This window comes from Halorientalis regularis (genome assembly GCF_023698535.1).
Taxonomy (GTDB): Archaea; Halobacteriota; Halobacteria; order Halobacteriales; family Haloarculaceae; genus Halorientalis; species Halorientalis regularis.
Window position 1 is genome coordinate 220,065 of record NZ_JALJCL010000003.1, and the last position, 55,111, is coordinate 275,175.

The window sequence follows — 55,111 nt, forward strand, 5'->3', positions numbered from 1 at the left end:
GATTTGACCTTCGGGGTGTCGGGGTTGATCTGGTCAAAGATGGCGACGACCAGTATTGGGCTGTCGACGTCAACCTCGCAGCGGGATACCGAGACACTGGACTAGAGCCGGCTCTCACCGACTCGATTATTGAGCGTCTGCCAAGCGAGTAAGGAGAAGTAACCGCGACGTCTGGATAGCGTCCACTCTGTTGAGTTACTGGGCGAAATTGCAACCCATTGTGGCTTTCAGCGGAACAGTTTGACGACCTTCGGACCGCGTTTTTCCGGATTCTGTTTCGAGTTCTCCGATACGTACGAGTACGTGAGAAGTCACGATAACCGAAGGTAGAGATTCTCTGCCCGGAGGAATCACTCACCGTTGCTAGGTCAGAAATGCGCTGCATGAGACCGGTTGATGAGTCATTTCAGTTTTCTTCCGAGCAACAATTCCAACGCGTATGCATTGAGAGCCCCAGTCTCAACTTCACGGTGCGGCAGGCAAAGACGGTCCGTTGCGAGTGTACTTCAGCGAACCGGGCAACGTCGTCGGAGCACTCGACGCGACCGCAGGCGAGCAGGCGTGGTCGACCAGACTCGGTCCCGAAGAGAACACGATAACACCGGCACCGGTCGTCGGTGATCTCACGGGTGACGGTACCGCCGAGCTGGTGTCGGTCACGAACGGCGGTACCGTCACGGTTCTGAGTCCCGACTCGGGAAGCCAGCTGGCGGTCTATCGACGTGACGTGCCGGTCTGGACGTTCCCGACGGTCGCGGACGTGACCGAGGACCCTGGCGCGGAAGTGTTCGTGATCTACGGCGACGGCCGGATCACGTCGCTAGATTACACGGAGGAATCGTGACAGTACAAGCCGACGGGGACAGGTGGACAGCTCTGGATGGGGCGCGATGATTCAATGGCATCCACTCCACGTCGGTACCGCTACCGGTCCGTCGTTGCCATCCATAACGATACTTACTGTTGCGGCTGCCGCAACTGCCCTATTGCTCGGCGTAGCACTCGCTGCATTCTTGCAACGGCGTTCCCGGTCATATCTGTTGATCGGCGGCGCGTTCGCTGCGCTGTTCACCCGATCTGCTGTAGCAGCTTTGTCGACGATGGGATATTTATCGCCGGCGAGTCATCACTTGCTAGAACACGGGCTCGACGTGGTGTTGGTCGCGCTCGTCGTCGCAGCGGTCTATTTAGCGCGATCGGATGATCGCACGCCAGAGTACGAATCGTAATATACGAGATGACGAATGTGGTTGGGTTGAACTCAACAGAAGACAAACAACAGTTCTCTCCTCCGAGGTTGTGGAGTTCGACGATCTTCCGAGACCCGGATCGTGTCGCCACTCGGACGCACCGCTACCGGTCGCACGGCCATCGTGTCACTTTTTCGCGCAGAGCCCCTCGTGTGGATATGAATCAAACGGCGATTTTGCACGCGACAGCCGCAGTGATAGCCGGCGGCGGGTTTCTCGTTTCGGAACGACTTCTCAAATTCGGGCTGTTCGGCCTGGCGGGTCTCCTCTTCGTCGCCGGTATCGTGGTCGCCCGACGGGGCGACGGGGGCTCCGATCCCATCGACGGCGCCTGAGCGCGACCGTCGGCGACACCTCGTTCGGTACCGTCTGTGATCTAGGCGTCCCGGAGTTGCAGGAGCGTCCGCTCTTTACCGTGGCTCTCGAGCATCACGTCCGCCTGCGCACGCAGCCAGTCGGGGACGCCGGCGACGTGTTCGGCGTGGTCCTGTGGGCGTGCTTCCGGCTCACCGTGGAGCCGTGCGGGCTCGGAGTAGTGAGCGATCGGTCGGACGCCGTCCCAGGTGTCGCGGGCAAGCGCGAAGCCCTCGCGATAGGTGGTTCCGCGATCAGTGAACGAGTGGTGGTGATAGTCGAAGGTGACCGGGATGCCGACTCTGTCGGCCACCTGGTCGACGAGTTCCTCGACGCTCCACAGCGATTGCGTGTCGTCGTTTTCGACGACGAGCCGCTCGCGGGCACGCGGGGGGAGGTCGTCGACGACACGACAGAACCGCTCGCCGGTGGCAGCCTTGTCGCCGTAGTGGGCACCGATGTGGACGTTGATCGCGTGCCGGGGCGAACGTGGGAGTCCCAGCAGGTCCAGCCACCGACCGTGATGCGCGACCGACTCGACCGAACGCTCGACGGTCTCCTCGGACTCGCTTGCCAGCTTGCACCAGTGGCTCGGATGGAACGTGAGGCGCATGTCGTTGTTCCTGACGAGATTGCCACACCGTTGCGCGATGCTTCGAACCCGCTCGTAGTTGGGGAGGTCCGTGAGTTGGAACTGTGAGTTCCACGGGATCAGCTTCGAACTACAGCGATAGAACCGGATGTCGTGGTCGAGATTCCACTCGAGGATGCGTTCGAGGTCGGCGACGTTTCGCTCTGCGAGCGTGGCCGCGTATTCGATGCCCGCCGACTCCCAGGTGGACTTGTGCATGTCGCGGTTGCACCGACGCGGTGGGTCCCGGTCCCGAAGCGTGTGGTTCATCGCCGCGTACCCGAGCATGGCCGCCAGTACGAGCGCCGTCTGGATAGCTCCCCGGATCGCCACCGATCGTCACTGCCGGGCTCTCCGACGGTGCAGGCCAATCACCCACTGACGGCTCCGGGGATGGCCGACACCCCGTGTCACAGGGGACAGCCGGCGTCGAGGGTAGCGCCACAAGATGCATTTGCGAGCAGCGTCTTTCGAAACCAATGCGGGTTCTCGTTGTGGGTGCGACCGGATTCGTCGGCAGCCGACTCGTCGAGGCGCTGGTCGAGGCGGAGCACGAGGTCGTGGCTTTCTCCAGGAGTGCCACGCCGTCGGACTTCCCGGACGGGGTCGAGGTGTTCAACGGCGACTTGGCTGAGCCGGCGTCACTCGAGGGCCTGTGTGAGGATATCGACGTGGCGTACTACCTGATCCACTCGTTGACGGCCGAGAACTTTGCCGATCTGGATCGGACGTACGCTCGACGGTTCCGTGAGCGGGCCTCGGCGGCCGGCGTCGACAGGGTGGTGTATCTGAGCGGTATCAGCGGCGACGAGCGTGACCTGTCGCCACATCTGGCCTCTCGCCGGGAGGTGGAGTCGGTCCTGGAATCCGGGAAGTTCGACCTCACCGTCCTGCGGGCGGCGATCATCATCGGGGCGGGGAGCTCCAGTTTCCGTATCGTCGACGACCTCACCGACAGGCTCCCGCTGATGACGGTCCCGAAGTGGGTTCGGACGCCGTGTCAGCCCATCGGCGTCGACGACGCCGTCGAGTACCTCGTCGACGTGCTCGACGCCCCGGAGACCCGCGGCGGCATCTACGACATCGGCGCAGAGACCGAGTGTACCTACGAGTCCCTGCTCAAGATGACCGCCGAGCAGAAAGGCAAGCGAATCCGCATCATCCCCGTTCCAGTCGTGTCGCCGGAGCTCTCTTCGCACTGGCTCCGGCTGACGACGGACGTCAAGTACGCCATCGCGCGGCCGCTCGTCGAGAGTATGCGCAACCCGGTGACGGTCGACCCGGAGCGGGACTTGCAGAACGTCGTTCCCATCGAACGGACGCCGGTCGAAGAGGCGATCCGGCGGGCACTCGCCAGGTGATGAGCGGCGGTCGTCACCGTCGGCCCCGATGTCCGGTGCTGCCTCGGCGCTCGATACGCCCAGATCGGATGCGTGGCTGTTCGGTCACGCCTCGTGGACTGCCACGTCTGTGAGGGAGATGGTGACGGCTGTCCCGCCGAGGTCGCTCTCGTCGAACGAGAGCGTCCCGCCCATGCTCTGGACGGCCCAGTTGGTCCCCCAGAGGCCAAGGCTACTGGCGTGTTCGAAAGGTGTCTCACCGCCGGCCTCGATCACCGCCCGTTCCGACTCCGGAATCCCCGGGCCGTCGTCCGCGACGAGAAGACGGATATCCGCCCCCGTCTGCTCCGCACGAACCACGACGCGTGGGGACTCCCCGTCGTTGTGTTCGACCGCGTTCTCGACGAGGTGGTCGACCACGTACCGGCACCGTTCGGGGTCGATCTGTATGCGCACGTCGGGGGCAGTGACGGTCACGTCGGCGGTCACACCAGCCGTTGCGTCGGCGACGACATCTTCGAGAAGCGGGCGTACCCTGACCTCGGTTCGGTCGGCCGCGGACCGCTCCATGAGGTCCTGGACCCGCCGTGCCTCCTCGCTCAGTTCGCTCAGCCTGTCTACGCCGTCGACCGCCGGGGCGAGGTCGGCCTCCTCCGCGTGCGCCCGAATCACGTCCAGTTCGTTCCTGACGTTGTGACGGAGAATGCGATTGAGCACCGCCAGTCGCTGGCGCCGGATCTCGCGGTCCGTCACGTCGATCAACATGACGGTGTATCCGAACGTCTCCCCGTACTCGTCGACGAGCGGCGAGACGCTCGGTTCGAACTGTCTGCGGCCCGCCGTCGTCCGGCAGGTGATGGTGCTGTGCTCGGTCAGTGACGTCACCGAGTGGTCCGTGACATCGGCCAGCGTCTGTGCGCCGCCGAACATTCGCTCGGCCGGTTCGTTGACTCGGACCACCCGTGCCCCGTCGTCGAGGACGAAAATCGCCTCGTCGGTCTCTGTCAGTGCCGCCCGCTCACCCAGTCGCCGGGTCGCGGGGACGCGCGTCACCACATCGTAGCGAGTGACCCCCAGCGCGAGGCCAGCGGCGACAATCAAAAACGTGCTCCCGCTCAGCACGTCGTTCAGCAGCGGCGTCGCGGGGCGGGTCGTCTGCACGGTAAAAACGAACCCGGCCATCGGTACCACGACGAGGAGACTCTGCACGGTCGACAGTCGGTCGTGACGATACGTAGCGACGACGACGCCCCCGATCAGGGCGAACACGAGCGTCAGGAGCGCGAGTGTGACCACCGACTGTGCCGTGTTGAGCGTCTGGAGCGTCTCGGTACCGACCAGCGAGGTCGTGATCCACCCCTCCCGTATCAGCCGTCCGAAAACGTTTATCGCGACGAGGAGCGTCACGACAAGCGCTCCCGCGAACACCCGTCCGAGCGTGACGTACCGCCCGATCCCGATGTACCGTGCTGCGAACGTCATCCACGGAACGGTCAGAAGGAGGATCGCAGACCCCAGCCGTATGTTCCCGAGCGGCGTCGCCGCGTGCAGCCCAGCGTACCCGATCCCGAGGAGCGACACCACCGCGGCGAGGACGACGAACGGCCTGGCGAGTCCGGTGCGGGCATCACCGTGCCGGAGTCGTCGGTACACAGTCACCCCCACTACCCCGGCGACACCGCCACTCACCGCTGGAATACCGACCCTGAACAGCGCCCACGGACCGAGTTGAATCACGTTATCGTGTTGGGTGGCTTCAGTGTCAAATCGGTTGTGGACCGACCGTCTTCCGACGGCACCGGGCACGTGCACGAACCGCCACGGACCGCAGTCAGCGACTGTGCCGTCGTATCGGAACCGACGGGCGGTCGTCGCCTCGAGCGACACCACGGAGACGACCCGGTCTGTCGACGCGCCGTGATCGAGTCCGGACGGGTGTTTCCCGCGCTGAAACACCGCCAGCCCAGTTTTACTATTCGGGGACCGATCCCGTCGTACGGATGACCGACCACGCGATACCCCTCTATCCGATCGCCCTCGTCTGTGCTAACGTCGGGGTCGCGGCCGTTCTGGCAGCGGTCGCGGCACCTGTTCCAGTGCTACTACTGGGCGCCGTGACGGTGTTGCTTCTCTGGTGTCTCGCCGATTCCTGGTACCGCACCGAGCCGGCCCACGGGCGACGGCCGAGCGAAAGCCATCGGAGAGACCCGACCCGTGCCGACTGATCGACCGGGCGTCGTCAGTTACAGATAGACGGCCACACGGCTCGTCCGTAGCACCAGGGTACAGGACTACGACACAGCGGCGACTCGATCGAGGTGGTCGCCGCTCGCGGACGGAACCGCAGGTCGTATGTCCCAGCGTCTGTCCTGTGTACACAGGATGACCACTGTGAGTGTAGTCGGTTGTGGAAACATGGGCGGAGCCATGGTGACTGGGCTCGCTGCGACCGACGACTACGACGTGACGGCGATCGATCTCGACCCGGACGCGCTGGCGGCGGTAGCCGACGACGCGGACCGGACGACTGACGACATCGCCGCCGCTCGGGAGGCCGACATCGTCGTGCTGGCGGTGAAGCCGAAAGCGATCGATGCAGTCCTCGACGACCTCGACGCCCGTCCGGATCAGTCACTCGTAACCATCGCTGCGGGTGTTCCGCGAGCGTACGTCGCCGAGCGGACGGACGCAACCGTCGTTCGGATCATGCCGAACCTCGCGGCGAAAACCGGTAACATGGCGGCCGCCGCAACCGAGACAGGCATCACCGACGAGGTCCGCGAGATGCTCGCTGCTGTCGGCGAGTTCGTCGAGATCGACGAAGACAGCATGGACATCTCGACGGCAGTCAACGGGAGCGGACCGGCCTTCGTGTTCTACCTCATCGACGCGATGAAACAGGCTGGCATCGACGGGGGACTCGATCCGGAGCAGGCCGAGACGCTGGCAGCGCAGACGTTCAAGGGTGCCGCCGAAACGGTCCTCGACGACGATCGCGATGTCTCGGAACTCATCGACGCCGTCTGTTCGCCGAACGGGACGACTATCGAAGGTATGGAGGTTCTGTGGGACAGCGATGCCGACACAGCGGTGATCGAAGCCGTCGCAGCCGCCGAAGCACGGTCGCGCGAGCTAGGCACACAATTCCAAGATGAGTGAGCCCACCCTCACCGACGCCGTCGATAGCGACACCGTCGAGCAGGCGCGCGAACAGGCCGCGGCGGCGGACCGGGTGATCGTCAAGGCAGGCACGAACTCCCTGACTGACAGTAACTCACGGCTCGACCGGGTGAAACTCGACACGCTGGTCAGCGATATTATGGACCTCCGAAACCGGGGCAAAGAGGTGCTGCTGGTCTCCTCGGGTGCAGTGGGTGCCGGCAAAGGGATACTCAACAGTGAGGAGGTCGAGGCCGAGACCCTCGAGCAGAGTCAGGCGCTGTCGACGATCGGCCAGAGCCACCTGATGCGCCACTACACCCAGAGCTTCGACCGCTACGACCAGACGGTCGCACAGATCCTGCTGACCGAGCACGACCTGGCCAACCCCGATCGGTTCACGAACGTCCGCAATACCGTCGAGGCCCTGTTCGAGTGGGGGATCGTGCCGATCATCAACGAGAACGACGCGGTCGCGACCGAGGAGATTCAGATCGGCGACAACGACATGCTCTCGGCGTCGGTCGCTATCGGCCTCGACGTCGATCTGCTGGTGACCCTGACCGACGTCGACGGCGTCTACACCGGCAATCCGAAGGAAGACGACGGGGCAGAACTGATCAGAGCCGTCGGCACGAACTACGATGCGGTCCAGTCGCTCGTCGACGACAGCACGACCGCCGAGTTCGGCGGTATCCAGACGAAAGTGGAGGGCGCACGCGACGTGAGCGAGCACGGCATCCCCGCGATTATCGCGGGGTCGGCGGACCGAGACGTGCTGGAACGGATCGCTACTGCCAAATCGGTGGGCACGCTATTCGTCCCGATAGACGGAGCCACAGATGACTGAGTACGACACGGAATCCCAAGTGACCGAAGCACAGCACGCCGCGTTGCAGTTGGCAAACGTCGACGAGGCGACGCGCAACGCCGCGCTCGAATCGATCGCCGACGCCATTCGTGACCACGCGGCGGAGATCCGGGCGGCCAACGCGACCGACGTGGAGGAGGCAGAGGCCATGCTCGAACGGGGCGAGTACACACAGGCGCTCGTCGACCGGCTGAAACTCGACGACGCGAAACTGGAGAGCATCGCCGAAATGGTCGAGAGCGTCGCCGAACAACAGGATCCACTCGGTGAGACACTGGAGGCCCGGAAACTGGACGCGGATCTCGAACTGTACAAGGTCTCCGTGCCGATCGGCGTCGTCGGCACCATCTTCGAGTCACGGCCGGACGCGCTGGTCCAGATCGCCGCCCTCGCACTCAAATCCGGCAACGCCGTCATCCTCAAGGGCGGCAGCGAGGCGAGCGAGTCCAACCGCACCCTCTACGAAATCATCCGCGAGGCGACCGCCGAACTGCCCGACGGCTGGGTCCAGCTCATCGAAGCCCACGAGGAGGTCGACCGCCTGCTGGAGATGGACGAGCAGGTGGATCTGCTGATGCCTCGTGGCTCCTCGGAGTTCGTCTCCTACATCCAGGACAATACCCAAATTCCCGTCCTGGGCCATACGGAGGGAGTCTGCCACGTCTACGTCGACGAAGCCGCCGACCTCGAACAGGCCGAGGCGATCGCCTTCGACGCCAAGGTCCAGTATCCGGCGGTGTGTAACGCCGTCGAGACGCTGCTGGTCGACAGACGCGTCGCCGAGACGTTTCTCCCGCCCATGGTCGAGCGCTACGAGGCTGCCGATGTCGAACTCCGCGGAGATGAGGCGACTCGCGAGATCGTCGACGTGGGCGAAGCGACCGACGACGACTGGGACAGCGAGTACGGTGACCTCGAGCTGTCGATCAAGATCGTCTCGGACGTGTACGAGGCTGTCGAACACATCAACGCGCACGGCTCGAAGCATACCGAGTCGATCGTCACCGAAGACGCCGAGACCGCCGAGACGTTCATGACCGGGATCGACGCCGCGAGCGTCTTCCACAACGCCTCGACGCGCTTCGCCGACGGATATCGCTACGGTCTCGGCGCTGAGGTCGGCATCTCGACCGGGAAGATTCACGCCCGCGGCCCGGTGGGTCTGGCGGGACTGACGACCTACAAGTACTACCTCGAGGGCGACGGCCAGCTCGTGGCCACCTACGCAGGTGAAGACGCCACACCGTTCTCCCACGAATCCCTCGACGGGGAGTGGACGCCCGGCCGACTCGAGGACGAATAGCAGACGGCCGAGCGACCGTTTCCGGGGACGAGTAACGGCCGAAGAGTCCTCACAACACACAGCGCCGGGACGTCCCGGCTCTGCCCTGTGATCGTGGTGGAGAGCGGTCGACCCGGAGAACCGGATCCGTACCACGGAACGCCGCTCGCCTCGTGCTATCGGGTCCGACTGAACGACCCGGTTTCGCCGAGACGTTTCGGCAGTATCGGCGGGGCTTTTACAGTCGGCGGAGTCACTCGACGGTCCCTGAACGTGCGTCGCCACGATCGAGTACGCTGACCCGGCGGCGAGAGAGATTTCGTATCGCGATATACGATTTATGGGACCGTTACCCGGGCGGAGCGTCGCTGCGTGGACACGTCGAAGTCGTCCGGCTGTCGGCACGTTCTCCGGAGACTCTTGCCCCGCCCACCGGGGGGTGCCGTCGTGCGAGCCGTCGGCACGGCACGAAAACTGTTAAGAGCGGATTGGGCCAACCAGTTACCAATGGGATTCGACGAGATGGACGTCGACACGATCTGGCAGGACGGTGAGTTCGTCGACTGGGAGGACGCACAGGTGCACGTTCTCACGCACGGACTCCACTACGGCACCGGGGTCTTCGAGGGGGTCCGGTGTTACGACACGGAGAACGGCCCGGCGATCTTCCGCTGGGAGGACCACCTCGAACGGTTCTACCAGTCGGGGAAACCGTACGACATCGACATTCCGTTCAGCCGGGAGGAGTTGACCGAGGCGACGAAGGAACTGATCCGCCGGCAGGACCTGGAGTCCTGTTACATCCGGCCGGTCGCGTTCTACGGGTACGAGGAACTCGGGCTGAACCCCTCGAACTGTCCGGTCGAGGTCGCCATCGCGGTCTGGCCGTGGGGCGCGTATCTCGGCGAGGAGGCGCTGGAGGAGGGCGTCGACGTGTCGATCTCCTCCTGGCGCAAGTACGGGTCCGATCAGATCCCGACCAACGCCAAGACGACCGGGCCGTACGTCAACAGCGTCCTCGCGAACCTGGAGGCGACGGGCAACGGGTACACCGAGGCTATCGTCCTCAACGGCGAGGGCAACGTCGCCGAGGGACCGGGCGAGAACATCTTCCTCGTCCGGGACGGCGAGATCTACACGACGGGCCTCGCCGAGTCGATCCTCGACGGCATCACGCGACAGTCGATCATCACCATCGCCGAGGACCTGGGCTACACGGTCCACGACGACGCGACGATCTCACGGGGCGAGCTGTACACCGCCGACGAACTGTTCTTCACGGGGACGGCGGCGGAGGTGACGCCGATCCGGAGCGTCGACGACAACGAAATCGGTGCTGGCACGAAGGGGCCGGTCACCGACGAGTTGCAGACGAAGTTCTTCGAGGTCATCGAGCGTCGGACCGACGAGTACGAAGCGTGGTTCCACTACCTCTGAGGCCCTGGCGGTTCTGGATCGGCCGTCCGACGGCGTCGATGACGCCACTGTGACCCGCGACCCGGTCCAGCAGACTCCGCATCCGCTGGAAACGACTCCCCGAGCGCCGGGACGGGCGGCTCAGTCGTCGGCGTCCCCGTCGCTGGACAGTTCGTCGGTGACGCTGATCGCGACGCTGTCGTCGCGGGACTCGCCGAAGCCGGCGCTCAGGATACGCGTCAGGGCGTCCTCGACACGTTCGTCCATCTCGTCGTATTCCTCGGATTCGACTTCGATGACGAACCCGGTCGTGATGTTGGGCGCAGTCGGGAGAAAGAGCACGTCGCGGCCGTCGTCGGTCGTCTTGCCGGTCTTGAACGCGGTCATCCGCAGCCCGTTCCAGGTCTCGATCTTGACCGGTTTCTGGAGGTCTTCGGTGCCCGAGACGGCGGTTTCGACGGCCATCTTCGAGGCGTTGTAGACCACCCGGAGGCCGGGCAGGCGGTTCATCAGGTTGTCGAGAATGTCCTCGAAGATGTCGCCGAAGGCCGTCCGGCTGAGATAGCCCACCGACAGGACCAGCAGGAAAAAGACGATCAGCGTCGTCAGCACGCGGACCAGCCCCAGTGCCTGCCGTGGCACTCCCAGTTCCGTCAGCACGGCGAGATTGATGCCGAAGACGGCCGTCGAACTCGCGATGATCCCGTAGAGATACGCGATGACGTACAGGGTGACGATGACGGGCAGCAAGACGATGAGTCCGCTCGCGATGTCCCGCTTCCAGGAGGCCATAATGCGGTACGAAGTGGTTCTTGTGCCTCCCTTTACTAGTTGACGATTGCCCGTAAGGCGAAGGTCAGATTCTGCCGGCGTTCGGCGACGCGCCGGTAGAAATACGACAGCCACGTCCCCCCGTAGGGGACGTACTGCCAGACCTCGTGCTCGGCGGCCAGCCGTTCCTGGGCCGGTTCGCGCACACCCATCAGCATCCGGATCTCGAACGGCGCCCCGTGTTCTTCGTGGAGCCGGTCGGCGGCGGCGATCATCGCCGGGTCGTGACTGCCGACCGCGATGCCGCCCTCACGCTCGGCGAACGCCTGTGCCAGCAACTCTCTGTAGGCGTCGTCGACTTCCGCGCCCGGCAGTGCCACGTCCCGCGGCGGGTCGTCGGCTCCCTTGACGAGCCGGATTTTCCCGGGACAGTCGGCCAGCCGCGAGAGGTCCGCCGGAGGTTGGCCTGGAGACAGACCCCGACCCCGCCGTCGTGGGCGCGGGCCTCGGCCTCGAAGGCGTCCAGCGTCGCGTCGGTCGTCGTGTGATCCGCCATGTCGAGCCAGACGAACACGCCCGCTTCGTCGACGTGGTCGACGATGCGCGAGCGGTTTTCCCGGAAGACCGACTCGCTCACGTCGAGACCGATCTGTGAGGGCTTGACCGAGATGCAGGCCCGGAGGTCCGTGCCCGTGATGTCGTCGAGGAGCCGACAGTACGTCTCTGTGTCCGCGTCGGCCGGCCCGCGCTCGTCGTAGTGTTCGCCCAGGTGATTGAGGATAGCCCCGGTTCCACGGTCGTCGAGTCGCCGCGCCCGCTCTATGGCCGTGGCCGCCGTCTCGCCGGCGACGAGCCGGCTCGCTATTGGCGGGATCATACTGGCAAATATTGCCTCCGCCATACTGAGTCCGTCGCTCAGTTCGGGACGCTTAAGGACGGCGCTGACCCAGCATGCCTCAGGAATGGACATCGTCGGCGTACTCGCGGTGGCGTTCTGGGCGATGCTACCGGCGTACGTGCCCAACAACGCCGCGGTGCTGGTGGGTGGGGGGCCACCGATAGACGGCGGGCGGACCTGGAACGGGCGACGACTGCTCGGTGACGGGAAGACCTGGCTGGGGACCGCCGGGGGGATCGTCGCCGGCGCGGCACTGGCGCTCGGGCTGAACACGATCCATTCGACGGTCTCGGATGCGGTCGCGGGACTGCCGGAGTTCACACTCGTCGCCGCGATCACACTGCCGGCGGGCGCGTTGCTCGGCGACATCGGCGCGTCGTTCCTGAAGCGCCGGACGGGGCGGGAACGCGGGGCGGCGTTCCCCGGACTCGACCAGCTGGACTTCGTGGTCGGGTCGCTGGGGCTCACGGTCGTGCTCGCACCGGGCTGGTTCTTCGAGACGTTCACGCTCCCGGTGCTCGCGGTCGTGCTGGTCATCACGCCCGTCCTGCACGTCGGGACGAACCTCGTGGCCTACATGCTCTCGCTGAAGAGCGAGCCGTGGTAGGGCCGAACTGATGTACTTTTCACGCCGGGCCGACGAGGGGCGGGTATGACCACAGACAGGACGCTCCGGCTGGCGACCCGGGGGTCCGACCTCGCACTCAGGCAGGCCGCCACGGTGAGGGAGACACTGGCGAGCCGGCGGCAGTCGGTCGAACTCGTCGAGGTCGAGACCACCGGCGACCAGATTCAGGACGAACTCATCCACCGCCTCGGCAAGACCGGGGCCTTCGTCCGCAATCTCGACCGGCAGGTGCTCGACGGCGAGGTCGACGCCGCCATCCACTCGATGAAGGACGTGCCGACCGAGAGTCCCCCGGAACTGATCGTCGCAGGCATCCCCGAGCGGGGCCCGGCTGGCGACGTACTCCTGACGCCCGACGGCATCCCACTCGACGACCTTCCCGAGAGCGCGACCGTCGGCACCGCCAGCCTCCGGCGGGCCGCGGAACTTCGGGCCGAGCGGCCGGACCTGGAGATCGAACCGCTCCGGGGCAACGTCGACACGCGCGTCGAGAAGCTGCTCGCACCCTCACTCCAGCGGGAACACGAGCGGCGGCTGGAAAGAGCTGTCGGGGAGCAAAGCGACGACGAGGACGTGGACGCCGACGATCTCGACCCCGACAACCTCTCGGATGCCGTGCTGGCCGAGATCGATGAGTGGTTCGACGGCCTCCACGAGATCGAACGCCGCGCGACCGAGCGCGAGGTCGAGGTCGAGTACGACGCCATCGTCCTCGCCGAGGCGGGGCTGGACCGGATGGGCCTGCTCCACGCCGTGGAGTTCGAGCGCCTGCCGACGGACACGTTCGTCCCCGCACCCGGCCAGGGTGCGCTGGCGGTGACGGCGCTGGACGACGACGTGGGGACCCAGATCCACGACCGGCTCGATCACCCCCCGACGCGGGTGGCGACGAGCGTCGAGCGCATCGTCCTGGACGAGCTGGGTGGGGGCTGTGTCGCGCCCATCGGCGTCCACGCCACGGTGCAGGGAGCGGTCGTCCACACGGTCGTCCGCGTCCTCAGCCAGGACGGGACCGAGGAAGTAGCCACGTCGCGTGACCTCCCCGTCGAACGCCACGCACGGGCCGCCGTCGATCTGGCCGACGACCTCCGCGAGCAGGGCGCGGCCGACCTGATCGAGCAGGCCAAACGCGAGGAGCCCGACGAGCGAAAACGGGAGGACTCTTAATCGGGGGCACGAAAGGCTGCTCATCATGACAACCGACGCCGACATCGCACCGGGGAAGGTCTACCTCGTGGGGAGCGGTCCCGGCGATCCCGACCTCCTGACGGTCAAAGCGAAACGCCTGCTCGACGAGGCCGACGTGGTCCTCCACGACAAACTCCCCGGCCCGGATATCATCGAGATGATCCCTGAGGAGAACCGCGAGGACGTGGGTAAGCGCGCCCGCGGCGAACGCACCTCCCAGCAGTACACGAACGAACGGCTGGCGGAACTCGCCCACGAGGGCAAGACCGTCGTCCGGCTGAAGGGCGGCGACTCGTTCGTCTTCGGCCGCGGTGGCGAGGAGATGGTGTACCTCGCCGAACACGGCGTCCCCTTCGAGGTCGTGCCCGGCGTGACCGCAGCCATCGCCGGGCCGGGCGTGGCTGGGATTCCGGTCACCCACCGCGACTACGCCTCCTCGGTCTCCTTCGTCACCGGCCACGAGGATCCCACGAAGGAGGACTCGGCGGTCGACTGGGGGGCACTGGCCGACACCGGCGGAACCATCGTCGTCCTGATGGGCGTCGGAAAGCTCCCCGAGTACACGCGGGAACTCCGAGCGGCCGGGATGGACCCGAACACGCCCGTCGCGCTGGTCGAGCGCGGAACCTGGCCCGACCAGCAGGTCGCCACGGGAACGCTCGATACCATCGTCGAGGCCCGCGACGACGCCGGGATCGAACCGCCAGCCGTCACCGTGATCGGCGACGTGGCCCGCGAGCGCCAGCGCGTCGTCAAGTTCCTCCAGAACGGGGCCGAGGAATCGTGAGCGACCGCCCCCGCGTCGCCGTCTTCCGGCCCGACGACGAGCGCATCACCGCGGCGGTGGCGTTGCTGGAGGACCTGGATGCCGATCCGGTCCCGGATCCGATGCTCGAAGTCGCCCCCACCGGCGCGAGCCCCCGGTCCGACGCCGACTACGCCGTCTTCACCAGCAAGACCGGCGCGGAGTTGATCGCCGACGCGGACTGGACCCCCGGCGAGACGACAGTCTGTGCCATCGGCGACTCCACCGCGGCCGCGCTGGAAGCTTCGGGCTACACTGTCGATCTGGTGCCAGAGGAGTTCTCCTCGTCCGGACTGGTCGATGCCCTCGAAGGAACTTGTGACGGCGCGCGGCTCGAGGTCGCCCGGAGCGACCACGGGAGTTCGGTGTTGCTCGACGGGTTGAACGACGCCGGCGCGTACGTCCACGAGACGGTGCTGTACCGGCTCACCAGGCCTGACGGGGCCGGCGAATCCACGGAGCTAGCGGCCGCGGGCGAGCTGGACGCCACACTCTTTACTTCCTCGCTGACCGTCGAACACTTCCTGGCGGCGGCCGACGACCGCGGGGTTCAGGACGAGGTGGTCGCGGGATTGGCGGACGCCGTGGTCGCCGTCATCGGCGAGCCGACCGCCGAAACGGCCCGCGCTCACGGGCTCTCGGTCGACGTGGTTCCCGATCAGGCCGAGTTCGAGGAACTGGCCCGCGACGCGGTCGCGGCGGCCACGTCGGAGTGATTTACACGAAGGAAAATTTATTTTTCGGCGGTCAGTGAGACGTTTCGCGCCCGGAAGGCGCGGCCTTCCTCGAAGACGGCCATCATCGGTTCGGCCTCGAGGGGCCGGAACGTGATGTGGTACCCCTGGTGTTCGTTCTCGCCGGTGATCCGGTAGCGGCCGTTCCGGTAGCGCGCGGTCGTAATCCGCACGTCGTGGGTCGCCCCTTCGAGTTCGAAGGCGAGGCGGTCGCCGGGTGTGGCGGCGAGTAGACGGGCGCGGTCGGGTTCGAGCGCCAGTACGTTCTCGGCACGGTAGTCGTGGCAGTCCTCGCCGTCGACGTGGGTCGCCTCGATGCCGTCGTCTGCCCGGTGGAGGGTGACGCCGTAATCGGCGGCGGGGTTGTGGAGATGGATGGCCAGGCGGTCACCCGAGGGCGGGAATCGCGGGGCGGCGAGCCACTCCTGGCGCGTCTCGAAGTCCTCGCGGCGGACGCCGTGTGAGGCCATCGCCGCCTCGTCGGTCGCGGCGTAGTCCCGGACTGTGCTGGTGATCCTGCCGACGAGAAACGGTGTGCCGTGTCGGTCGGCCCGGGCGTCGGTCGCGTCGTCGTCACCCGGGTCCGGGGTCACGGTGTCGACCCGAACGGCGACCCAGGTTCCCAGGGTCGCGCTCTCGAAGACGGACTCGGAGACGGCGGGGTCGGTGTGGGTCGCGGCGGCCGCTCTGGCGGCGCGGGCGCGTTCCCGAACCAGTGGATGGCTGTCCGCCCGGGCGCGTTCCCGGAGCGCCTCGTCGACCCATGACTGGTCGGTGGCGGCGGCCACCCGGCAGGCGGCCTGGCGGACGCTGGCCACCGCTGCGGTCACGAGTTCGCGGAGGCGATCCGACACCACGTTACACAGGCCAGGATAGGCGCGTTCCAGTGGTACCAGCGTCCGCAAAACGGACACCTGCACGGGGTAGTGGTCGTCGAGCAACGCCCGGGTGAGTTCGTCCGCGTGGGGTTCGAGCAGTTCGGGATAGTACGGTGCCAGCGAGGAGAGGGCCCAGGCGACGTTGCTCCGGACGCTTTTCACGTCGGAAAGCGGTGCGATCAGCGCGGGGACGGCAGACCGAACTCGTCGCGGGCGTTCGGCGGCCAGTTCCGCCAGTGGGCGCGCGACACACGCCCGGACGGCGGTCACCTCGTCGGACAGCGCCGCGACCAGCGGGTCGGCCACGGGCGCGACGGCGGTCGGGTCGGCGACGCCGACCTCGAACAACGCGTTGGCCACGTCCCGGCGGACCGACTCCTGCTCGTCGCCGAGCGCGTCCACGAGCCGGGCGAGCGAGCCCTGCAACCGTAACGGTTGCTCGGCGGCCGCCTCCCTGATCGTCCGGGCCGCAAGCCGCCGCTCGGTCTCGCTGCCGTCGCTCAGCGCCCGTAGCGGGAGGTCGGTGGTCATACCAATCCGTGGTATACGGTCCCACCACACGAGCCTAAGTCTTCCGGAAATCCGGGAAAACCGCCAGACAGCAGCCCATTCCGTAGCCGACAGGTCGACCCGCAGACCGGAGGTTTAAACGGGAGACCGCGATAAGAAACGCGCGATGGCTGGCCCAGTGCAAGCGCTCGAGGATCGCGCCGTGGCGTGTGCGAACTACCTGCAAAGCGCCGAGCGAGTGGTGCTCGCGTCACACATCGACGCGGACGGACTGACGAGCGCGGGCATCGCCGCGACGGCGCTGGAACGGGCCGGGATCGAGTTCGAGGTCGTCTTCAAGAAACAGCTCGACGACCACGAGATCGCGACCATCGCGGCCCGCGACGAGGAGACGGTCCTCTTTACCGACTTCGGGAGCGGCCAGCTCGACGCCATCGCCGACCACGAGGCCGCGGGCGATTTCACGCCCGTCGTCGCCGACCACCACCAGCCCGCCGAGCGCGACACGGAGTACCATCTCAACCCCCTGCTGGAGGGACTCGACGGGGCTTCGGAACTCTCCGGTGCGGGCGCGAGCTACGTCCTCGCGCGGGCGCTCGAGAGTGAGGGCGTCGACAACCGCGACCTGGCCCGCCTCGCGGTCGTCGGTGCCGTCGGCGACATGCAGGCGGTCGGTGGCGAACTGGTCGGTGCCAACCGGGAGATCGTCGCCGAGGGCGTCGCGGCGGGCGTCCTCGAAGAGGGGACCGACCTCGCGTTCTACGGGAAACAGACACGACCGCTCCCCAAACTGCTCGAGTACGCCAGCGAGGTCCGGATTCCGGGGATTTCCAACGATCAGAACGGGGCGATCCGATTCCTCGACGGGCTGGGCCTGGACCTGAAACGCGACGGCGAGTGGCGGCGCTGGGTCGACCTCGACCACGAGGAGCGCCGGACCGTCGCCAGTTCGCTCGTCCAGCGCGCCCTCCAGAAAGGGGTTCCCGCCGACAAGGTCGACGGCCTCGTCGGGACGACCTACACCCTGCTGGCCGAACCGGCGGGAACGGAGTTGCGCGACGCCAGCGAGTTTTCGACCCTCCTGAACGCGACCGCCCGCTACGAACGGGCCGACGTAGGCCTGGCGGTCTGTCTCGGTGACCGTGCCGACGGGTTAGAGCGGGCGCGCAAACTCCTCCGGAACCACCGCCGGAACCTCTCCGAGGGGCTCCAGTGGGTCAAGGAGACGGGCGTCACCCAGGAGGAGAACCTCCAGTGGTTCGACGCGGGCGAGGAGATCCGCGAGACCATCGTGGGCATCGTCGCGGGCATGGCCGTCGGCGTCGACGGCGTCGACCGCGACCGCCCCATCGTCGCCTTTGCCCGGAAGAACGACGAGGAGACGAAGGTCTCGGCACGAGGGACCGGCCCCCTCGTGGCCCGGGGGCTGGACCTCTCGGCGGTGATGGGCGAGGCCAGCGCGGAAGTCGGCGGCGGTGGCGGCGGGCACGACGTGGCCGCCGGCGCGACCGTCCCCGCGGGCCGAGAGCAGGAGTTCGTCGAACTGGCCGACGAACTCGTCGGTGAACAGTTGGGGTAGGGTTCGGGCCGCCCCCGGTGGAAGTTGCGACTACGATGGTTTGGCGGGCCTGTGATGCGTGGTATCGGCCTATTCAGTGATCGGAAACCGACTCAGATTGCACTCCAGACGGACGTTCTTGTTTTTCAGGCAACTGATTCGGTGAGTTTCAGAGACTCCGGATAGTGTTGCCACTCAGACGGAGGGGTGTCGCCGAGAGCTTCCCAGTACTATCCGATTCCGGTTTCCTTCTTCAAGGGAAAGAGTGTGCTAACTGTTCTCTGACACCCTGTTTTCCGTGGTAAAATAGCGACCTTGCGAAGCGGTCTATGACACCCTTCCAAAGCAGCTATTCGTCATGTCTGCTCAGTTAAGAACCCCCCTGCACCGTTTCAGAGTCAGCAACGCAAGGAATGGAGTATGTATACAGATATACAATACAGCGTATGCTCTCGAATACCCGAATCCGTCGGATTCCGCAGGCCTGGCGCGTTGCGATTCTCGGAACGGTAGCTGCATTACCCGCCACTGCCGTCATAAACTGGCTTCCGAACTCCGAGGCGACTGTCGGTGGTGGGGTACTGCTGGTTGGGTCAGTACTCGCAGGAGCCGTCGCAGCTAACCGCTCGGTAGAGCCGAGTACTGCTGGGCTCCGTGCTGGGTTTCTGGGCGGACTGGTCGCAGTATTCGTATTTGTTCTCACAGAAGGCACGACTGTACCGTGGTCTCTCAATACGGTTGTGTTCTTCCTCATTGCCGTCGTGATGCTTCTGTGTCTCTCGCCGGTGCTCGGCCTCATTTCCGGTCGAATTGGTGGCTGGGTAGCGAACACTGTCGCCGGTTTCAGGGTCGATCAGGCATCGTGACCGAGCGATAGTGTACTCCCAACAGTGCCGTATGGACGTGCACACCGGTCACGAGTATCCGCGAGCGTAGCGAGCGGTTCACCGGCCACGAACGAACGTCCCGAGTGAGTCGTCCGGCAGTTTTCCCCACGTTTTTGTTTCTTCGGATGGCCTGTGGCCACCACTCGGTCGCAAGAACGTGGGCTGGCTGTATCCTGCACGACGGATGCGACGCTCCGGGAACGGCGTCAGCTGGTTACTCGGGGCCCTGCCAGCGAGCAACCTCACCAGTGGCACCGTCTACACTCGCGTACACAATGACCTGGTCGCCATCCGGCTCTACGGCTGTCTCGAGAATCGTACCAGCACCGATCGGCTCGTCGCTGGTCAGCGAACCGACGCGGTCGGTGAACAGGCCTGGTGCCTCCTGTGGTTGTGCGACGAGTGTCTTGGCGCCCGTGTCTGCGACGACTTCGATCGTGAGTGACCCGAGATCGCCAGCATCGGGGGACTCGTAACGAAACGACAGCGCGTCTGCCGGCACTGCCCGGCTGGCCGCTGTCTCTGACAGCTCGTCTGTGGGGACAGACAAAGTCGTGAGTTTACCGACCGCACCCTCGCCGTTGACCGCGAAGACGGTCACCGAGTCCCCGTCCGGATCGACTTGGACCGCAACACTGTCACCGGCGCTGACGGACCGCTGCTGTGGCTGGATTTCGGTGGATCCCCCCGAATCAGCCTCTATCCGGAGCGCTGCCGCGTCGGTATCTTCGGTGATTCTTACCCAGAGTTCACCGCGCCCCTGGCCACGTAGCGGCTCGTACTGGAACGTCAGCGCCTCTGGCGACACCAGCTCCGCAGCCGCCGTCTGCGAGAGCTCTCGCTCCGCCGGGTCTGCAGTGAGTTGTTCGACGTCGTAGGTCCCAGTTGCGGTGATGGGGTTGTCGTTCACCTCGACCGATCTCGAGCTATCGATGGCCGCGGTCCCGAAGGAGGTCTCGATCATCTCTCGTCTGTCTTCACCGGTATCCTCCGCTGCAAGGGCGAACTGTGACTCGAAAGTTTCCCGCCTCGCGTCGAAGTCCACCGCTGCGACCACATGCTCACCGGAGCGCGGTCTGAACTGCGGATCAGGGGTGAGCTGTACGTCCCCGAAGAACTGATCACCTGTTGCTGGCCCGAGCTGGCCGACCACGAGATCACCGGTTCCGGCCTGTTCGAGCAATTCTGCAATGCTTTCATCGGTCTCGAAGACCCGGGAACGGGTCCCGTCTCCGGCGGCAATCGTCTGGTCGAGTTGGCTGGCGTCCGGCCCGATTATTACTGTCTCGTCTGTGATTGCTACCGCAGGTGGATCATTCACTGAATCGGGAACGTCGACGGGCTCGTATCGGTCGTACCCACGGTCCGTGCTGGTTTGTTCGTAGGCAACACCGAACGTCTCGTCTGTGGGCTCGATCAATCGTTCATCTAGCTGGTCGGTTGCGAAGGATCCCTCGGCGATTACGGTCTCATTGGTGACAGTGACCTCGTTCACCGTCGAGTCGGACGTCGGCGTAGGATTCACGGCCTGGGCGAGTCCGGCAAACGAGAGCGACAATTGACCAACGCCGACAGCCGTCCCGCCTATCACGAGCGGATACAGAACCAGCGGATCATCGACGGACGGATCCGAAAGGCCACCAGAGCCACCGACGGTGTCGTCGGGGAAATTGTCCAGATTAGCGTAGGCAAAAAATATCCCACTTTGGTCTGTCGTCAACCACTGGCCATAGGGCAAGTCGCCCGCCGGATCGAACGTGTCCGTCGACGAGTCGTCTGTCGGAGTGTCGTCGGTCGGACTGTCGGTTACCTCTTGATCGGTACCGCCGCTGCAACCGGCCAGTGCTGCCGTCAGGCCGCCCATCCCGAGCAGGAATCGGCGTCGACTCTTACTCGTCTGTGTCGCACTGTCGTCGTTGTCGTTAGCGGGCATACTGGTGAACGCCTCTACGAGGTGTACACGTACTAGTCTCTCATGAGTCCACTAACAGCGTTTCGCGTTGAGAAACAGTCCGGATGTCGATAGGATCGACCGATATCTTATCTTCTCGCACAAGACGAATCGCGGGACCTCAAGCGGGCGTTCGAGTATCGGGTCGGCGTCCCACGGGCGTGGTTCGGATTCGCTCAGGATCGGACGACGGCCGTGCCGGCAACCCGGTCGCCGAGCCGTCGCTGGCCGTCCGAGAGGGCGACCGCGACGATCCTGACGAGGTAAAAGAAGGGGAGCCAGTCGACGAGTCGGAGGACGTTGCGACCGAGGACGGCACCGAGCGACGGCGCGGTCCCGTCGGCGGCGACCACCCGGATGCTGACGAGGTACTTGCCGAGGGTCTTGCCGGTCCACCACTCGGCGAGCGTGTGGTAGCCGATGGCGAGCGCGAGCCAGAGGCCCAGTCCGATCGCGGCGGGCGTGCCGGTGAGATTCGTCTCGACGCCGCTCGCAGTGGTCGCCGTCTGGCCGGTGATCGCACCGACGGCCGAGACGGCGATCATGAAGAGCGCGATCCAGACGACCGAGTCGATAGCCATCGCGACGCCGCGGATGCCGACGCCGCACCGGTCGGAGTCGAGTGCGTCCATACCTGACCCGTCGAGCGGGGAGCCCAATAACGTGAAGGCGACGTTTCAGCGCGGGAAACACCGGCGGTTCCCCTCGGTCAGGGGAACGTCTCCCGGGCTATCGTCCCCGTGGTGCCGTCGACGGTGGCGGTGACGGCGACTTCGTCCCCCTCGGGGTCGATGTAGACGTAGAAATAGAGCCCCTCCTGGGGTGTCGTCGTCGAGGCTTCGTATCCCGATTCGAGCGCCCGCATCGTCACCTTGTCCACTGCCATGTCGGCGGTGAGTCCGACCTTGACCTTGCGGCCGCCGTCGTAGCTGAACTCGATCCCGTCTTCGGGCACGGCCTCGGTGACTGCGGGTGGGGGATCGCCCGACGGCACTTCGTTGCCCGGAGTTGTGGGCGTCGTTGGAGGCTGGCTGAAATCGACATCGAACACGTCCCCGGTGTACGACCCGGTCGCTGAGAGTCGCCTCTCACCGCCCGTGAACGATGTATCGGCGCTCGACGTACCCAGTTTGGACTTCAGGCGGTCTCTCCCCGATCCATCGAGTCCGCCGTCCTGAACGGCCAGTTCCGCAGTAACCTCGTTCTCGTCCGGCGCGAAGTTCACGGTGCCGAATACGTGATCACGGTCGGTCAGCAAGTCGTTCGCGATCAGACTGTCCGTGTCACCGAACATATAGTCGCTCGGGTCGGCCGACCCCTTCCACCCGGCAACGAGGTCGCCCCGCCCTCCGTCGTCGACCAGCCACTCGAAGGTCCCGTCCTCGTCGACGGCGAGGCTCCCGTCGCCGCGCTGGGCGTCGACGGCCGCTTCCAACTCCTCGCGCGTGTCCGCGACCACGACCGCCGACCCACTGAGGCCCGTGACGCCGTCGAAATCGGGGGTGGTCGGCCTATAGATCGTGAATCCACGGTAGTCGCCGCTGGACTCGAAGGCGATCTGGCCGATGAGGTCGTCGGTCCCCTCCCGGAGACTTTCGTCGGCCTCGCGCTCGTCGATCTCGCCGACGCCGACCATGACTCCGTCGGCCACGAACAGTTCGTCGACGATCTCCGCCGGCTCTTCCGGATCGACGAGGTAGCCGAGGCCGCCGGCAGCGATCCCCAGTGCCGCACCGGCGATCAGTCGGCCCCCGGCCTGGAGCGGCCAGCCGAGCAGGGGATCGTCGATCTCGTCCAGTCCCGAGAGGTTCGGAACGAACTCGGCGGCTTCGCCGCCGTCTCGCGACGGGAGCATGAGTGGGAGCAGTCGGTCGGCTCGCGGGGAGTCCCGCGTGATGCGAAAGTCGATATATCCGACCAGGAGTCCGTCATCGCTCGGTGGGATCCAGTCGGTGTAGTTCGGATAGTCACCGCCGCCGAGGCCGAAACAGCCGCCGAGCGCGGCCGTCGCTGCTGTGGCACCGAGGCCCAGGAACCGGCGGCGACCACACGAGGATGCGACTGACGGGGCGTCGGAGGAGTGAGTCATGTTATCGGGAGGGCGCGCAACGGTATCTCATTCGGTCAGGAGATTGTTAAAACGTATCATTCGGGTTCGTGTTCGGCCCCGAGATCGGGAATGTGGACGGTGACAGTGCTGTCGTCGGACTCGCGGTCTCCGAAGGACAGTCGGCCGCCGAGGCGGGTCACGCCCCAGGAGACGAGCCAGAGGCCGACACCCGTGCCGTGCATACCTTCGGTTTCCTCGCCTTCGAGCAGGACGGCCCGCTCGTGGTCGGGGATTCCCGGACCGGAATCACGCACGTCGAGCGTCCCGCCGTCGTCGCTAGGTCGGACGGCGACGACCACCGGCTCGTCCCCGTCGATGTGTTCCATCGAGTTCTCGACCAGTTCTTCGAGGACGAGCCGGACGATCTCCGGGTCGGACCGTATCTCGACGGGGTCGTCCGGACGGTCGACGGTGACCCGCTCGCCGTCGGTTCGATCAGCGACCGTCTCGGCCACAGCCGACAGGTCACACCGCTCCCGTCGCGGCGTCGGATCGGTCATCAGCCGTTCGGAGCGCTCGATGGCCGACGAGAGGTCGACGAGGCCGTACGCGAGCGTCTCGATCCGGTCGAAGTATCGTTCCGTCTCGGCGTCGCCGAGGTCCTCGTCCCGGATCGTCTCGGCGAATCCGCGGATCGCGTCGAGGTCGTTCCGGAGGTTGTGACGCGTGATCCGGTTGAGCACCTGGAGCCGCTGTTCGCGGGTCTTCCGGTCGGTCACGTCCCGGAACCGGTAGGCGTACCCGAGGACGGTCCCGGTTCCGTCCTCGATGGCGCTCCGGTCGACGACGAACTCCCGACGACCGTCCGCAGTCCGGATCGTGAGCGGGGCCGACAGGTCGGTCCCCTCGTCGACGCCCGCGACCGTGTCCAGCGAGCGCTCCCGTAGTCGCGTTCGGTCGATCGCGAACACCTCGGCGGCGGCCTCGTTCAGGTCGAGCAGGCGGTTCGCGCGGTCGACTACGGCCACGGGCGAGCCCACCGTATCGAGCACCGCCTCCCGCGCGAGGTGGCCAGCGGTCGGCCCCGCTTCGAACAGGCCCGCCGTGAGTTCCATCGCCGCGTAGAGGCCGATCACGAGACAGAGCTGCAGGAACGCCGTCCGTAGCGTCGCGTCTGGTGTGAACAAGCGACCGAAGCCTACCGTCAGCGGCAGGAACGTGATACCCAGGCCTGCGACGGTGAGGACGCTCGCACGCGGGAGCGACAGGTCGTCGTACGCCGTCGCCGACCGGGCGATCAGGACGACCCCGAGCAGCCCGAGCGAGAACACCGCGATCTGCAGGACGAAGGTCGTCAGGTACGAGACGCGTCCGACTGTTCCCAGTGGCACGCGCCCGATCTCGTGGACCCACGTGACGGCCGTGCTACCGATGGCGAGACAGCCGAGCGCGAGCAGCCCTGCCCAGCGCCCAGCGGTCAGCGCTGGTCCCCGACCGGTGTACTCGAAGACGAACCCGATCCAGAGCACGGACGTGAACGCGTAGCCACCGAGCAGGAGTGCCTCGATGGCTACCGTCGACCCGACCGGCGCGAGCCCGGTCTGCCACAGCGAGATCGTGACTGCAAGCGTGCCCAGCAGACAGACGAGGATCGCGAACGGGACCGCCCCCGGCCGATCGCGGTGCCAGGCGGTTCGGACGATCGCCGCAGCGCAGACGCCCGCGACCGCGACGCCACCGAGTATCCAGCCGGCGTCCATCAGCAGTCACCTCCCGAACCCTCCGGGGACGGGAACTCGGCCGTCACTCGCCGCTCGTCCCCGTCCCGCGTCACCGAGACTGACCCGCCGGCTCCCTCGACCGCGAGACGAATGACTGGAATCGTCACCTCGTCGCTCCGGGCCGCATCCGACCGCTCTCCGGACGCTGCCGGGTCGGCACTGACCCGGACCGTCGGCGGTTCCACCGTGGCCCTGATCGCCACGCGGCCGACTGTGCGCTCGAGAGCGTCCTCGACGATAAGTTTCACCACCGTCTCGAACAGTCCGGGCGGGAGATCGGACGAGAGCGGTTCGTCCGGCATCTCGACGGCAGGGTCGGGAACGTCGCCGTTCCCTCGCCCGTCTGCGGCCCGCTCGACGGCCTCGGGTATCCGAGGTCGAAGGTCGGTTCCGCTGGCGGTTCCCGCGCCATCGGCGATGGCCTGTTCGATCTCCCGGGCATGCGCGACCAGAGTCGTGAGGTCTGTCGTTCGGGTCCAGACGCGGTCGGCCACTACGGTCTCGTCGGCCGTCTCGGTTCCGTCGGTGACCGCGGCGGCGTCCGCGGCCACGTCGGCCATCCGGTCGTCGACGACGTCCGCGACGAACCGGGAGAGCAACGTCAGCTTCTCCTCTCTGGTCCGGCGGTCAGTGACGTCGGTACAGAGCAGGACCGTCCCGAACGACCGGCCGCGCCGATCGGTTACCGGCGATCCAGTCACCTCGACGGTCCTGCCACCGGCATCGAGCCGAATCGGCTCCTGTGAGGCGACGACCTCGTCCGGATCAGCCCGTTGGTCCAGGACTGCGGATACCGGGCGGCCGGTGGCCTTCTCGGTTGGGACGCCGAACAGGCGTTCAGCGGCCGGATTCAGGTCCTGGACCGTCCCCGTTCGGTCCGCGACGACCACGCCGTCAGCCAACTCGTCCACGACGCGGTCACGGCCGGCGACGCGCGCGGCCGGGAGCGTCTCGAAGATCGGGTAGCGCCGTACCGGGAGGAGGAAGGAGCCGCCGGCGAGCGCGATCGATGCGGGGTACAACACGGGACGGCCGAACACCTGCGCGACGTGGACGGCCGACAGGAGGACGACGACCCCGCCGGATAACACCAGTGGCTCCCGAACGGGGAAGGCGTTCGCGCCGACCGACGCCCACAGTAACAGGTAGATCCCGACCGTCGCCAGAAATCCCACGAGGAGATAGCCGACAGTGAGTGCGTCGACAAGCGCGACCGATGGCCCGGCGGTCGCGGCCCGGACCGCGACGGTGACGCTCCCCAGCGAGAGCAGTCCCACACCCGTCGCGACGACCCGGATGGACCGGGGGTCGCGGCCGGTGTACCTGAACGCGAACAGCGACCAGAAGCCCCCAGCGACGACACTGGTCGCAGCACCGAGGACGACCCAGAGCAGGTCGGTCGACTCCCGACCGGTCAGGTCGCGGGCGACTGCCGCTCCGATCGGACCGGCCACGAGGAGGTGAACGAGACTTCCGAGGAGCAGGACCAGTGCGACGCCCAGAAGCGAGCGTGCAGTCGCCTCGTCGCGTTGCGGCCACAGCGACGCCGCGAGCGCGCCGGCGACCACGGCTGCCAGGATTCCGACCGCGAGGCGACCGACGGGAGCGACGCTCATCGTCCTCGCCGCCCCTGTCGCGTCCGTCGAACGCAGTTCCAGTTCCCTGGCAACGTGGTACTCCTCCAGTCGTCAATCGTCCGCCGGCGCACGAGCGGGTACGCGCCCCCGGGCGTGTGTGCCGTCAGTGTCGACGGCCAGTTCGAATCCCTCTTCCCCGAACGTGACGGAAAAAGTATCGATCACCGCGCGGTAACGCTTGTGGTGGTGGCCGTCGTCGTGATCGATGTGATATTCGGTCTCCACGAGACCCAGTTCGGCCAGTTCGTTGAGACGACGGAACGCCGTTGCCCGGGAGACGCCGGCCTCGTCCGCGACCGCCCCGCCGCTGCGCGGGCGGTCGAGGATCGCCTCCAGCACCGCCCGCGTGTACTCGTCGCCCAGGAGTTCGAGCAGTTCGTCGGGGTTGGTGCCGACCGTCCCTGCGGTGTCCGCATCGTCGGTTTCCCGTTCGCTCCGTACGCCATCGGTCGTTCCGTACCGCCGCGTGTCTCCGGTCATCGTATTTCGACCGAAACACGCCATCGTGCTATGGATCGATGCTAGCTGTACAGACGACCGCTCGCCGAACCATCTAGTAATACAGACGAAGTCGCTGGCGGGCCGAACGACAGGCGTTATGACCGTGACCGAACAATACAGAGACCGAGATGGGTGACGGGACCGACGAAGCCGAGGAAGACCGCCCGCGGGCGCTGGTCGTCGACGACGAGCGAGAGGTGGCCGACGCGTACGCACTCCGGTTGCGGGGCCTCTGTGAGGTCGAGACGGCCTACGGCGGCGAGGACGCACTGCGAGCCGTCGAGGACCACGAGTTCGACGTGGTACTGCTGGATCGCCATATGCCGGGGCTGTCGGGCGACGAGGTTCTCGAACGCCTCGACGAAGGCGACTTCGACGGTCGGGTGATCATGGTCACCGCGATCGATCCGGGGTTCGACGTCCTCGATATGCCCTTCGACGACTACCTCTGCAAGCCGGTCGACCGCGAGGACGTGCGGGCGGCGGTTACGCATCAGTGTACGGTGCTGGGCTACGAGGTCCTCGGCGACTACTTCGGCGTCGAGTCCAAGCGGCGGGTCGTCGAGGCCGAACTCTCGGCCGAGGAACGGGCGTCCCACGAGGAGTTCGGGGAACTGCAAGCGACCGCCGAGCGGCTGGAGCGGCGCGCCAGACGCCTGCTCGGCGACGCGGCGGACGCGCTCGACGACTTCGATGCCATCGGCCGCGAGAGCGAGTGAGCGACCCCGTCCGGGCCCCGTTTCTCGTCCGGAAACGCCGCCCCCTGTTTATTAGTCTCGCGGCGGCGAGGTGACACCATGGACGTCGACCAGTTCAAATCCGAACACGCACCGACCGACTCCGACGACCGGTTCCAGCTCGAGAACAGCTACACGCTCGACGCGGCCGTCGACGGCTCGCTACTGGCCAAGGCCGGCGCGATGATCGCCTACACGGGCGATCTCTCCTTCACTGGGCAGGCCTCGGCCGAGGGCGGCATCACCGGCTTCCTCAAGGAGGCCGCGACCGGCGAGGGGACGCCCGTGATGACCGTCGAGGGGCAGGGCCACGTCTACCTGGCCGACCGGGAGAAGAAAGTCCAGATCCTCGAACTCGACGCCGGGGAGTCGGTCACGGTCAACGGCGAGGACGTACTGGCGTTCGATCCGGAACTCGACTACGAGATCAGTAGCATCGACAGCCTCGCCGGCTCGTTCGCGGGTGGGTTTACGAACGTCTACCTCGAAGGTCCCGGCTACGTGGCGCTGACGACTCACGGCGACCCAGTCGTGATGGAGCCACCGGTCACGACCGACCCGAGCGCGACCGTCGCCTGGAGCGGAACCACGCCCGACGTGTCGGTCAACACCAACCTCTCGGACATGATCGGCCAGGAGTCCGGCGAGCGCTTCCAGATGGAGTTCACCGGGACCGGCGGCTTCGTCGTCGTTCAGCCGTACGAGGAACACGTCTGACAGCTCTGGGGGACACTCCCCGCCAGTCCGCGTTCACCCAGCGTCCCCGTCGACTCTGTATACCTAGCGACACCGACTAAAACGACCCCGCTTGTACACAGCACAACGCCAATGCTCACCGAGACATCGACCGCCGCGTCGTCGTCCGCGACGAGGGACGCGAACGCATGACCGGGGACGGAGCGGACGCGGACCCGATCCGGATCGAGCGGTGGCCCGATCCCGCCTGCCGGTTCGGTTTCGAGGACGGGACAGCGCTCCTCCGCGCCGTGAACGACCCGTTCGAGGCGACCTTCGGGCCGGTGACGGCCGGCCAACCGGTGGCCGCCGCGATGGCCGACCTCGGCGTCACCCCCGTGTCGACCGACGGTTTCGAGGCGGTCCTGTCCAGCGATGGCCCCGTCCGAGTTCGGGCCGACGGGGACGCCGCTGCAGACAGCGGGGCGAAGCGATACCTCGCGCGTGTCGTTCCGTCAGATCCGGACGGCGAGGCGGTTCTTGCGTTCGTCCCGCGCCCCGGAGAGGGGGACGAGGGGTCGGTTGACATCGACGTGGACCACGTGGCGAGCGTGGTCAGTCACGACCTCCGGAACCCGCTCGACGTGGCGACGGCCCGGCTCCGGGCCGGTCGCGAGACGGGCGACGACGACCATTTCGAGCGGGTCGCCGCCGCACACGACCGCATGGAACGGATCATCCGGGACGTGCTGACGCTGGCTCGCGGCCGGGACGTGGTCGATCCCGACGAGACGGTCGCCCTCGACGTGGTCGCCGAGGACGCGTGGGAGACCGTCGAGACCGCAGACGCGACCCTCACCGTCGACGGCTCGCTCCCGACGACGACCGCCGACGCCGACCGCGTTGGCCGCCTCTTCGAGAACCTGTTCCGGAATGCGGTCGAACACGGGTCGACGGGTCCCGACGAGGCCACCGAATCGACCGATGCCGTCACCGTGACGGTCGGTCCGCTGGGGGGAACCCGGACCGGTTTCTATGTCGAAGACGACGGCCCCGGGATCCCCGAGACCGACCGCGAGCGTGTCTTCGAGCCGGGATACAGCACCGACGACCACGGCACTGGGCTAGGGCTGGCCATCGTCGCCCGCATCGCCGCCCTCCACGGCTGGTCGATCGCGGTCGGCGAGTCCACGTCGGGCGGCGTCCGATTCGAGGTGACCGGGATCGAGCCGGAATCGCCGTGAGTCTCAAGTATCACTGCCCGGAACCCACGAGGCGAACGAGATGAACGGCCGAGCCCGGAACGCACCGATCGGGATGCTCGACGTCGCGCCCAACGGGGCCGTCAGGGACCTGAACCCGGCCGCCCGCGAGTTGCTCGACCTCGGCGGGGCCGACGTGACCGACGAGCCCATCGACGCGGTGTTCCCCGAGTCCGTCGAGGCACGGGTTCCGGGAGCCTTCGAGCAGCCACCCGAACGCGAGCGGTCGTTCGACGCGTACTACCCCGCCCTCGACCGCTGGCTCGACGTGTCGCTGGTCCCCGACGGCGAGGCGGTGTATCTGTACCTGCGCGACAGGACCGAACAACGGCGGACGGAACGGCAACTCGCGGACGCACGCGGGGACGTGGACCGGCTGACGGTCACCAGCGAACTGATCGCGGACGTGCTGGGGGAACTGGTCGCGGCCTCGACCCGCGCGGAGATCGCGGAGACGATCTGTGCACAACTGGGCGAGACGGACCTCTACGAGTTCGCCTGGGTCGGCGAGCGTGCGGTCGGCAGCGACGACCTCGTGATGCGCGCGGCGGCTGGGGCGGACAACCGGACGCTCGACCGCATCGCGGACGAACTCGACGGCGACGGGCGGGTCCCGGCGCGGCGAGCGATCGAGAGCGGCGAACCGGAGACCGTCCAGTCCCTCGGCGAGGCCGACGCCGTTCCCGAAGCGATCCGGCGGGCGGCCTTCGCAGACGGCGTCCAGTCACTGCTCGCAGTCCCGCTGACCGACGGCGAGAGTGTCCACGGCGTGGTCGGCGTCTACGCGTCCGACCGGGACGCCTTCTCCGAGCGCGAACGACGCAACTTCGGCATCGTCGGCGAGATGGCAGGGTTCGCGGTGACCGCCGCACGCAACCGCTCGCTGTTGTCGGCCGACACCGTCGTCGAACTCGTGTTCGCACTGACCGACGGCGACGCGCCGCTGGTTGCGGCCGCAGCCGAGACGGAGACGTCGCTGTCGGTGACCGGTCTGGTCCCCGACGGTGACCGACTCGTTTGCTATCTCGACGCCGAGGGTGACGCGCCCGGCGCGGTCGAGCGCTCGCTCGACGGCGAGGCGGTCCTCGGGACGCGGATCGTCGCGGACCACGACGACGGCGGATCGTTCGAGGTGATCCTCGACGAGTCGACGCCGCTCGGGCAGCTCGTGGGACAGGGCGCGACGCTCCGCTCGGCGACCTACGACGCGGCCGAGGGACGGATCGTCGTCGAGTTACCGCCCGATGCGGAGGTTCGACGGATCGCCGACGCGTTCTCGCGAGCCCACGACGCGACCGTCGTGGCGAAACGCGAGCGCCGGCGGGAGGCGACGACCGTCGGCGAGTTCAGGGAGACGCTCGGCGACCGACTCACCGACCGACAGGAGAACGCCCTCCGGACCGCCTTCTTCGCCGACTACTTCGAATCGCCCCGTGGGAGTACCGCCGAGGAAGTCGCCGAGGCGCTCGGGATCACCGGTCCCACACTCCTGCACCACCTCCGGGCCGGCCAGCGAAAGCTCCTCGACGAGTTCTTCGAGACGACTGACTGAGCCCCAGTCGCCAGTTGTCGAATTGAACGCTACTGAATTCGGGGAACGCATATCGAGTTGTCTGTGCAGAGAGTCTGCGAACTCATCGGCAGCCGACGGAAGAGACGGTCCGTGAGGTATCTTTTTCAGCGAGGCTTCGATAGCCGGTCGTGATGGATTCGGGGTTCAAGCGCGTTTTTGTTGAAGAAGCATACAGGAGTATCGCGCCGCTCGTGTTGAGTTTATTCGGCTGGTCGATCATTTACACGTCGATGCAATCGCCACCGTTTTCGGCATCGTTCCTGCTCGTTCTGGTTCTCCTGACCACGGTGTATCTGGCTGGACTTTTCGTGGTGACTCGGATCGTAACCGGCCAGACAGCAGCCACGACCACCAGGATCAATAACTTCGGTCTCGGTAGTAGTGTCGGGCTGTTCGTTTTCCTGTTTCTCGTACTCGTGCGTGGCCGGTCGGCACTCCTTCTTGTCGCGTATGTGATCGCGGAGGCGATCGGTATCGGAATCCTACGTCGGACCCCAAATGACGTGATTTCGAGTCATAAGTGAGTCTCCTGTGTCGTGCACGCACCGAAGTGAACTATTGATTGGCTGTCGGGAAGGGGCTGTATGAACCAACGGGTTCATACCGGATACAGCGCGGAAACCCACCCTTTCAGTAGTTGCTGAAGGAGGAGTATTGATATTTTCTGCTCCGACTCTTACTGGTTCTGAGAGCCGTGCACCGGGTGCATGGAGACCTCGATTTCTCTGCGATTGGTCGTCAAAACCGATATCTGCCGAATCAGCAACTACTGTTGAGCCGTGGGTTAGCTTACTCACCGACAAGAGGCGGGGTGTGGACATCGACACCGTCGCCGAGCGCGCCAGCGAGTCCCTTCGTGCCGAATTTGGCGGGGCGATTCTGGCGGTCGGCCGCTACAGCAAGGCCGCTGACCAGCAGGCACGGACGGTCTACACCGCCACCTTCGAGCGGTCCCACGGCGAGAACACCTCCAGGAGCGTCCTCGAGGACGCTCCCGGAGACCATCGCCCGGGTGCTTACGAGACGAGCCACGACGAACGCCTGACCGCGACCGTCCGGATCTACGAGACGCTCGTCGACGTGGTCGTGCCGCTGGCCGGTGGCAAAGGTGTCGTCGTCGCGGTCGAGCGGGGGAGGGACTCACCGATGACCGACGTGATCGGGACGGTCCAGGCGGCGGAATAGCGACGTTCGCCTCGGCGACGTAGCCGCCCCCGGCCAGCGAGGTGGCCACGTCCTCGGCCTGGCTCTCGACGGTCGTGTCGCCGAACCAGCCGTGGACGAACACGAACAGTTCATCGACCACGGGCAGGTCGTTACCAAAGCTGAACCAACTGCTCACGTCGACGACCTCGTCGATCTCGACGCCGGTCTGTGCCGACGCCGACCTGGCCACCGCCGTCAGTCCCGTCCCGGCCGCGGCCGTCGTACCGATACCCCGGAGGACGGAGCGTCTGTCGAGTTCGCGTCCGCTTCGATTCGCCTCTCGTGTGCTGTTACGGTCTGCCATGCGACGACCGAACAATGTTGTGTTCGCGAGGAATGTATTCTTACGGTCATAAGCGTATTTTTATAAGTATCGACTAATATGGATGTTCTCAGGTTCGGAAGGCCGAGTCAGCATGTGGGAAGTCGCCTTCACCATGACGCCGGAGCGCGGGTACTTCGACCGCGGGGAGCAGGCGCTGTGGGAGGCCGGCGTCTACCTCGAGACGGTGCGATCCCTGGAGTTTCTCGCGGACGGGACGGTGCTGGTCGTCTACGAGATCGACGGCACGGCGGCGGCACTCGAAGAGTGTCTGGCCGCGGCCCCGGAGAAGGTCGTCGACGCGACGGTCACCCAGCGCAGCGAGCCGCTCGTGGCACAACTGCGCTTTCACCCCGACGAGACCTTCGAGCGGTTGCTCTCGGTCCACCAGTCCTTCGGTGTCTCCGTCGAATTCCCGATCCACTACGTCGAGCACGAGCCCGCGACCGTCGAACTCGTCGAGACGGGGAGTCAGGAGGCACTGCGGAACCGGATCGCCGAGACCCGGGAGCTGGCCGACGTCCACGTCAAGCACGTCCACCAGCACGAACCGACCACGCGACGGCAGTTCCGTGAGCTGACCGACCGACAGCGCGAAGTACTGGTCGCCGCCGTCGGGTGTGGCTACTACCGGAATCCACGGGAGGCCACCCACGAAGAGATCGCCGCGGAGCTGGGCTGTTCGGCGAGCGTCGTCGGCCAGCACCTCCGCCGGATCGAGCAACAGCTGGTGTCCGCGACCGTCCCCGAACGGCTGGACGGCGCGACCATCGAGAGCCCGGACGCCTGATTTCCGGGTGTCCTGTGGCGTGGTAACGGCCACCAGAGCTAAGCCGGTCGAACCCCCAGTAGGGTGCCATGACCGATTCAGACGCCGACGAGGCCACCGAACGGGAGCGGCTCATCTTCGGCGCTGGCTTTGCCTTCGGTGTGATGTTCACCATGTCGATCCTGGCGGTCGTGGTCGCCACGGTCGTCCCGCGGCCGGTCGCACTGCCGAGTCTGCTCACCTCGGCGGTCGTCCTCCCGATCGTCGCGGCAGTTCTGCTCGCGGCGGTGGCCGGCGTCGCACTGTACACGTTCGCGCTCCCCGAACACGGGTTCGGGCTGGCCGGGGTCACGCTGTTCGGCGAGGTCGACATCGACGGCGAGTAGCGGTTGTTTTAGGGCTGGCTCGCCCAGAGACAGGTATGGCCGACTTCGACCCCGAGCAGTTCGAGGACAAGTACGCGAACTACTTCACGGAACTCCAGCGGGCCTACAAGAACGCCTTCCAGACGATGAACGACCGGTTCGATTCGGAGTTGATCCACGGCATCGACCAGTTCGTCCTCTCGGAGAGCGAACCGTTCTACGAAGGCGACGGCCAGTTCCGGATCGAACTCCCCGAGGACGCCTACGACCAGCTCCAGGGCGTCGTCGTCGGCGAGGAGAAGTTCGACGAGATCATGGACCGGTATCTCGACGAGATCGAGACGGAACTCCAGCGCGTGTTCGGGTTCGACACGAGTAGCTGAACGAGCGGGTGGCTATTTTTCCGAGGCGCTCGACGGACCGATATGAACCGACAGCACGTCTCGTCGGGCACCGAGTGGGAGGAGCAAGTGGGCTACTCGCGGGCCGTCCGCACGGGTGACAGGGTCGTCGTCTCGGGGACGACTGCGACGGACGACGACGGCGACCCCGTGGCCGTGGGCGACCCGTACGAGCAGGCCAGACGGGCGCTGGAGATCGTCGAGTCGGCGCTGGCCGAGGCCGTCGTCGGCTCGGCCTGAGCGGTCTCGTCCCCCGCCGAAGTACGTGCGAGCTGTCATCAGGGGCAACTGATCAGATGCACGTCACTCCGGATAGTACCGTGCTATGGCGGGTCCGGTCAGCCTCGCCGCGCGACGGTGGAGGACGGCGGCAGAGGTGTTGTCGATCAAACACTACCTCGAAAGTAATACATAACACCGTGGGGGGTCAGGTTGGCGACAACACAGCATGTCCGACGGACCGGCGGCCGACGACGCGGTGACGGACGGGGGCCAGAACTCCTGGTTCGCGAACTACTTCGGGTTCGCAGAACACGGCACGGACCTGCGGACGGAGATCGTCGCGGGGATCACGACCTTCCTGACGATGAGTTACATCGTCGTCGTGAACCCGGCGATCATGACGCAGTTCCCGGGGCCGGACGGCAAACCCGGCATCGCTATCGAAGGGTACACGCCGGGCGAGGTCCAGCAGATGCTGGCCGTCGTGACGATCCTCGCCGCGGCGACGGCGATCTTCGTGATGGCGTTTTACGCCAACAGACCGTTCGGGCAAGCGCCCGGCCTCGGCCTGAACGCCTTCTTCGCGTTCACGGTCGTCGGCGCGATGGGGATCCCCTGGCAGACCGCCCTCGCCGCGGTCGTGACCGAGGGGGTGCTGTTCATCGTCCTGACGGCGGTCGGGGCACGGAAGTACATCATCGAGTTGTTCCCCGAACCCGTGAAGTTCGCCGTCGGCACCGGGATCGGGCTCTTTCTGGCGATCATCGGACTGGAGGCGATGCGGATCGTCGTGGACGACCCCACGACGCTCGTGACGCTGGGGCCGATCGCGACCGATCCCGTGGCGATCCTCTCGGTCGTCGGCCTGTTCCTGACGCTGATGCTGTACGTCCGCGGCCTGAAGGGTGCGATCGTCATCGGCATCCTGGCGACGGCGGTCATGGGCGCGGTGGCGACCTTCGCCGGCCTCGTCGAGCCGGGCGTCGCCGCCGCCGAGTTCGTCCGCAACGGCGGCCTCGACATGAGTCGGATGACCGCGGCCCAGTACGACATCACGCCGCTGTTCGGCGCCTTCCTCGACGGGTTCGCGAACGTCGACGCCTTCGCGTTCTCGCTGATCGTGTTCACGTTCTTCTTCGTGGACTTCTTCGACACCGCCGGGACGCTGACCGGCGTCTCCCAGATCGCGGGCTTTCTCGACGAGAAGGGGAACCTCCCCGAGATCGAAAAGCCGCTCATGGCCGACGCCATCGGGACGACCGTTGGCGGCATCCTCGGCACCTCGACCGTGACGACCTACATCGAGTCCTCGACCGGCGTCGAGGAAGGCGGTCGGACCGGAATGACCGCGCTCGTGGTCGGCCTGCTCTTCCTCGCGGCGCTGATCGTCGTCCCGCTCGCGGCGGCGATTCCGCTGTACGCGTCCCACATCGCGCTGGTGGTCGTCGCCCTGCTGATGCTCCAGAACGTCACGGACATCCAGTGGGACGACCTCAGCCACGCCGTGCCGGCGGGCATGACCATCCTGATCATGCCGCTGACCTACTCGATCTCCTACGGGATCGCCGCGGGGATCATCAGCTATCCCCTGGTGAAGGCCGCCCAGGGCGAGTGGCGTGATGTCCACGTCGGCCAGTGGCTGCTGGCAGTCGCGTTCGTCGTCTACTTCGCCGTCCGGACCAGCGGCGTGCTGACGACGGTCGCCTGACCCCAGCGGTTCGCGAGCCGACAGCTATATTATTCGGTCAAATGGGCGTGAAAATAACCGGCGGACAACCGCCGGGTACGACGATGCAATTCCGCAAGCCACTCGCCATCGTGTTCGCGGCACTGCTCACGATCACGTTGCTCAGCAGCGGCGCAGTCGCACAGACGGACGGAACGGACACACAGAGCGAGGGTTGTACCGTCGTCATCGACGACGACCGGACGATTCTGGACCTGCTCGGCGGCGGTGACGGCGGGATCGTCCTCACCACGCAGAAGCTGTTCGAGATCGTCGTGCAGTTGCTCACCGGAAACTGTCTGTAACGACGGGCGGCAACACGGCCAGCTGTCGGGGAAAGCACGAGCACAGCACCGGATCGCGCGCGAGAGCGCGCGATCCGCTTTTTTCGCCCACGTTTTTGCCGCGAGTGGTGGCTGCAGGCCACCCGAGCGGGAAAAAGCTGGGAGACCAAAAGCCTAAGCACGGTGAGAGCATAATCGGAGATACCATGAGTACTGAAACCGAGGGCGGCGACGACGACCTCCGAGAGCAGATTTCGAACTTCCTGCGCCGGAACTTCCCGCAGATTCAGATGCACGGCGGGAGCGCGGCTATCGAGAGCATCGACCGAGAGACCGGCGAGGTCTCGATCCAGCTCGGCGGCGCGTGTTCGGGCTGTGGCATCTCCCCGATGACGATCCAGGCGATCAAGACCCGCATGACCAAGGAGCTCCCCGAGATCGAGACGGTCCACGCCAACACCGGCGGCGACATGGGGGGCAGCGAGGGCATGGCCGGCGGTTCCACCAGCCCCTCGTTCCCGGGCCACGAGTCCAGCAGCGGCGACGAGAGCGACGAAGGCCCCGAAGCGCCGTTCTGAGTCGGGTTCCGCGTTTTTTCTCAGGTCCGCGAGCGACAGCGCCGGGCGGCGACGGTGAAGCGATCATGGGCCAGCAGGACGGCCAGGTCACACTCCCGCGCGACGCGGGGAAACCAGGGGGCCGACGGGCGCAGGCGAGACGGCCCCGGCCAGTGTACGTGGGATCGAACCGTTCCGGCGGGTATTAGTCCCGTCGGCCCGGCAGGTCCGACATGGCCAATCAGGAGCTCATCGACGCGCTCAGGGACGCCGACGCCGTGAAGTTCGGCGAGTTCGAGCTGTCCCACGGCGGCACCTCCAGCTACTACGTCGACAAGTACGTCTTCGAGACCGACCCCCGGTGTCTGGAGCTGATCGCCCAGGCCTTCGCCGACCGCGTGGGCCAGTCCAAACTCGCCGGCGTGGCGCTGGGGGCGGTCCCACTCGTGGCCGTCACGAGCGTCGAGACCGGCCACCCCTACGTCATCGCGCGCAAGCAGGCCAAGGAGTACGGCACCGGCAACCGCATCGAGGGTGAACTCACCGAGGGCGAGGAAGTCGTCGTCCTCGAAGACATCGCGACGACCGGCCAGAGCGCCGTCGACGCCGTCGAAGCGCTCCGGGAGGCGGGCGCAGCCGTGGATCGCGTCCTCGTCGTCGTCGACCGGCAGGAAGGGGCGACCGAGCACCTGGCAGACCACGACATCGAACTGGAGTCGCTGTTGACCGCCGAGGACCTGCTCGAGGACGCCGAGGGAATCGACGGCTGAAGGGAGTATGCGCGAGGAACCCCCGGGCCCGGAGAACGCCGATGGCTTCTTCGACCGCTTCGTCCACCCGTGGCTGGCGCGAGCGGCGTCGCTCGGCGTCTGTACGCTCGTCCTCGCGGGGTTTTTCGTTCGCAGGGAGTGGCGAGCGCGGGGGTGAGTCGGGACCGCCGGCCTCACTCGGTGGGTTCCAGAAAGATCGTCCCGCCACCGACCAGGAGGCCGGTGATGCCAGCCACCAGCGACCACTGGCCGAGCGAGCCTTCGAGCGCGGCCGCGAGCAAGACGAGGCCGACCAGTTTGCTCACGCGGTCGAGCCAGCGGAGGCCACGCGGCGAGAGTGGGACTTGCATCTACCCGGAGACTCGACAGCGGGCGGTCTTCAACGTACTGAAGCGGACGTGGGTTCCCGGTGGCGTCGCGGGGCCGGGTGGTCAGGCCCGGGACCGTCCGGACGACGGTTTCGCGAACGCTGGCACGCTTCCCAGAGCCAGTCCCGCTCCCCTGGCAGTTCTGGGCCGGTGCCGGCGTGTTCGGCTCCGTCTTCGCGTATCTGCTCTCGAAGTACGACCGCGATTCCGGCCGCTACAGCGCCGAGAGCGCCGACAACCAGGTCTAGGCCCCCGTGCGTCGACGGCCACCGTGATCGCAGTGTCGCCGTTTCTCTCGTGGTCGGTGGGCGGTTTTGAAGCGAGGATCACGGCCGACAGGCCTGTGCGCGGCCCGCACAGCACCGTTGGGTCTTTGTGGCTGTGCGCCCTACGGACGGCGATGGCAAACCTCGAACTCTACGAGCTGGAGGGCTGTCCGTACTGTGCGAAGGTCATCGAGAAGCTGGACGAGCTGGGTCTGGACTACGAGTCCCACATGGTCCCGCGGAGTCACGACGAGCGGACCGAGGTGCAGGAAGTCAGCGGCCAGACCGGCGTTCCCGTGCTGGTCGACCCGGACAACGGCGTCGAGGGGATGCCCGAGTCCGACGACATCGTGGAGTACCTCGAAGAGACCTACGCCTGATTCTCCGGCGTCACGGGCAGGTCGCCTGCGCGCCCGTGGCGCCAGGCGGCCGACGCCGGTCGCGGCGGCGTTTCGCGGTCCGTGCGCCCGGTAGCGACCACGGGCGAACCCGATACTATATACCCTGACAGGACAATCAAGGATATGGTCGCGGACGGTGCGCACATCCTGCTCAGCATGGCGCTGGTCTATCTACTGTTGCGCGAGCGCCGGCCGGAGCCATACTTCGTCGCTGTTCTCGCGGCGTCGATACCGGACGCGGACAAATTCGTCTTCACCCCGCTGGTCAGACTCGGGTACCTCGATGGCGTCGTCTGGTTCCACCGGGGCGTGATGCACTCCCTGCTGTTCGGTGCGATTCTCGTCGCCGTCCTCTCACTGTTTGGCTCCCGGCGGGCGGCGATCATCGGCGTCGTCTCACACCTCTGTCTGGACTTTCTGACCGGCGGCGTCCGATTGCTGGTGCCGCTGGACAACGGCCTGTACGGGCTGGAGATCGGCTGGCTCCTGACCAACGTCGCGGCGATGGTCGTCGCCGCCACCATCCTGTTCGCCGGGCTCGTCGACCGGCGGTATCGGTCGCGGATCCGGTCGGCCCTGGCGCGGTTGGCTCTCCGCGAGCAACGCGAGTAGCAGAACCAGACGCGGCCGCCGTCAGGCCGGCGTCTCGTCGGCCCGTTCCTTGATCAGGTCCTTGAGGTCTTCCACGTCGCGGATGTTCTCGATCTCTTCGCGCTCGATGAGAGCGGTGCCGTCGACCGATTCTTGCCGGGCGCGGTCGACGACGTAGATCGAGGTGGTCCGGGTGACCCGGCCGACCGAGGACATGATCCGGGCGCGTTTCTCGGCAGTCTCGGTGAACTCCGAGTGGCCGGTGAGCATACGCGACTCGCGGCGCTCGTCCTCGCTGATCGTCTTGAACGGCGCGCGGTCAGTCGGGTGCACGTCGAAGCCGACGCGGGTGAGGACGGCGACGACGGGCTCGTCGTCGGGGTCGACCTCGGGGTCCTCGGGCATCGGCTCGTCCTCGCGGACCTCGTCGGCCCCGTCGATCACGTCGACGGGCGAGGTGAGTGGGGCCTCGAACAGCTCTTCGAGCTGGGTCGCCACGTCGACGGAGGCGTCCATGCCGTCCTCGTACTTGGATACTGTGCGGCGGGAGACGCCGAGTTCCTGGGCGAGACGGCCCAGCGACCAGTCCCGGTCCTCGCGGACGTCGGCCAGCACCTCGCTGTCGATGTTGACGTAGAGGCCACCGGGCGCGGCGTAGATCAGCGGCGGTACCTCCTCGACGAACAGGTCCATCGCGGTGTCGGGGGAGAGGACCGGAACGCCGTGGCGGAAGTAGACGACACCGGGCTTGAGCTCCTCGTCGCGAGTCCGCAACCCGATGACGACGGGCGTCGCTCGCAGGTACTCGCCGAGGCGGCGCATCTCCGCGCCGGTCTTGGCGTCGAAAGCGTCGATGTTGCCGAGAATCTTCACCAGTACCGTGTCTTCACCGCGGCGGGCCGCGACGTCGAAGCTCTTGGGCCGGATCGCACACCGGTCGCTCACGAGAAATCCCGCGTCCCGCAACATCGCGGTGACGTTACCGACCAGTGCGGATCGTGACATCAGGGACACTTTAGTAATCCCTCACATAAAAACGTTTGTGACGGCGGGACACGCCCCGTCCGGTGGTTTTCGAAGTCCATCGGCGATAGATTGATATACTAAGATTTGGCGAAACGCGTTACTCCGCCGACCCGGAAGGGGCGGTCGTGACCATCGTCGGGCTGGACGACACCGATTCCCGGACGCGAGGGATGTGTACGACCTACGCCGCCGCCGTGCTGGCCGAGCGGGTCCGTCGCGCGGGCGGGCACGTGGAGCGTCTGCTCCTGGTCCGGCTGAATCCGGCCGTCGAGTACAAGACACGGGGCAACGCCGCGCTGGCGGTCCACTGTGACCTCGGCGTCGACGAGGCCTTCGAACTGGCGACGGCCCTGGTCGAGGAAACCGCCGAGACCGGCGACGACCGGACCAATCCGGGCGTGGTCGCCGTCACCGACGACCTCGGCGCGAAGTCGGACTGGCTTCGGACCCTGCCCCGGCGAGCGATCCGGGAGATTCTCGATCCGGAGACCGACGTGCGCGAACCCCTCGAATCGGGTGGGTACCGCCACCGGGGCTGGGGGAACGGCCGCGGCCTCGTCGGTGCGAGCGCGGCCGCCGGCGCGTGGGCCGGGCTGGGCGATAGAGGCCCCGTGGCCCAGCCCGCGGACTGGACCTACGAGTGCCTGACCTACCGCGAGCGCGACCGCTGGGGGAGCGAGCGCGACGTGGAGCCAGAATCGGTCTTTTCGGTGGCCGAGGAGTTCTACCCCGACATCTGGGACACGGTCGACCGCGGCGAGGGCGAGGCGGTCTGTGTCCCGAACACGCCAGGCCCGGTGCTGTACGGCATCCGCGGTGACGACCGCGAGCGCGTCGAGGCGGCCGCCGAGGCCATCGAGAGCGAACCCGTCGCCCGCCGGGCGACGTTCGTCACGAATCAGGGGACCGACCAGCACCTGCAAACTGTCGGGCCGGGCGAGATCACCGAGGATCGGGCCGTCCGCGTCACCGGCGAGGTGGTCGAGGGTCCCGAAACCCGGGAGGGCGGGCACGTCTTCTTCGCGCTCGGGTTCCCGAATTCCGCGGTCGCTCCCCTCCAGTGTGCGGCGTTCGAGCCGACCAAGCGATTCCGTGACCGCGTGCGCGCGCTCCGGGTCGGCGACCGCGTGACCGTCTGTGGGGAGGTCAGCGATGAAACCTGCAAACTGGAGAAGTTCGCGGTTCGGGGCCTCGAGACCACGGAACTCGTCACGCCGGACTGCCCCGAGTGCGGGCGGTCGATGGAGAGCGCGGGCGCGAACGCGGGGTATCGCTGTCGGGACTGCGGGACCGGGGCAGAGGGGAAGGTCGAGCGCACGGTCGAGCGCGACCTCGAAGTGGGCTGGTACGAAGTCCCGCCGTGTGCGCGACGGCACATTGCGAAGCCGCTGGTGAGAGGTGGGTTCGATGGGCCGACCCATCCCGAGCGATGAGAGCGGTCAGTCCTCGGCAGGGGGTCGGTCCGCGGTTCGCCGTCGGTACGCATCGAACGCGACGAGAATGATCCCGGCCACGACGAATGCGGCCCCCGCCATCCCCAGCGGAAGCAAGACGAACATCGCAGGGAACCAGAGGAGCCCCATCCCGGGCCCTTCCCGGTGCGTCGTGATCTCGTAGGCACGGCCGTCGCGCTGGATCACGTACCGGCCAACGCCATCATCGATATACATGAACTCGGGTGCAGTCTCGGACTCGTCTTCGACGACGTACTCGCCGCGTTCGATGGTTCGGTCGACGGCCGTCTGCCCGCGTTCCGAGAGGTTCGCGTACTGGAGATGTCCCTCCGTCGAGGCGTCGAACACCGCGGCGTCGTTCTGGAGGTCGTGGACGTACTCGGAATCGAAGACGACGAAGCCGCCGCCGGCCGCGCCGACGAGCATGACAGCGCCGATGGCCAGTACTGCCATCCCCCGATCCCAGTCCATGCGGGTGCTGTAGCTGTCAGCGGTACGTACTTTCTGCGGCGGTGCGGGGCGGTTGCGGTCGCGGGGCGGTTGCGGTCGGCACCAGCATCCGGCGCGCGGAGCGCGCCGGTTCCCGGGATTCGCGCCGCTGGCGCGAATCCCGTGTTTTTCCCCAAGTTTTTGCGATGGGGGGTGCGCCACGCGCACCCCCCGACGTAAAAAGTGGGGGACTTAGTAGGAATCCACGTCCGTCCCCACCGAGCAGACGTACTCGCCGGTGGCGGCCTGCGGGAGGCGGCGGGTGCGCCAGAACACGCCCTGGGAGTCGGCGGTGACTTCGGCCTTGGACTGGCCGAACACGTCGGTGACCTCGAAGAGGGTGTCGTTGCGGGCGACGCGGTCGCCGAGGTCCTTGTGGAAGGTGACGAGGCCGCCAGCGGGCGCGCCGTACTGCTCGAAGCCGGTGGCCCGAGTCTGGGGTTCGGGGACGTGGGTCTCGTCGGTGAAGCCGTAGTACGCCAGTACGTTCTGGACGCCCCGGACGCCGACTTCGATGGAGTGGTCGTCCCAGCCGACACAGCCCCCCAGTTCGGGGTCGATAGTGGGGACGCCGTCGTCGGGACCGGCGCGGGCGAGCTGGCCGTCGGGGCCTTTCTGATCGAGGATGTAGCCACAGCCGAAGACCTTCGCGAGTTCGAGGCACTCGTCGTGGAGGCGGTGGCGCGGGCCACAGCGGACGCGACACTCCTCGATCATCCGGGAGGTCGAGCCCTGGTGGAGGTCGAGAATGAGGTCGGCACGGGTGGCGGCCTCGAAGGTGGCGGCGGCGATGCGCTCGCTCGAGGTGCCGCGTTCGTCGCCGGGGTAGGTCCGGTTCATCTTCGTGTCGTCGACCGGGTTGCGGTGTTCGGCGACCTGGAAGGCGTGGTAGTTGACGATGCCGACGATGAGGATGGTGCCGGCGATCTCGTCGGGGTCGAGTCGGGGGACGAGTCGCTGGATCACGCCGACGCCGTTGAGTTCGTCGCCGTCGCTGGCGGCCTGCACGTAGAGGGTCTTCCCGCTGTCGGCACCGTTGACGACCGCGACCGGCAGTCCGACCTCGGTGCCGTCACGGGTCTCGCCGACGAATAGGCGCCCGGTATCGATCTCGCCGGGGGCCGCAGTCGCCGTGCCGAGGCTGGTCATTATCACCACAGCGCGGTTGCACGGTCTTAGGAGATTCGATATGCTCCACGCCCTGCCGGAATCCGGACGAAGACCGACGCGATTTTGCCCGGGGAGTCGCTAGCGAGAGTGTGACAGACGACGCTGACGCACCCGCGAGTCCGGACGGCGGTCCCGCGAGTAGCGCGAACGGGGCCGCGTCGGAGGCCGGCCCCGAGGCGGGCACGACGGCAGACGCCGAGGCCGGGTGGGAGGACACCCGCCCCGACCGCCCGGGCGGGAAGGCAGCGATGATCGAAGCGCTGAACGTCCGGGACAACGCCTTCCGCGGGTTCATCTTCGGCTTCGTGTTCACGACCGCGGTGTTCACGTTCTTCGTCGTCGTGCCCGGTGTGAGTCGGTCGCCACTGTACTACGTGGCCCTGGCGTTCGTCCTCGCGACGGGGCTGGGCGCGCTGGTGACGGCGGCGCTGGTGCTGCGCGAGGCGTATCGACTCTCGAAGACGCTCTAGCCGTCTTCAGGTTCGTCGCCGGCCAGATCGGCCAGCCGGTCGGCCCCCGAACGGGTACCCTTCGCGATCAACACGTCGCCGGGATGGAGTTCGGTCTCCGGGCCGGGCGAGATGACCCAGCTTCCGCCCTCGCGGCCGGTGCGTTCGCTCTCGGTGCGCCCGCGTCGGACGGCGATGACGCGCATCCCGGTCTCGGTCTTGACCATCTTCTCCCCGAGCGTGACGCCCGCGAGGTCGCTGTCGGGGGCGACGGTCAGCCGGACGATCACCTCGTCGGATTCTCTGACTGCTTCGGCGACGACGGGGTGGGTGCCCAGCCCCCGCAACACGCCCTCGCTGATCTCCAGGGCGGCGTCGCTGATGACCTCGGTCGCGCTGGCGAGCTGGACGAGTCCCCGGAGATTCACGGGGTCGTCGACGCGGCCGGCGGCCTGAAGGGTCCAGGCCTCGAAGCGGGACTGGAGGGCGTCGACCTCGGCTTCCAGTTCCAGCACTTCCTCGGCAACGGCGTCCGAATCGAACAGCACCGCGCCGTAGGCCAGATCGACGGCGAGTTCGCTCATGTTTTTCATGTGGACGATGGAGTCCACGGCGCGTTCGAGGTCGTCGATCCCCGGTTCGGGGGGTTCGGGCGGGACGTACGCCTGGCCGGTAGCGTCCTCGTAGACGCCGGCGATGCCCTCCTCCGAGCCCCGGAAGATGACCACGTCGTCGGGTCGGAGCGTGGTCTCCGGCCCGGGATTGAACAGCCACTCGCCCTCGCGGCGGATGGCGATGGCGCGGACGCCGGTCTCGGTTTCGAGGTTGATAGTTTCGAGCGTGCGGTCGGCGAAGGGCGAATCCGGGACGACGACGGCGCGCACGACCGTCTCGACGGCCTCGGGGAGGGTGGCCCGCATGGCGTCGGGGAGGCCGATGTCCTCCAGCACGACCTTGGCGATGTCGCCGGCGGCGTCGGAGACTTTCTCGGCGGCCCCGACGACCCCGAGGACGGGGGCGAGCGCCTCGGCGTCCGCGGGATTACGGGCGGCCATGAGCAGGCCCATCCGGGCGCGCAACTGGAGCACGTCCATCTTGGCTTCCAGTTCCAGCACCTCCTCGGCCACCTCGTCGGAGCCGAGCAGGACCGCCGAGTACGAGAGGTCGATCAGCAGTTCCGCGGTGTCTTTCATCTCGGCCAGCAGTTCCTTGACGCTGACCGGCTCGTACTCGACGTCGTCGACTGCCATACCCGAGGCTCCTCGTCGCCGAGGGAAAAGCGTTGCCCGGCGACAGCCACCGCCAGTTCGGTGTCAAATCCCCAACCGGTCCGGGCGGCGCGCGGGCTCAGAGGGGCGGGCCGTCCCGCGCCAGCTACAGTCCAATCACCCAACATTATCGCCACAAGGTGGATAGTTTTAACATTTTAGCGTGTATTTTATTCGCCCGTCCAGTCCATCCCCGGCGGGCGGATTGCATGTCCCGGCCAAAAGATAATGCTTTTCCCGGCAGGTAGAGAACCGGGGGGTATGTCCGACGAGCTCAAGAAAGGGCTTGAGGGTGTCCTGGTCGCCGAGTCGGAACTGAGTTACATCGACGGTGATGCCGGCGAACTCATCTACCGGGGCTACTCGATCGACGATCTGGCGCGTGACGCGAGCTACGAGGAAGTGCTGTACCTGCTGTGGCACGGCCGCCTCCCGAACAGCGAGGAGCTCGCCGAATTCACCGAGGCCATGAGCGCCGAGCGGGACCTGCACGACGACGTGTACGACCTGGTGCGCTCGCTGGCCGAGGCCGACGAGAACCCGATGGCCGCGCTGCGGACAGCCGTCTCCAGTCTCTCGGCACACGACCCCGACGCCGAGGCCGATCCCCAGGATCGGGACGCCAACCTCCGGAAGGGGCGGCGCATCACCGCGAAGATCCCGACGATCATCGCGGCGTTCACCCGGATCCGCGACGGCGAGGAGCCGGTCGCGCCCCGGGAGGACCTCACCCACGCCGAGAACTTCCTGTACATGCTCAACGGCGAGGAGCCCGACGAGGTGCTCGCCGAGACGTTCGACATGGCGCTCGTGCTCCACGCCGACCACGGACTGAACGCCTCGACGTTCTCTTCGATGGTGATCTCCTCGACGCTCGCGGACCTGCATTCGGCCATTCCGGGCGGGATCGGCGCACTCTCGGGCTCGCTGCACGGCGGTGCGAACCAGGACGTGATGGAGGCCCTGCTCGACCTCGACGAGTCCGGCAAGGAGCCGGTCGAGTGGGCCAAGGACAAGCTCGAAGCCGGCGAGCGCGTCCCCGGCTTCGGCCACCGCGTCTACAACGTCAAGGACCCCCGGGCCCGCATCCTCTCGGACAAGTCCAAGGCCCTCGGCGAGGCCGCTGGCTCGCTGAGGTGGTTCGAGTACTCCACCTCGATCGAGGACTGGATGAAAGACGAAAAGGGCCTTGCCCCGAACGTCGACTTCTACTCGGCGTCGACGTACTACCAGATGGGTATCCCGGTCGACATCTTCACGCCCATCTTCGCGATGAGCCGCGTCGGCGGCTGGATCGCCCACGTCCTCGAACAGTACGAGGACAACCGGCTGATCCGCCCGCGTGGCCGCTACATCGGCTCGACCGACGAGGAGTTCGTGCCGGTCGAGGAGCGGTAGGGAGATTCGACCGCAGGAAGAATCTCCGAACTAGCGAACGGCGACCGCAGGGAGCCGTGAGCAGGGAGACGCGACTGCAAGGAGCGTCTCCGGAAGCCGAGCGGGGAGGCACGACCCGCGAGGCAGTGAGTGAGCGGTCCGTTTTTGCTCGAGCTTTTTGCGAGTAGTGCGGGATCGAAGGTCCCACATACCGTGCGAACGGGCGGCTTCGCCGCCCGTGAGCAGAGAGTGGGACCCCGGAGGCGCGCCCGACGACGTACAAAGGTCGTCTTACAGCCAGCTTTCGATCTCGTCGGCCACCGGCCCCCGCCTGTGAATCTCGCCGGCTTCGACGTCGACGACGGTACTGCCGCCGCCCGGAGTCTCCCCGCCGTCGAGGAGGACCGCGGCGGCCTCGCGGATCGGCTCGCCCAGTTCAGCCAGTTCGCGGACACTGCCGGTCCCGCTGACGTTGGCACTCGTCGAGGTAACCGGGTGGAACGCGTCCAGGAGTTCCAGCGCCATCTCGTGATCGGGCACGCGCACGCCGACCTGCTCGCCGCCGGCGGTGAGTACGTCCGGCACCACGTCTTTGCGGTCGACCAGCACCGTCACGGGACCGGGCAGGAACTCGTGCATGAACGCCCGCTCGTCGGCGGTCGGGACGGTGTACTCCAGGGCGGTCTCGATGTCGGGCACGGCCAGCGACACGGGTTTGTCGCGGTCCCGGCCCTTGGCCTCGAAGACGCGTTCGACGGCGTCGGCGTCGGTGGCGTCCGCACCGAGGCCGTAGACGGTTTCGGTGGGGTAAACCACGAGGTCGCCGGCGGCAAGTGCACTGGCCGCGTCGTCGACGGACATATCCGACACTCGAACGGCGACGGCCAAAAGCGCGGGGATGGCGAGTCACTCCGATCGGGGTTCGGTGAGGTTCTCGACCCGACCGTCACAGTCGGGACAGGACGTGAGTCGCTCGGCGGAACAGCACCGCGCGCCACAGTCCAGACACTCGTAGAGGTCTTCGCCCTCGGCACACGGAGCCGGATCGGTCGGCGTTGGCATACGAGAGAGTGTCATACTCGACGCGAGAAATCGTTCGACGCACGGATCGAGTGGCGAGCGGTCCCGGCGTCGTCTCAGAGGTCGTCGATGGCGGCCTCGACCGCGTCGTAGTCGGGGAACTCGGGCCACTCGTCGGCGACCCAGGCGTACTGGATCACGCGTTCGGCGTCGAGCAGGAACACGGCGGGCCGGGGTTCGCTGACGCCGGCCATCCCGTCGAGGTCGTGGGCGATGTCGTACTGCTCGGCCACGCCGTTTTGCGGGTCCGAGAACAGGCGGTAGTCGGCGTCCTCGATCCCGCGTTCCTGGACGGTTTGCTTGTGTTCGTACGGCGAGGAGACCGAGAGGCCGACGACGGTCAGGTCGTCGTCACGCTCCCGGTGGCCCCACTGGCGGTCGCGAATCTCGTTCCACATGTAGGTCGTCGGGAAAGCCCCGTCCATGGTGTGAAAGAGCAGGAGGACTGGGCCGTCGGCGGTGAGGTCCGACAGCGCAGTATCTTCCCAGTACTCGTGGTTGACGAGGGGGCGTTCGAAGTCGGGGGCCTGCTCGCCTTCTTCGGGGTGGTCGGTGTCGGTGAGGTCGACGACCTCGAAGTCGAGTCCCATCGCCATCAGGCGGCACCTCCGGTCTCGTCGGCGTCCCCGTAGGTGCGGTCGAGATAGTCGACGATGTTGGCGCTTTCGGACATCGTGACGCCGGTGGCCTCGTCGACCATGGCGGGGACGGTTCGCTTGCCCGAGATGCGTTTGACCACGTCCCGGTCGGAGTGCATCGGTTCGACGAACCGCGACCGGTAGTCGAGGTCGTAGGCCTCGAGCTTGCGGACGACGCGTTCACAGAACGGACACGCCTGCAGGCGGTAGAGTGTGATTTCCGGGTCGCTCATCGGTGGGTCATTGGAGCGAGACCCGGGTAAGCCCTTCGGGCGTTCGTGCCGCGACCGCACGGACGCTCGCCGGAACGCGTCCGGAATCGGGGTCGAAAGCGCCGAAATCGCGGGATGGCGCGCATTACGGCGATGACAAGTCTTAATCCCGCCGACGGCAAAGTCAGCGGGTAATGGGCGCAGCCTCGGCCGTCGCGCCGCTGATCGAACCCCTGCCCGTCGCGGCACAGGTGCTGGGCGTGCAGTTGACCGACAGTCTCGTCACCGGCGTCGGGATCGCGGTCGTCTTCCTCTTGCTCGTGCTGTCGGCGTTTTTCTCCTCGTCGGAGATCGCCATGTTCTCGCTGGCGGCCCACCGCGTCGACGCGCTCGTCGAGGACGGCGTTCCCGCAGCGAAGACGCTGGAGAACCTCAAAGCGGATCCACACCGCCTGCTCGTGACGATCCTGGTCGGGAACAATCTGGTCAACATCGCGATGACCTCGATCACGACCGGGTTGCTGGCGATCTACTTCAACCAGGGCGTCGCCGTCGCCGTCTCGACGTTCGGGATCACCGCGCTGGTCCTGCTGTTCGGGGAGAGCGCCCCCAAGAGCTACGCGGTCGAGAACACCGAATCGTGGGCGTTGACCATCGCCCGCCCGCTGAAGTTCGCCGAGCGCGTGCTGTGGCCGCTGATCGTCGTCTTCGACTTTCTCACCCAGCAGGTCAACCGCGTCACCGGCGGCCAGACCGCCATCGAGACCTCTTACGTCACCCGCCAGGAGATCCGCGACATCATCGAGACGGGCGAGCGCGAGGGCGTGCTGGACGAGGAGGAACGGGAGATGCTCCAGCGCACGCTCCGGTTCAACAACACCATCGCCAAGGAGGTCATGACACCGCGGCTGGACGTGGACGCTATCTCGAAAGACGCCACCGTCGAGGAGGCCATGGAGCAGTGTGTCCAGTCGGGCCACGCCCGGCTCCCGGTCTACGAGGGGAGTCTCGACAACGTCATCGGGGTCGTCCACATCCGTGATCTGGTCCGTGACCGCAACTACGGCGGTGTGGCCGACGGGAACCTCGAACTGGAGGACCTGATCGAGCCGACCCTGCACGTCCCCGAGTCCAAAAACGTCGACGACCTGCTCGCCGAGATGCGCGACGAACGCCTCCACATGGTCGTCGTCATCGACGAGTTCGGGACGACCGAGGGACTGGTGACGATGGAGGACCTCACCGAGGAGATCGTCGGCGAGATTCTGGAGGGAGAAGAGGAGGAACCCATCGAATTCGTCGGCGACGACAGCGCCATCGTCAAAGGCGAGGTCAACATCGAGGAGGTCAACGAGGCCCTGGACATCGACATCCCCGAGGGCGAGGAGTTCGAGACCATCGCGGGCTTCATCTTCAACCTCGCGGGCCGCCTCGTCGAGGAGGGCGAGGAGATCGAGTACGACGGCGTCGAGATCCGCGTCGAGCAGGTCGAGAACACCCGCATCATGAAAGCGCTGGTCACTCGCAAGCCCCAGCCCGGCGAACCACACGTCGACGAGACGGACGACGAACCCCAGCCCGAAACCCAGCCCGAGTGACGCCCGTTTCCGCGCTCGATATCCACCCAGCACTCATCAGTAGAGAGATACCTATCGGGACACGATGGTTGGGGCTGCGGACGTGGTCGGCGTGGGGCTCGCGAGCGTCGCGATTCCGGCGTTCGGACTGATCGCCGGCGCGAGCAAGCACAGGAGCAAGCCGGGGGTGCGGGGATTCGTCGTGGCGGTCGTCGGCATCGGATGCTGGTCGCTGGCGAGCGGCCTTCGCGCGCTGGTCGGCGACCCGGGCGTCCAGTTCGTCTCGGTCGTCGGACAACTCACGGCCGTGAACGTGACGATCCTCGGCTGGGCGTTGCTGGTCGCGGAGTTCGTCCGCCGACGCCGGATCGGACTGTGGTCGAAACCGGTTGCGGCAGTGCTCGTGATCCCCGCCTGTACCGTCGCACTCGCCGTGACCAGCCCCTGGCACCACCTGGTGTACACGAGCGGGTCGGTCGTGACGGCGGCGGGATTCCGCCAGTTCGGACTCGGGCCGTGGTATCCGATTCACGTCGTCTACGTCCTGTCGCTGAGTATCGGTGCCGCGGTGGTGTTGTTCCGCGAGCTGCCAGGTTCGAGCGGGTTTCACCGACGGCAAGTGACGTTGCTGTTTCTGGGGTGGCTCGTCGGCACGCTCGGCGCGTTCGATTTCTTCCTCAAGAACGTCTGGCCGTGGCCGTTCCCGCCGTACGTCGACGTCACGCCGGTGGGGTTCCTGGTTGGGAGTGCCGTCTGGGGGCTTGCGCTGTTCCGTCACGACCTGTTCGAGCTGGTACCCATCGGCCGGCGGACGGCCGTCGAAACGATGCCGGACGCGGTGCTGACGGCCGACGTCGAGGGGCGGATCGTCGACGCGAACCCCGCCGCCCGGTCCCTGCTGGCCTCGGATCCCATTCGGAAGCGCGTCTCGGCCGTGTTCGCCGACTATCCCGGGCTCCTCGAACACTACCGCGATTGCGAGGAGCGGACGACGGACGTGCAGATCCTCGACGACGGGACCGTCAGACACTTTTCCGCGACGACGACGCCCATCGTCGAGCGAGGGCAACAGACCGGGACGGTGATCGTGCTGCGGGACGTGAGCGCGCTGAAGCGTCGCGAACAGGAACTCGACCGCCACAGGCAGGTCTACAACCGCATCGTGCGACACAATCTCCGGAACGAGCTCACGGTCATCAGGGGAAACGCCGAGGAGATCGCCCGGCGAGGCGACGGCCAGCTGACCGAGTTCGCTGACACGATCCGTGACCGGAGCAACGAACTCATCGAGACGAGCGAGAAGGCGCGCCGCATCATGCGCATCATCGAGGCCGATAGCCACCAGCTGACGGTCGAGAGCCGGACGCTCGTCGACGGCATCGCAGCGGAGATGCGCGAGCAGTACCCGTCGGCGTCGATCGAGACGAGCGGTCCGGCCAAAGCCTGGGTCAGCGCCCACGAGGATCTCGAGGTCGCCGTGGAGAACCTGGTCGAGAATGCCGTCGTGCACAACGAGGGGGCGCCGACCGTCGAGATTTCGATAGAGAAAACCGGCGAGACGGTCGAGATCGCCGTCACCGACGACGGGCCGGGCATCCCCGACAGCGAGATCGCCGTTCTCGACCGGCTCACTGAAACCGCCCTCGAACACAGCAGCGGGGCAGGTCTCTGGCTGGTCAACTGGATCGTGACGAAATCCGACGGCGACCTCGATTTCGCAGTGACCGACCGCGGGACGACCGTCACGGTCACCTTGCAGGCCGCGACCGTCCGGGGCGACGACGTGACGGAGTCCCGGGAGCTGGCTCACTGACGGGACACCGAGAGAGCCGCTGCCGTCACACGACCGCCGAGACGGCGATCTCGTTGAAGCAGACGGGGATGCCGAAGAAGACGGCGGTCTGAGCGATGGCGAAGGAGGGGATGAGCGCGGCGAGTGAGGGGGCGACCGAAGTGCCCTGCGGTGTGACCAGCACAGCTCAATTTGGCTCGTTGCCACAACGGTCGAGTATGCCCTCCTTCCGGACGAAGCGTGGTCGGTGCTACCTCGACGGGGGCACCCTGCGCATCGAGTCGAGTATCCGCGGGTACGCCCGCCGGCTCCACGAGGGGAACCGGCTCCTGTTCTGGGCGTCCGTCGTCGCCGTGCTGGTCGCGGTCGGGACGCCGCTCTCGCTGCTCCTCTCGGGCGAGTACCAGGACCCCTGGTTGATTCTCGGCGGCGTGGCCCTCGTGGTCGTGCTCGCTCGGGTCGGCAACTCCCTCTGAGGGTTCACGAGCGACGAGGCGATTCCGCTCGGCGACGTGGTGCGCGTCACGGCCACGGAGGGAACGACTGGCCTCACCCGGCCGCGGTTCGTCGTTCACTACGACCGCGACGGGGAGCGCGAGAAGCGGTACGTCATGCTGCCGTCGTTGTGGCTCGACCACGGCGAGGAGGCGTTCGAGCGGGCGAAAACGATCTTTCGCGACGTCGGAGTTCCCGTCGAGGCGGGCTAGCCACGCAACTGCGCGATGGCGGCCCGGAACTGGTCGTCGCCGCGGACGACGTGGGCGGCCAGATCCGCGAGGCCACCCAGCAGGCCCGCCAGTACGACGCCGGCCGCGAGATCGAAACCCACGGCGAGCGCGATGACAGTCCCGAGCAAACCGCCGACGACGGCGGCCGCGACGGACTGGCCCGGCGTGTCGCAGTAGGGGATCACGGGCGTGGTACGGTGTGGAAGCGAAAAAAGCTGACTCCGACCGATCAGGCCAGCAGTACGTCGACGGCGGTGAACACGCCGTAGCCCAGGGTAAAGGCGAGGACGAGCGACCCGATCCACGCGAGGACGGTGTAGCCCATCTTCGCGCCGCTGACGCCGCTCCCGCCGGCGGCGAAGCCGCTCCCGATGATGGCGCTGACGATGATCTCGTTGAAGGAGACGGGGATGCCGAAGAAGACGGCGGTCTGGGCGATGGCGAAGGAGGGGATGAGCGCGGCGATGGAGCGGCGCGGCCCCAGCGCCGAGTAGTCCTGGCTGAGCGCCTTGATCATCCGGGGCGCGCCGGTCCAGGATCCCAGCAGGAGGCCGAGCCCGCCGCCCAGCAGGACCGCGACGAGCGGAATCTCGAAGGGGTCGAGCAGGGGAAGCAGGGGGCCGAGCGCCAGACCCACCTGACTGCCACCGGCGGAAAACGCGACCAATCCACCGAGCGCGAGCAGGAAGTGGCGCTGGCCGGCTTCGGGGTTCCCGCGGAGGTCCCACCAGAGGACGACGGCGACGAGTGTCGCGGCCGCCAGCGTCGCGCCGACGTAGACGAGCAGCGACGAGAAGTCGGGGAGTGCGGTGGCGGCGACGCCGGTCAGCGACGCGGCTTCGCCGGGCGGTCCGAGGACGACGAACCGGACGTTCGCGAGGATCGCGCCGACGACGCCGGCCAGCAGGGGGACCGCTATCGACTCGGGGACCCGTTCGTCCCGGAGCGTCCTGGCGGTTCCGTAGGCGATGCCGCCGCCGGCGAAGGGGACGGCGACCCACAGCGCGACGATCTCCTGGTACTTGGCCCAGGCGGGGTCGCCGCCCAGCGCCAGCCCGACGCCGACGACCGCGCCGGTGACGGTGAAGGCGGTGGCGATGGGGTAGCCGGCGAACACGCCGATGGCGACCAGCACCGCCGCGGTGATGAGCGCGACGACGGCTGCGGTGGGCGAGAGCGTCACGTTCAGGATGAGTTCCCGGCCGACCGCCTCGGTGACGTTCGCGCCCTGCAGGACGGCCCCGGCCAGCCCGAGCAGGCCGACGATGAAGCCGGCCCGCATGACCGAGATGGCGTTGGCACCGACCGCCGGGGCGAACGGCGTCGACCCCGACGACCCCGCGCCGATGGCCCACGCCATGAACAGACTTGCGGCTCCGGCGACCAGAAACGTCGCGAGCGTGCCTCCAGCGACCATTCGATAGACGGCTACTGCGGGCACGCGTAATAAGCTGCCGTCATCGGGCGCTCGGCACGGCGGTATACATCGTTTTTTGCGCCGTGGTTGCCGAATCATTATACGTGATGGCGTGGACAGTGGATGGTAGGTGGGGGCAGTGGTACTCGAACGACTACGGCGGTTCGCCGGTCAGCACGGGGAGTACGAGTGTCAACGCTGTGGGTCAGAGTACGAGGCCCGGCGACAGGTTTGCCCGGACTGTGGCGGGTTCTCCATCGAACGGGACTGGTGACCCGAACGGGGGAGCGAGGGTCGTCCCCCGCACTGTTTTGGGTGTCGGTTGAGGGGGACGCGGCGACGACTCCTCGTGTGACGACCGAGCCACGGCGATACTATGAGTGAGACGAGTCTGTCCGACGACGCGCGGAGTACAGGTGCGGTCGAAGCCGCCGGATCGGCGACGGAGCTGATCGGTGAGACCCCGCTGGTCGATCTCTCGGCGTTCGCGCCGAACTGTTACGCCAAGGTCGAGGCGGCCAACCCCTTCTCCGTCAAAGACCGGATCGCCCGCGAGATGATCGCACAGGCCGAAGACGAGGGACTGGTCGACGAGGACACCCACGTCGTCGAGCCCACGAGCGGCAACACCGGCATCGGGCTGGCGTTCGTCTGCGCTGCGAAGGGGTACGACGTGACGCTGACCATGCCCGGGTCCATGAGCGAGGAGCGCCGCCAGTTGCTCCGGGCGCTGGGCGCGGACCTGGAACTCACGCCGGCCGACGACGGGATGTCGGGCGCGATCGACCGCGCCGAGGCACTGCTGGCAGAGGCCGACGACGGGTTCGTGCCCCAGCAGTTCGAGAACGACGCCAATCCC

At 66.7% G+C, this 55,111-nt stretch carries 62 protein-coding genes and 2 pseudogenes (2 of these 64 only partly in view); 41 read left to right on the forward strand and 23 right to left on the reverse strand.

Features of this window, described 5'->3' with window-relative positions:
• The 4 genes from MU521_RS05175 to MU521_RS05185 form a co-directional block, all read left to right on the forward strand.
• A protein-coding gene (locus MU521_RS05175; protein ID WP_245681135.1) for an ATP-grasp domain-containing protein crosses the window boundary here: on the forward strand, positions 1-152 show its end. The gene continues 580 nt to the left of window position 1, outside the view; the window shows 152 of its 732 coding nt (coding positions 581-732); its start codon lies beyond the left edge, outside the window; its stop codon occupies positions 150-152.
• A 347-nt stretch (positions 153-499) separates the two neighbouring features.
• Entirely contained in the window at positions 500-844 is a 345-nt protein-coding gene (locus MU521_RS05180; protein WP_092687787.1) for a PQQ-binding-like beta-propeller repeat protein, read from the forward strand.
• 46 nt (positions 845-890) lie between these two features.
• On the forward strand, positions 891-1,229 hold the full coding sequence (locus MU521_RS21805) for a DUF7471 family protein (protein WP_092687784.1): 339 nt from the start codon (positions 891-893) through the stop codon (positions 1,227-1,229).
• Between the two features lie 179 nt (positions 1,230-1,408).
• Positions 1,409-1,585: a hypothetical protein gene (locus MU521_RS05185; RefSeq protein WP_175452761.1), complete on the forward strand. Its 177-nt coding sequence runs from the start codon at positions 1,409-1,411 to the stop codon at positions 1,583-1,585.
• Between the two features lie 41 nt (positions 1,586-1,626).
• On the opposite strand, the gene uvsE is transcribed toward MU521_RS05185, so the two are convergent.
• Positions 1,627-2,523 (reverse strand): UV DNA damage repair endonuclease UvsE, encoded by an 897-nt coding sequence (gene uvsE / locus MU521_RS05190; RefSeq protein WP_092687781.1) that lies wholly within the window; start codon positions 2,521-2,523, stop codon positions 1,627-1,629.
• A 191-nt stretch (positions 2,524-2,714) separates the two neighbouring features.
• Between uvsE and MU521_RS05195 the strand changes: the two genes are divergently transcribed.
• On the forward strand, positions 2,715-3,596 hold the full coding sequence (locus MU521_RS05195) for an NAD(P)H-binding protein (protein ID WP_092687778.1): 882 nt from the start codon (positions 2,715-2,717) through the stop codon (positions 3,594-3,596).
• 84 nt (positions 3,597-3,680) lie between these two features.
• Here MU521_RS05195 and MU521_RS05200 read toward each other — a convergent pair whose 3' ends face one another.
• Positions 3,681-5,228: an ATP-binding protein gene (locus tag MU521_RS05200; protein WP_139171047.1), complete on the reverse strand. Its 1,548-nt coding sequence runs from the start codon at positions 5,226-5,228 to the stop codon at positions 3,681-3,683.
• Between the two features lie 729 nt (positions 5,229-5,957).
• Here MU521_RS05200 and proC point away from each other — a divergent pair.
• The 4 genes from proC (at position 5,958) to MU521_RS05220 (ending at position 10,324) form a co-directional block, all read left to right on the forward strand.
• Positions 5,958-6,734, forward strand: coding sequence for a pyrroline-5-carboxylate reductase (proC, locus tag MU521_RS05205; protein ID WP_092687769.1), 777 nt, complete (start codon positions 5,958-5,960; stop codon positions 6,732-6,734).
• A complete protein-coding gene (gene proB / locus MU521_RS05210; RefSeq protein WP_092687766.1) occupies positions 6,727-7,584 on the forward strand; it encodes a glutamate 5-kinase in 858 nt (285 codons plus the stop codon). The genes proC and proB overlap by 8 nt, the downstream gene beginning before the upstream one ends.
• Positions 7,577-8,908 carry a glutamate-5-semialdehyde dehydrogenase gene (locus MU521_RS05215; protein WP_092687763.1) on the forward strand — a complete coding sequence of 444 codons (1,332 nt, stop codon included), beginning with the start codon at positions 7,577-7,579 and terminating at the stop codon, positions 8,906-8,908. Before proB ends, MU521_RS05215 begins: the two co-directional genes overlap by 8 nt.
• 486 nt (positions 8,909-9,394) lie before the next feature.
• Complete coding sequence (locus MU521_RS05220; RefSeq protein WP_092687760.1) at positions 9,395-10,324, forward strand: branched-chain amino acid transaminase; 930 nt, start codon at positions 9,395-9,397, stop codon at positions 10,322-10,324.
• Positions 10,325-10,444: 120 nt separating this feature from the next.
• Here the strand turns inward: MU521_RS05220 and MU521_RS05225 are convergent, their stop codons facing one another.
• The gene (locus MU521_RS05225) at positions 10,445-11,095 is read right to left on the reverse strand and encodes a DUF502 domain-containing protein (RefSeq protein ID WP_092687757.1); all 651 of its coding nucleotides are present in this window, start codon (positions 11,093-11,095) and stop codon (positions 10,445-10,447) included.
• A 35-nt stretch (positions 11,096-11,130) separates the two neighbouring features.
• Positions 11,131-11,951: pseudogene (locus MU521_RS05230) on the reverse strand (proline dehydrogenase family protein).
• A gap of 85 nt (positions 11,952-12,036) precedes the next feature.
• On the opposite strand from MU521_RS05230, the gene MU521_RS05235 reads away from it, so the two are divergent.
• Genes MU521_RS05235 through MU521_RS05250 form a run of 4 tightly spaced genes read left to right on the forward strand, consistent with a single transcriptional unit; the run spans position 12,037 to position 15,309 of the window.
• Complete coding sequence (locus tag MU521_RS05235) at positions 12,037-12,579, forward strand: CDP-2,3-bis-(O-geranylgeranyl)-sn-glycerol synthase (RefSeq protein WP_092687754.1); 543 nt, start codon at positions 12,037-12,039, stop codon at positions 12,577-12,579.
• A gap of 45 nt (positions 12,580-12,624) precedes the next feature.
• Positions 12,625-13,767 carry a hydroxymethylbilane synthase gene (gene hemC, locus MU521_RS05240; protein WP_092687751.1) on the forward strand — a complete coding sequence of 381 codons (1,143 nt, stop codon included), beginning with the start codon at positions 12,625-12,627 and terminating at the stop codon, positions 13,765-13,767.
• Between the two features lie 25 nt (positions 13,768-13,792).
• Complete coding sequence (cobA, locus tag MU521_RS05245) at positions 13,793-14,575, forward strand: uroporphyrinogen-III C-methyltransferase (RefSeq protein ID WP_092687747.1); 783 nt, start codon at positions 13,793-13,795, stop codon at positions 14,573-14,575.
• The gene (locus MU521_RS05250) at positions 14,572-15,309 is read left to right on the forward strand and encodes a uroporphyrinogen-III synthase (protein WP_092687744.1); all 738 of its coding nucleotides are present in this window, start codon (positions 14,572-14,574) and stop codon (positions 15,307-15,309) included. Before cobA ends, MU521_RS05250 begins: the two co-directional genes overlap by 4 nt.
• Positions 15,310-15,326: 17 nt before the next feature.
• Here the strand turns inward: MU521_RS05250 and MU521_RS05255 are convergent, their stop codons facing one another.
• Positions 15,327-16,736 carry a HEAT repeat domain-containing protein gene (locus MU521_RS05255; RefSeq protein ID WP_092687741.1) on the reverse strand — a complete coding sequence of 470 codons (1,410 nt, stop codon included), beginning with the start codon at positions 16,734-16,736 and terminating at the stop codon, positions 15,327-15,329.
• A 145-nt stretch (positions 16,737-16,881) separates the two neighbouring features.
• Here MU521_RS05255 and recJ point away from each other — a divergent pair, with 145 nt between their 5' ends.
• Both recJ and MU521_RS05265 read left to right on the forward strand, forming a co-directional pair.
• Positions 16,882-18,294: a RecJ family nuclease gene (recJ, locus tag MU521_RS05260; RefSeq protein ID WP_092687738.1), complete on the forward strand. Its 1,413-nt coding sequence runs from the start codon at positions 16,882-16,884 to the stop codon at positions 18,292-18,294.
• A gap of 425 nt (positions 18,295-18,719) precedes the next feature.
• A complete protein-coding gene (locus MU521_RS05265; RefSeq protein ID WP_092688390.1) occupies positions 18,720-19,139 on the forward strand; it encodes a DUF5518 domain-containing protein in 420 nt (139 codons plus the stop codon).
• A 235-nt stretch (positions 19,140-19,374) separates the two neighbouring features.
• Here the strand turns inward: MU521_RS05265 and MU521_RS05270 are convergent, their stop codons facing one another.
• The 6 genes from MU521_RS05270 to MU521_RS05295 form a co-directional block, all read right to left on the reverse strand.
• Entirely contained in the window at positions 19,375-21,093 is a 1,719-nt protein-coding gene (locus MU521_RS05270; RefSeq protein WP_139171046.1) for a hypothetical protein, read from the reverse strand.
• Between the two features lie 194 nt (positions 21,094-21,287).
• Positions 21,288-21,743, reverse strand: coding sequence for an RDD family protein (locus MU521_RS05275; RefSeq protein WP_092687732.1), 456 nt, complete (start codon positions 21,741-21,743; stop codon positions 21,288-21,290).
• A 77-nt stretch (positions 21,744-21,820) separates the two neighbouring features.
• The gene (locus MU521_RS05280) at positions 21,821-23,200 is read right to left on the reverse strand and encodes a hypothetical protein (protein ID WP_092687729.1); all 1,380 of its coding nucleotides are present in this window, start codon (positions 23,198-23,200) and stop codon (positions 21,821-21,823) included.
• A 56-nt stretch (positions 23,201-23,256) separates the two neighbouring features.
• Positions 23,257-24,921, reverse strand: a complete 1,665-nt coding sequence (locus MU521_RS05285) for a sensor histidine kinase (protein ID WP_092687726.1) — start codon at positions 24,919-24,921, stop codon at positions 23,257-23,259.
• Positions 24,921-26,558, reverse strand: a complete 1,638-nt coding sequence (locus MU521_RS05290; protein WP_092687723.1) for a PAS domain-containing protein — start codon at positions 26,556-26,558, stop codon at positions 24,921-24,923. The genes MU521_RS05285 and MU521_RS05290 overlap by 1 nt, the downstream gene beginning before the upstream one ends.
• 72 nt (positions 26,559-26,630) lie before the next feature.
• Entirely contained in the window at positions 26,631-27,059 is a 429-nt protein-coding gene (locus MU521_RS05295) for an ArsR/SmtB family transcription factor (RefSeq protein WP_092687720.1), read from the reverse strand.
• Between the two features lie 149 nt (positions 27,060-27,208).
• Here MU521_RS05295 and MU521_RS05300 point away from each other — a divergent pair, with 149 nt between their 5' ends.
• The 15 genes and pseudogenes from MU521_RS05300 to MU521_RS05370 all read left to right on the forward strand — a co-directional run bounded on the left by MU521_RS05300 (position 27,209) and on the right by MU521_RS05370 (position 38,106).
• Positions 27,209-27,799, forward strand: a complete 591-nt coding sequence (locus MU521_RS05300) for a response regulator (protein ID WP_092687716.1) — start codon at positions 27,209-27,211, stop codon at positions 27,797-27,799.
• Between the two features lie 78 nt (positions 27,800-27,877).
• Positions 27,878-28,534, forward strand: a complete 657-nt coding sequence (locus MU521_RS05305; RefSeq protein WP_092687713.1) for an AIM24 family protein — start codon at positions 27,878-27,880, stop codon at positions 28,532-28,534.
• Between the two features lie 167 nt (positions 28,535-28,701).
• The gene (locus tag MU521_RS05310; protein WP_092687710.1) at positions 28,702-29,736 is read left to right on the forward strand and encodes a sensor histidine kinase; all 1,035 of its coding nucleotides are present in this window, start codon (positions 28,702-28,704) and stop codon (positions 29,734-29,736) included.
• Between the two features lie 40 nt (positions 29,737-29,776).
• Positions 29,777-31,306 (forward strand): bacterio-opsin activator domain-containing protein, encoded by a 1,530-nt coding sequence (locus MU521_RS05315; protein ID WP_092687707.1) that lies wholly within the window; start codon positions 29,777-29,779, stop codon positions 31,304-31,306.
• Positions 31,307-31,458: 152 nt separating this feature from the next.
• Positions 31,459-31,851, forward strand: a complete 393-nt coding sequence (locus MU521_RS05320; RefSeq protein WP_092687704.1) for a hypothetical protein — start codon at positions 31,459-31,461, stop codon at positions 31,849-31,851.
• A 289-nt stretch (positions 31,852-32,140) separates the two neighbouring features.
• The gene (locus tag MU521_RS05325; protein ID WP_092687702.1) at positions 32,141-32,512 is read left to right on the forward strand and encodes a hypothetical protein; all 372 of its coding nucleotides are present in this window, start codon (positions 32,141-32,143) and stop codon (positions 32,510-32,512) included.
• Between the two features lie 437 nt (positions 32,513-32,949).
• Positions 32,950-33,645 (forward strand): helix-turn-helix domain-containing protein, encoded by a 696-nt coding sequence (locus tag MU521_RS05330; protein WP_175452759.1) that lies wholly within the window; start codon positions 32,950-32,952, stop codon positions 33,643-33,645.
• A 68-nt stretch (positions 33,646-33,713) separates the two neighbouring features.
• Positions 33,714-34,010, forward strand: a complete 297-nt coding sequence (locus tag MU521_RS05335; RefSeq protein WP_092687696.1) for a hypothetical protein — start codon at positions 33,714-33,716, stop codon at positions 34,008-34,010.
• Between the two features lie 35 nt (positions 34,011-34,045).
• The gene (locus MU521_RS05340) at positions 34,046-34,372 is read left to right on the forward strand and encodes a DUF5783 family protein (protein WP_092687693.1); all 327 of its coding nucleotides are present in this window, start codon (positions 34,046-34,048) and stop codon (positions 34,370-34,372) included.
• 42 nt (positions 34,373-34,414) lie between these two features.
• Positions 34,415-34,612: pseudogene (locus MU521_RS05345) on the forward strand (Rid family hydrolase); the annotation flags it as partial.
• A gap of 226 nt (positions 34,613-34,838) precedes the next feature.
• Complete coding sequence (locus tag MU521_RS05350; RefSeq protein WP_092687687.1) at positions 34,839-36,320, forward strand: NCS2 family permease; 1,482 nt, start codon at positions 34,839-34,841, stop codon at positions 36,318-36,320.
• 83 nt (positions 36,321-36,403) lie between these two features.
• On the forward strand, positions 36,404-36,643 hold the full coding sequence (locus tag MU521_RS05355; protein WP_139171045.1) for a hypothetical protein: 240 nt from the start codon (positions 36,404-36,406) through the stop codon (positions 36,641-36,643).
• Between the two features lie 185 nt (positions 36,644-36,828).
• The gene (locus MU521_RS05360) at positions 36,829-37,200 is read left to right on the forward strand and encodes a NifU family protein (RefSeq protein ID WP_092687680.1); all 372 of its coding nucleotides are present in this window, start codon (positions 36,829-36,831) and stop codon (positions 37,198-37,200) included.
• A 212-nt stretch (positions 37,201-37,412) separates the two neighbouring features.
• Positions 37,413-37,949, forward strand: a complete 537-nt coding sequence (gene pyrE / locus MU521_RS05365) for an orotate phosphoribosyltransferase (protein WP_092687677.1) — start codon at positions 37,413-37,415, stop codon at positions 37,947-37,949.
• 7 nt (positions 37,950-37,956) lie between these two features.
• Positions 37,957-38,106, forward strand: a complete 150-nt coding sequence (locus tag MU521_RS05370; protein ID WP_175452758.1) for a hypothetical protein — start codon at positions 37,957-37,959, stop codon at positions 38,104-38,106.
• 16 nt (positions 38,107-38,122) lie between these two features.
• On the opposite strand, the gene MU521_RS05375 is transcribed toward MU521_RS05370, so the two are convergent.
• Positions 38,123-38,299 (reverse strand): DUF8120 family protein, encoded by a 177-nt coding sequence (locus MU521_RS05375; protein WP_175452757.1) that lies wholly within the window; start codon positions 38,297-38,299, stop codon positions 38,123-38,125.
• Between the two features lie 59 nt (positions 38,300-38,358).
• On the opposite strand from MU521_RS05375, the gene MU521_RS05380 reads away from it, so the two are divergent.
• The 3 genes from MU521_RS05380 (at position 38,359) to MU521_RS05390 (ending at position 39,596) form a co-directional block, all read left to right on the forward strand.
• A complete protein-coding gene (locus MU521_RS05380) occupies positions 38,359-38,565 on the forward strand; it encodes a hypothetical protein (protein WP_092687674.1) in 207 nt (68 codons plus the stop codon).
• A gap of 152 nt (positions 38,566-38,717) precedes the next feature.
• Positions 38,718-38,963 carry a glutathione S-transferase N-terminal domain-containing protein gene (locus MU521_RS05385; protein WP_092687671.1) on the forward strand — a complete coding sequence of 82 codons (246 nt, stop codon included), beginning with the start codon at positions 38,718-38,720 and terminating at the stop codon, positions 38,961-38,963.
• Between the two features lie 144 nt (positions 38,964-39,107).
• On the forward strand, positions 39,108-39,596 hold the full coding sequence (locus tag MU521_RS05390; RefSeq protein WP_092687668.1) for a metal-dependent hydrolase: 489 nt from the start codon (positions 39,108-39,110) through the stop codon (positions 39,594-39,596).
• A gap of 21 nt (positions 39,597-39,617) precedes the next feature.
• Here MU521_RS05390 and MU521_RS05395 read toward each other — a convergent pair whose 3' ends face one another.
• Complete coding sequence (locus tag MU521_RS05395; protein ID WP_092687665.1) at positions 39,618-40,580, reverse strand: transcriptional regulator; 963 nt, start codon at positions 40,578-40,580, stop codon at positions 39,618-39,620.
• A gap of 146 nt (positions 40,581-40,726) precedes the next feature.
• On the opposite strand from MU521_RS05395, the gene MU521_RS05400 reads away from it, so the two are divergent.
• The gene (locus MU521_RS05400) at positions 40,727-42,034 is read left to right on the forward strand and encodes a tRNA(Ile)(2)-agmatinylcytidine synthase (protein WP_092687662.1); all 1,308 of its coding nucleotides are present in this window, start codon (positions 40,727-40,729) and stop codon (positions 42,032-42,034) included.
• A gap of 6 nt (positions 42,035-42,040) precedes the next feature.
• On the opposite strand, the gene MU521_RS05405 is transcribed toward MU521_RS05400, so the two are convergent.
• Both MU521_RS05405 and MU521_RS05410 read right to left on the reverse strand, forming a co-directional pair.
• The gene (locus MU521_RS05405; protein WP_092687659.1) at positions 42,041-42,526 is read right to left on the reverse strand and encodes a DUF7979 domain-containing protein; all 486 of its coding nucleotides are present in this window, start codon (positions 42,524-42,526) and stop codon (positions 42,041-42,043) included.
• 210 nt (positions 42,527-42,736) lie between these two features.
• The gene (locus MU521_RS05410; RefSeq protein ID WP_092687657.1) at positions 42,737-43,693 is read right to left on the reverse strand and encodes a succinylglutamate desuccinylase/aspartoacylase family protein; all 957 of its coding nucleotides are present in this window, start codon (positions 43,691-43,693) and stop codon (positions 42,737-42,739) included.
• A gap of 110 nt (positions 43,694-43,803) precedes the next feature.
• Between MU521_RS05410 and MU521_RS05415 the strand changes: the two genes are divergently transcribed.
• Positions 43,804-44,184, forward strand: a complete 381-nt coding sequence (locus tag MU521_RS05415) for a DUF7536 family protein (protein WP_245681132.1) — start codon at positions 43,804-43,806, stop codon at positions 44,182-44,184.
• Here MU521_RS05415 and MU521_RS05420 read toward each other — a convergent pair.
• Positions 44,181-45,413, reverse strand: coding sequence for a potassium channel family protein (locus MU521_RS05420; RefSeq protein ID WP_092687654.1), 1,233 nt, complete (start codon positions 45,411-45,413; stop codon positions 44,181-44,183). The two genes, MU521_RS05415 and MU521_RS05420, sit on opposite strands and share 4 nt — an antisense overlap.
• Before the next feature lie 279 nt (positions 45,414-45,692).
• Here MU521_RS05420 and citZ point away from each other — a divergent pair, with 279 nt between their 5' ends.
• Positions 45,693-46,829 carry a citrate synthase gene (citZ, locus tag MU521_RS05425; RefSeq protein ID WP_092687651.1) on the forward strand — a complete coding sequence of 379 codons (1,137 nt, stop codon included), beginning with the start codon at positions 45,693-45,695 and terminating at the stop codon, positions 46,827-46,829.
• Between the two features lie 270 nt (positions 46,830-47,099).
• Here the strand turns inward: citZ and MU521_RS05430 are convergent, their stop codons facing one another.
• From MU521_RS05430 to MU521_RS05445, 4 genes are all read right to left on the reverse strand, one after another.
• Positions 47,100-47,669: an L-threonylcarbamoyladenylate synthase gene (locus tag MU521_RS05430; protein ID WP_175452756.1), complete on the reverse strand. Its 570-nt coding sequence runs from the start codon at positions 47,667-47,669 to the stop codon at positions 47,100-47,102.
• A 45-nt stretch (positions 47,670-47,714) separates the two neighbouring features.
• On the reverse strand, positions 47,715-47,870 hold the full coding sequence (locus MU521_RS05435) for a rubrerythrin-like domain-containing protein (protein WP_139171044.1): 156 nt from the start codon (positions 47,868-47,870) through the stop codon (positions 47,715-47,717).
• Between the two features lie 74 nt (positions 47,871-47,944).
• The gene (locus MU521_RS05440) at positions 47,945-48,478 is read right to left on the reverse strand and encodes a redoxin domain-containing protein (protein WP_092688384.1); all 534 of its coding nucleotides are present in this window, start codon (positions 48,476-48,478) and stop codon (positions 47,945-47,947) included.
• Positions 48,479-48,483: 5 nt separating this feature from the next.
• Entirely contained in the window at positions 48,484-48,759 is a 276-nt protein-coding gene (locus MU521_RS05445; RefSeq protein WP_092687645.1) for a glutathione S-transferase N-terminal domain-containing protein, read from the reverse strand.
• A gap of 173 nt (positions 48,760-48,932) precedes the next feature.
• On the opposite strand from MU521_RS05445, the gene MU521_RS05450 reads away from it, so the two are divergent.
• Together MU521_RS05450 and MU521_RS05455 are read left to right on the forward strand one after the other, a co-directional pair.
• Positions 48,933-50,336, forward strand: a complete 1,404-nt coding sequence (locus MU521_RS05450; RefSeq protein WP_092687642.1) for a hemolysin family protein — start codon at positions 48,933-48,935, stop codon at positions 50,334-50,336.
• A 64-nt stretch (positions 50,337-50,400) separates the two neighbouring features.
• Positions 50,401-52,128: a histidine kinase N-terminal 7TM domain-containing protein gene (locus MU521_RS05455; RefSeq protein ID WP_092687639.1), complete on the forward strand. Its 1,728-nt coding sequence runs from the start codon at positions 50,401-50,403 to the stop codon at positions 52,126-52,128.
• Between the two features lie 25 nt (positions 52,129-52,153).
• Here the strand turns inward: MU521_RS05455 and MU521_RS05460 are convergent, their stop codons facing one another.
• Entirely contained in the window at positions 52,154-52,291 is a 138-nt protein-coding gene (locus MU521_RS05460) for a hypothetical protein (protein WP_175452751.1), read from the reverse strand.
• Between the two features lie 34 nt (positions 52,292-52,325).
• Here MU521_RS05460 and MU521_RS05465 point away from each other — a divergent pair, with 34 nt between their 5' ends.
• Positions 52,326-52,583, forward strand: a complete 258-nt coding sequence (locus MU521_RS05465; RefSeq protein ID WP_092687636.1) for a hypothetical protein — start codon at positions 52,326-52,328, stop codon at positions 52,581-52,583.
• A 36-nt stretch (positions 52,584-52,619) separates the two neighbouring features.
• On the forward strand, positions 52,620-52,814 hold the full coding sequence (locus tag MU521_RS05470) for a hypothetical protein (RefSeq protein ID WP_092687633.1): 195 nt from the start codon (positions 52,620-52,622) through the stop codon (positions 52,812-52,814).
• Here MU521_RS05470 and MU521_RS05475 read toward each other — a convergent pair.
• Positions 52,811-53,020, reverse strand: coding sequence for a hypothetical protein (locus MU521_RS05475; RefSeq protein WP_092687630.1), 210 nt, complete (start codon positions 53,018-53,020; stop codon positions 52,811-52,813). The two genes, MU521_RS05470 and MU521_RS05475, sit on opposite strands and share 4 nt — an antisense overlap.
• A 44-nt stretch (positions 53,021-53,064) precedes the next feature.
• Complete coding sequence (locus MU521_RS05480) at positions 53,065-54,252, reverse strand: inorganic phosphate transporter (RefSeq protein WP_092687627.1); 1,188 nt, start codon at positions 54,250-54,252, stop codon at positions 53,065-53,067.
• A gap of 376 nt (positions 54,253-54,628) precedes the next feature.
• Between MU521_RS05480 and cysK the strand changes: the two genes are divergently transcribed.
• Positions 54,629-55,111, forward strand: partial view of a cysteine synthase A gene (gene cysK, locus MU521_RS05485; RefSeq protein ID WP_092687624.1) — the 5' portion only. 471 nt of this gene lie beyond the right edge of the window; only the first 483 of its 954 coding nucleotides appear in the window; its start codon is at positions 54,629-54,631; its stop codon lies off the right edge, out of view.

Coding starts and splice junctions, on each gene's coding strand:
- MU521_RS21805 (WP_092687784.1), top strand. CDS start 891: ATGATTCAATGGCATCCACTCCACGTCGGTACCGCTACCGGTCCGTCG.
- MU521_RS05185 (WP_175452761.1), top strand. CDS start 1,409: ATGAATCAAACGGCGATTTTGCACGCGACAGCCGCAGTGATAGCCGGC.
- uvsE (WP_092687781.1), bottom strand. CDS start 2,523: ATGCTCGGGTACGCGGCGATGAACCACACGCTTCGGGACCGGGACCCA.
- MU521_RS05195 (WP_092687778.1), top strand. CDS start 2,715: ATGCGGGTTCTCGTTGTGGGTGCGACCGGATTCGTCGGCAGCCGACTC.
- proC (WP_092687769.1), top strand. CDS start 5,958: ATGACCACTGTGAGTGTAGTCGGTTGTGGAAACATGGGCGGAGCCATG.
- proB (WP_092687766.1), top strand. CDS start 6,727: ATGAGTGAGCCCACCCTCACCGACGCCGTCGATAGCGACACCGTCGAG.
- MU521_RS05215 (WP_092687763.1), top strand. CDS start 7,577: ATGACTGAGTACGACACGGAATCCCAAGTGACCGAAGCACAGCACGCC.
- MU521_RS05220 (WP_092687760.1), top strand. CDS start 9,395: ATGGGATTCGACGAGATGGACGTCGACACGATCTGGCAGGACGGTGAG.
- MU521_RS05225 (WP_092687757.1), bottom strand. CDS start 11,095: ATGGCCTCCTGGAAGCGGGACATCGCGAGCGGACTCATCGTCTTGCTG.
- MU521_RS05235 (WP_092687754.1), top strand. CDS start 12,037: ATGGACATCGTCGGCGTACTCGCGGTGGCGTTCTGGGCGATGCTACCG.
- hemC (WP_092687751.1), top strand. CDS start 12,625: ATGACCACAGACAGGACGCTCCGGCTGGCGACCCGGGGGTCCGACCTC.
- cobA (WP_092687747.1), top strand. CDS start 13,793: ATGACAACCGACGCCGACATCGCACCGGGGAAGGTCTACCTCGTGGGG.
- MU521_RS05255 (WP_092687741.1), bottom strand. CDS start 16,736: ATGACCACCGACCTCCCGCTACGGGCGCTGAGCGACGGCAGCGAGACC.
- recJ (WP_092687738.1), top strand. CDS start 16,882: ATGGCTGGCCCAGTGCAAGCGCTCGAGGATCGCGCCGTGGCGTGTGCG.
- MU521_RS05265 (WP_092688390.1), top strand. CDS start 18,720: ATGCTCTCGAATACCCGAATCCGTCGGATTCCGCAGGCCTGGCGCGTT.
- MU521_RS05270 (WP_139171046.1), bottom strand. CDS start 21,093: ATGCCCGCTAACGACAACGACGACAGTGCGACACAGACGAGTAAGAGT.
- MU521_RS05275 (WP_092687732.1), bottom strand. CDS start 21,743: ATGGACGCACTCGACTCCGACCGGTGCGGCGTCGGCATCCGCGGCGTC.
- MU521_RS05280 (WP_092687729.1), bottom strand. CDS start 23,200: ATGACTCACTCCTCCGACGCCCCGTCAGTCGCATCCTCGTGTGGTCGC.
- MU521_RS05285 (WP_092687726.1), bottom strand. CDS start 24,921: ATGGACGCCGGCTGGATACTCGGTGGCGTCGCGGTCGCGGGCGTCTGC.
- MU521_RS05290 (WP_092687723.1), bottom strand. CDS start 26,558: ATGAGCGTCGCTCCCGTCGGTCGCCTCGCGGTCGGAATCCTGGCAGCC.
- MU521_RS05295 (WP_092687720.1), bottom strand. CDS start 27,059: ATGACCGGAGACACGCGGCGGTACGGAACGACCGATGGCGTACGGAGC.
- MU521_RS05300 (WP_092687716.1), top strand. CDS start 27,209: ATGGGTGACGGGACCGACGAAGCCGAGGAAGACCGCCCGCGGGCGCTG.
- MU521_RS05305 (WP_092687713.1), top strand. CDS start 27,878: ATGGACGTCGACCAGTTCAAATCCGAACACGCACCGACCGACTCCGAC.
- MU521_RS05310 (WP_092687710.1), top strand. CDS start 28,702: ATGACCGGGGACGGAGCGGACGCGGACCCGATCCGGATCGAGCGGTGG.
- MU521_RS05315 (WP_092687707.1), top strand. CDS start 29,777: ATGAACGGCCGAGCCCGGAACGCACCGATCGGGATGCTCGACGTCGCG.
- MU521_RS05320 (WP_092687704.1), top strand. CDS start 31,459: ATGGATTCGGGGTTCAAGCGCGTTTTTGTTGAAGAAGCATACAGGAGT.
- MU521_RS05330 (WP_175452759.1), top strand. CDS start 32,950: ATGTGGGAAGTCGCCTTCACCATGACGCCGGAGCGCGGGTACTTCGAC.
- MU521_RS05335 (WP_092687696.1), top strand. CDS start 33,714: ATGACCGATTCAGACGCCGACGAGGCCACCGAACGGGAGCGGCTCATC.
- MU521_RS05340 (WP_092687693.1), top strand. CDS start 34,046: ATGGCCGACTTCGACCCCGAGCAGTTCGAGGACAAGTACGCGAACTAC.
- MU521_RS05350 (WP_092687687.1), top strand. CDS start 34,839: ATGTCCGACGGACCGGCGGCCGACGACGCGGTGACGGACGGGGGCCAG.
- MU521_RS05355 (WP_139171045.1), top strand. CDS start 36,404: ATGCAATTCCGCAAGCCACTCGCCATCGTGTTCGCGGCACTGCTCACG.
- MU521_RS05360 (WP_092687680.1), top strand. CDS start 36,829: ATGAGTACTGAAACCGAGGGCGGCGACGACGACCTCCGAGAGCAGATT.
- pyrE (WP_092687677.1), top strand. CDS start 37,413: ATGGCCAATCAGGAGCTCATCGACGCGCTCAGGGACGCCGACGCCGTG.
- MU521_RS05370 (WP_175452758.1), top strand. CDS start 37,957: ATGCGCGAGGAACCCCCGGGCCCGGAGAACGCCGATGGCTTCTTCGAC.
- MU521_RS05375 (WP_175452757.1), bottom strand. CDS start 38,299: ATGCAAGTCCCACTCTCGCCGCGTGGCCTCCGCTGGCTCGACCGCGTG.
- MU521_RS05385 (WP_092687671.1), top strand. CDS start 38,718: ATGGCAAACCTCGAACTCTACGAGCTGGAGGGCTGTCCGTACTGTGCG.
- MU521_RS05390 (WP_092687668.1), top strand. CDS start 39,108: ATGGTCGCGGACGGTGCGCACATCCTGCTCAGCATGGCGCTGGTCTAT.
- MU521_RS05395 (WP_092687665.1), bottom strand. CDS start 40,580: ATGTCACGATCCGCACTGGTCGGTAACGTCACCGCGATGTTGCGGGAC.
- MU521_RS05405 (WP_092687659.1), bottom strand. CDS start 42,526: ATGGACTGGGATCGGGGGATGGCAGTACTGGCCATCGGCGCTGTCATG.
- MU521_RS05410 (WP_092687657.1), bottom strand. CDS start 43,693: ATGACCAGCCTCGGCACGGCGACTGCGGCCCCCGGCGAGATCGATACC.
- MU521_RS05420 (WP_092687654.1), bottom strand. CDS start 45,413: ATGGCAGTCGACGACGTCGAGTACGAGCCGGTCAGCGTCAAGGAACTG.
- citZ (WP_092687651.1), top strand. CDS start 45,693: ATGTCCGACGAGCTCAAGAAAGGGCTTGAGGGTGTCCTGGTCGCCGAG.
- MU521_RS05430 (WP_175452756.1), bottom strand. CDS start 47,669: ATGTCCGTCGACGACGCGGCCAGTGCACTTGCCGCCGGCGACCTCGTG.
- MU521_RS05435 (WP_139171044.1), bottom strand. CDS start 47,870: ATGCCAACGCCGACCGATCCGGCTCCGTGTGCCGAGGGCGAAGACCTC.
- MU521_RS05440 (WP_092688384.1), bottom strand. CDS start 48,478: ATGGGACTCGACTTCGAGGTCGTCGACCTCACCGACACCGACCACCCC.
- MU521_RS05445 (WP_092687645.1), bottom strand. CDS start 48,759: ATGAGCGACCCGGAAATCACACTCTACCGCCTGCAGGCGTGTCCGTTC.
- MU521_RS05450 (WP_092687642.1), top strand. CDS start 48,933: ATGGGCGCAGCCTCGGCCGTCGCGCCGCTGATCGAACCCCTGCCCGTC.
- MU521_RS05455 (WP_092687639.1), top strand. CDS start 50,401: ATGGTTGGGGCTGCGGACGTGGTCGGCGTGGGGCTCGCGAGCGTCGCG.
- MU521_RS05465 (WP_092687636.1), top strand. CDS start 52,326: ATGCCCTCCTTCCGGACGAAGCGTGGTCGGTGCTACCTCGACGGGGGC.
- MU521_RS05480 (WP_092687627.1), bottom strand. CDS start 54,252: ATGGTCGCTGGAGGCACGCTCGCGACGTTTCTGGTCGCCGGAGCCGCA.